48 protein-coding genes and 1 riboswitch (2 of these 49 running past the window's edge) are annotated in these 57671 nt (G+C 64.6%); of the genes, 31 read left to right on the forward strand and 17 right to left on the reverse strand.

The window, feature by feature from the left end; translation table 11 throughout:
• The 7 genes from BCV67_RS10735 to BCV67_RS10765 form a co-directional block, all read left to right on the forward strand.
• Positions 1-544, forward strand: partial view of a TonB-dependent receptor gene (locus BCV67_RS10735; RefSeq protein WP_062170509.1) — the final stretch only. Its footprint begins 1889 nt before the window's first position; the window shows 544 of its 2433 coding nt (coding positions 1890-2433); its start codon lies off the left edge, out of view; its stop codon occupies positions 542-544.
• A 159-nt stretch (positions 545-703) separates the two neighbouring features.
• On the forward strand, positions 704-2104 hold the full coding sequence (locus tag BCV67_RS10740) for a flavin monoamine oxidase family protein (RefSeq protein ID WP_082746648.1): 1401 nt from the start codon (positions 704-706) through the stop codon (positions 2102-2104).
• A 55-nt stretch (positions 2105-2159) separates the two neighbouring features.
• Entirely contained in the window at positions 2160-3332 is a 1173-nt protein-coding gene (locus tag BCV67_RS10745; protein ID WP_057626965.1) for an acyl-CoA dehydrogenase family protein, read from the forward strand.
• A 24-nt stretch (positions 3333-3356) separates the two neighbouring features.
• Positions 3357-4340, forward strand: coding sequence for an NADP-dependent oxidoreductase (locus tag BCV67_RS10750; protein WP_062170505.1), 984 nt, complete (start codon positions 3357-3359; stop codon positions 4338-4340).
• A 9-nt stretch (positions 4341-4349) separates the two neighbouring features.
• A complete protein-coding gene (locus BCV67_RS10755; RefSeq protein WP_062170503.1) occupies positions 4350-5930 on the forward strand; it encodes an alpha/beta hydrolase in 1581 nt (526 codons plus the stop codon).
• 13 nt (positions 5931-5943) lie between these two features.
• Complete coding sequence (locus BCV67_RS10760; RefSeq protein ID WP_062170501.1) at positions 5944-7500, forward strand: FAD-binding oxidoreductase; 1557 nt, start codon at positions 5944-5946, stop codon at positions 7498-7500.
• A gap of 388 nt (positions 7501-7888) precedes the next feature.
• The gene (locus BCV67_RS10765) at positions 7889-8749 is read left to right on the forward strand and encodes a PA4780 family RIO1-like protein kinase (RefSeq protein ID WP_062170499.1); all 861 of its coding nucleotides are present in this window, start codon (positions 7889-7891) and stop codon (positions 8747-8749) included.
• A 252-nt stretch (positions 8750-9001) separates the two neighbouring features.
• Here BCV67_RS10765 and BCV67_RS10770 read toward each other — a convergent pair whose 3' ends face one another.
• From BCV67_RS10770 to BCV67_RS10790, 5 genes are all read right to left on the reverse strand, one after another.
• A complete protein-coding gene (locus BCV67_RS10770; protein ID WP_197430036.1) occupies positions 9002-9439 on the reverse strand; it encodes a hypothetical protein in 438 nt (145 codons plus the stop codon).
• 77 nt (positions 9440-9516) lie between these two features.
• Positions 9517-9942 (reverse strand): hypothetical protein, encoded by a 426-nt coding sequence (locus BCV67_RS10775; RefSeq protein ID WP_156455895.1) that lies wholly within the window; start codon positions 9940-9942, stop codon positions 9517-9519.
• A gap of 205 nt (positions 9943-10147) precedes the next feature.
• Positions 10148-10354: a hypothetical protein gene (locus BCV67_RS10780; RefSeq protein WP_062170493.1), complete on the reverse strand. Its 207-nt coding sequence runs from the start codon at positions 10352-10354 to the stop codon at positions 10148-10150.
• Position 10355: 1 nt separating this feature from the next.
• A complete protein-coding gene (locus BCV67_RS10785; RefSeq protein WP_062170491.1) occupies positions 10356-10805 on the reverse strand; it encodes a 3-dehydroquinate dehydratase in 450 nt (149 codons plus the stop codon).
• A gap of 3 nt (positions 10806-10808) precedes the next feature.
• Positions 10809-11222 carry a hypothetical protein gene (locus BCV67_RS10790; RefSeq protein WP_062170489.1) on the reverse strand — a complete coding sequence of 138 codons (414 nt, stop codon included), beginning with the start codon at positions 11220-11222 and terminating at the stop codon, positions 10809-10811.
• 195 nt (positions 11223-11417) lie between these two features.
• On the opposite strand from BCV67_RS10790, the gene lepB reads away from it, so the two are divergent.
• The 6 genes from lepB to BCV67_RS10825 all read left to right on the forward strand — a co-directional run bounded on the left by lepB (position 11418) and on the right by BCV67_RS10825 (position 19453).
• Complete coding sequence (lepB, locus tag BCV67_RS10795; RefSeq protein WP_062170487.1) at positions 11418-12038, forward strand: signal peptidase I; 621 nt, start codon at positions 11418-11420, stop codon at positions 12036-12038.
• A gap of 365 nt (positions 12039-12403) precedes the next feature.
• Positions 12404-14062, forward strand: coding sequence for an L-lactate permease (gene lldP, locus BCV67_RS10800; RefSeq protein ID WP_062170485.1), 1659 nt, complete (start codon positions 12404-12406; stop codon positions 14060-14062).
• A 54-nt stretch (positions 14063-14116) separates the two neighbouring features.
• Positions 14117-14881 carry a transcriptional regulator LldR gene (lldR, locus tag BCV67_RS10805; protein ID WP_062171901.1) on the forward strand — a complete coding sequence of 255 codons (765 nt, stop codon included), beginning with the start codon at positions 14117-14119 and terminating at the stop codon, positions 14879-14881.
• 3 nt (positions 14882-14884) lie between these two features.
• Positions 14885-16024 carry an FMN-dependent L-lactate dehydrogenase LldD gene (gene lldD / locus BCV67_RS10810; RefSeq protein ID WP_062170483.1) on the forward strand — a complete coding sequence of 380 codons (1140 nt, stop codon included), beginning with the start codon at positions 14885-14887 and terminating at the stop codon, positions 16022-16024.
• Positions 16021-17718 carry a D-lactate dehydrogenase gene (dld, locus tag BCV67_RS10815; protein WP_062170481.1) on the forward strand — a complete coding sequence of 566 codons (1698 nt, stop codon included), beginning with the start codon at positions 16021-16023 and terminating at the stop codon, positions 17716-17718. Before lldD ends, dld begins: the two co-directional genes overlap by 4 nt.
• 439 nt (positions 17719-18157) lie before the next feature.
• Entirely contained in the window at positions 18158-19453 is a 1296-nt protein-coding gene (locus BCV67_RS10825; protein ID WP_082746646.1) for an MFS transporter, read from the forward strand.
• Positions 19454-19634: 181 nt separating this feature from the next.
• On the opposite strand, the gene BCV67_RS10830 is transcribed toward BCV67_RS10825, so the two are convergent.
• Together BCV67_RS10830 and BCV67_RS10835 are read right to left on the reverse strand one after the other, a co-directional pair.
• Positions 19635-20543 (reverse strand): LysR family transcriptional regulator, encoded by a 909-nt coding sequence (locus tag BCV67_RS10830; protein ID WP_062170477.1) that lies wholly within the window; start codon positions 20541-20543, stop codon positions 19635-19637.
• 66 nt (positions 20544-20609) lie between these two features.
• The gene (locus BCV67_RS10835; protein WP_062170475.1) at positions 20610-21578 is read right to left on the reverse strand and encodes a LysR family transcriptional regulator; all 969 of its coding nucleotides are present in this window, start codon (positions 21576-21578) and stop codon (positions 20610-20612) included.
• Positions 21579-21685: 107 nt separating this feature from the next.
• Here BCV67_RS10835 and aceB point away from each other — a divergent pair, with 107 nt between their 5' ends.
• From aceB to BCV67_RS10855, 4 genes are all read left to right on the forward strand, one after another.
• Positions 21686-23329: a malate synthase A gene (gene aceB, locus BCV67_RS10840; RefSeq protein WP_062170473.1), complete on the forward strand. Its 1644-nt coding sequence runs from the start codon at positions 21686-21688 to the stop codon at positions 23327-23329.
• Between the two features lie 41 nt (positions 23330-23370).
• Positions 23371-24702 (forward strand): isocitrate lyase, encoded by a 1332-nt coding sequence (gene aceA / locus BCV67_RS10845; protein WP_062170471.1) that lies wholly within the window; start codon positions 23371-23373, stop codon positions 24700-24702.
• Between the two features lie 170 nt (positions 24703-24872).
• Positions 24873-25940 carry a GGDEF domain-containing protein gene (locus BCV67_RS10850; RefSeq protein WP_065868217.1) on the forward strand — a complete coding sequence of 356 codons (1068 nt, stop codon included), beginning with the start codon at positions 24873-24875 and terminating at the stop codon, positions 25938-25940.
• Positions 25924-28533 (forward strand): putative peptide modification system cyclase, encoded by a 2610-nt coding sequence (locus BCV67_RS10855; RefSeq protein ID WP_065868106.1) that lies wholly within the window; start codon positions 25924-25926, stop codon positions 28531-28533. Before BCV67_RS10850 ends, BCV67_RS10855 begins: the two co-directional genes overlap by 17 nt.
• On the opposite strand, the gene BCV67_RS19560 is transcribed toward BCV67_RS10855, so the two are convergent.
• Positions 28488-28829, reverse strand: a complete 342-nt coding sequence (locus tag BCV67_RS19560) for an NHLP-related RiPP peptide (RefSeq protein WP_156455894.1) — start codon at positions 28827-28829, stop codon at positions 28488-28490. The genes BCV67_RS10855 and BCV67_RS19560 overlap by 46 nt on opposite strands.
• 117 nt (positions 28830-28946) lie before the next feature.
• On the opposite strand from BCV67_RS19560, the gene BCV67_RS10860 reads away from it, so the two are divergent.
• Positions 28947-30128 carry a putative peptide maturation dehydrogenase gene (locus tag BCV67_RS10860; RefSeq protein WP_062170465.1) on the forward strand — a complete coding sequence of 394 codons (1182 nt, stop codon included), beginning with the start codon at positions 28947-28949 and terminating at the stop codon, positions 30126-30128.
• A gap of 50 nt (positions 30129-30178) precedes the next feature.
• Here the strand turns inward: BCV67_RS10860 and BCV67_RS10865 are convergent, their stop codons facing one another.
• The 3 genes from BCV67_RS10865 to BCV67_RS10875 all read right to left on the reverse strand — a co-directional run bounded on the left by BCV67_RS10865 (position 30179) and on the right by BCV67_RS10875 (position 35593).
• A complete protein-coding gene (locus tag BCV67_RS10865) occupies positions 30179-32158 on the reverse strand; it encodes an acetyl/propionyl/methylcrotonyl-CoA carboxylase subunit alpha (protein WP_062170463.1) in 1980 nt (659 codons plus the stop codon).
• A 357-nt stretch (positions 32159-32515) separates the two neighbouring features.
• Positions 32516-34126: a carboxyl transferase domain-containing protein gene (locus BCV67_RS10870; RefSeq protein ID WP_062170461.1), complete on the reverse strand. Its 1611-nt coding sequence runs from the start codon at positions 34124-34126 to the stop codon at positions 32516-32518.
• A 303-nt stretch (positions 34127-34429) separates the two neighbouring features.
• Positions 34430-35593: an isovaleryl-CoA dehydrogenase gene (locus BCV67_RS10875; RefSeq protein ID WP_062170459.1), complete on the reverse strand. Its 1164-nt coding sequence runs from the start codon at positions 35591-35593 to the stop codon at positions 34430-34432.
• A gap of 144 nt (positions 35594-35737) precedes the next feature.
• Between BCV67_RS10875 and BCV67_RS10880 the strand changes: the two genes are divergently transcribed.
• The 3 genes from BCV67_RS10880 (at position 35738) to BCV67_RS10890 (ending at position 38851) form a co-directional block, all read left to right on the forward strand.
• Positions 35738-36355 (forward strand): TetR/AcrR family transcriptional regulator, encoded by a 618-nt coding sequence (locus BCV67_RS10880; RefSeq protein WP_062170458.1) that lies wholly within the window; start codon positions 35738-35740, stop codon positions 36353-36355.
• A gap of 136 nt (positions 36356-36491) precedes the next feature.
• The gene (locus BCV67_RS10885; protein WP_062170456.1) at positions 36492-37010 is read left to right on the forward strand and encodes a c-type cytochrome; all 519 of its coding nucleotides are present in this window, start codon (positions 36492-36494) and stop codon (positions 37008-37010) included.
• Between the two features lie 107 nt (positions 37011-37117).
• Positions 37118-38851 (forward strand): ExeM/NucH family extracellular endonuclease, encoded by a 1734-nt coding sequence (locus BCV67_RS10890; protein WP_062170454.1) that lies wholly within the window; start codon positions 37118-37120, stop codon positions 38849-38851.
• 261 nt (positions 38852-39112) lie between these two features.
• Here BCV67_RS10890 and BCV67_RS10895 read toward each other — a convergent pair whose 3' ends face one another.
• Positions 39113-39973 carry an EamA family transporter gene (locus BCV67_RS10895; protein WP_062170452.1) on the reverse strand — a complete coding sequence of 287 codons (861 nt, stop codon included), beginning with the start codon at positions 39971-39973 and terminating at the stop codon, positions 39113-39115.
• Between the two features lie 62 nt (positions 39974-40035).
• On the opposite strand from BCV67_RS10895, the gene BCV67_RS10900 reads away from it, so the two are divergent.
• Both BCV67_RS10900 and zapE read left to right on the forward strand, forming a co-directional pair.
• Entirely contained in the window at positions 40036-40707 is a 672-nt protein-coding gene (locus tag BCV67_RS10900; RefSeq protein WP_062171896.1) for an alpha/beta hydrolase, read from the forward strand.
• Between the two features lie 2 nt (positions 40708-40709).
• Positions 40710-41804, forward strand: coding sequence for a cell division protein ZapE (gene zapE, locus BCV67_RS10905; protein ID WP_062170450.1), 1095 nt, complete (start codon positions 40710-40712; stop codon positions 41802-41804).
• 615 nt (positions 41805-42419) lie between these two features.
• Here the strand turns inward: zapE and BCV67_RS20105 are convergent.
• Positions 42420-42596 carry a hypothetical protein gene (locus tag BCV67_RS20105; RefSeq protein ID WP_156455893.1) on the reverse strand — a complete coding sequence of 59 codons (177 nt, stop codon included), beginning with the start codon at positions 42594-42596 and terminating at the stop codon, positions 42420-42422.
• Here BCV67_RS20105 and BCV67_RS10910 point away from each other — a divergent pair.
• Positions 42588-43514: a vWA domain-containing protein gene (locus tag BCV67_RS10910; protein WP_156455892.1), complete on the forward strand. Its 927-nt coding sequence runs from the start codon at positions 42588-42590 to the stop codon at positions 43512-43514. The genes BCV67_RS20105 and BCV67_RS10910 overlap by 9 nt on opposite strands.
• A gap of 372 nt (positions 43515-43886) precedes the next feature.
• Here the strand turns inward: BCV67_RS10910 and BCV67_RS10915 are convergent, their stop codons facing one another.
• Positions 43887-44693 (reverse strand): DUF2884 family protein, encoded by an 807-nt coding sequence (locus tag BCV67_RS10915; RefSeq protein WP_062170446.1) that lies wholly within the window; start codon positions 44691-44693, stop codon positions 43887-43889.
• 269 nt (positions 44694-44962) lie between these two features.
• Positions 44963-45186: riboswitch (cobalamin riboswitch) on the forward strand.
• 269 nt (positions 45187-45455) lie between these two features.
• Between BCV67_RS10915 and BCV67_RS10920 the strand changes: the two genes are divergently transcribed.
• From BCV67_RS10920 to BCV67_RS10940, 5 genes are all read left to right on the forward strand, one after another.
• Positions 45456-47765 (forward strand): ribonucleoside-diphosphate reductase subunit alpha, encoded by a 2310-nt coding sequence (locus tag BCV67_RS10920; protein WP_231732517.1) that lies wholly within the window; start codon positions 45456-45458, stop codon positions 47763-47765.
• Positions 47766-47910: 145 nt separating this feature from the next.
• Positions 47911-48930 carry a ribonucleotide-diphosphate reductase subunit beta gene (locus tag BCV67_RS10925; protein ID WP_062170445.1) on the forward strand — a complete coding sequence of 340 codons (1020 nt, stop codon included), beginning with the start codon at positions 47911-47913 and terminating at the stop codon, positions 48928-48930.
• Between the two features lie 387 nt (positions 48931-49317).
• Positions 49318-49722: an acyl-CoA thioesterase gene (locus BCV67_RS10930; RefSeq protein ID WP_062170443.1), complete on the forward strand. Its 405-nt coding sequence runs from the start codon at positions 49318-49320 to the stop codon at positions 49720-49722.
• A 53-nt stretch (positions 49723-49775) separates the two neighbouring features.
• On the forward strand, positions 49776-50594 hold the full coding sequence (locus BCV67_RS10935; RefSeq protein WP_231732516.1) for an NAD-dependent protein deacetylase: 819 nt from the start codon (positions 49776-49778) through the stop codon (positions 50592-50594).
• A gap of 74 nt (positions 50595-50668) precedes the next feature.
• The gene (locus BCV67_RS10940; protein ID WP_062170439.1) at positions 50669-51778 is read left to right on the forward strand and encodes an NADH:flavin oxidoreductase/NADH oxidase; all 1110 of its coding nucleotides are present in this window, start codon (positions 50669-50671) and stop codon (positions 51776-51778) included.
• 42 nt (positions 51779-51820) lie between these two features.
• On the opposite strand, the gene BCV67_RS10945 is transcribed toward BCV67_RS10940, so the two are convergent.
• The gene (locus BCV67_RS10945; protein WP_062170436.1) at positions 51821-52759 is read right to left on the reverse strand and encodes a LysR family transcriptional regulator; all 939 of its coding nucleotides are present in this window, start codon (positions 52757-52759) and stop codon (positions 51821-51823) included.
• Between the two features lie 141 nt (positions 52760-52900).
• Between BCV67_RS10945 and BCV67_RS10950 the strand changes: the two genes are divergently transcribed.
• On the forward strand, positions 52901-53164 hold the full coding sequence (locus BCV67_RS10950; RefSeq protein WP_156455891.1) for a DUF2798 domain-containing protein: 264 nt from the start codon (positions 52901-52903) through the stop codon (positions 53162-53164).
• Between the two features lie 91 nt (positions 53165-53255).
• On the forward strand, positions 53256-54107 hold the full coding sequence (gene purU, locus BCV67_RS10955) for a formyltetrahydrofolate deformylase (RefSeq protein ID WP_062171892.1): 852 nt from the start codon (positions 53256-53258) through the stop codon (positions 54105-54107).
• Here the strand turns inward: purU and BCV67_RS10960 are convergent, their stop codons facing one another.
• Together BCV67_RS10960 and metE are read right to left on the reverse strand one after the other, a co-directional pair.
• Positions 54108-54728: a nicotinamidase gene (locus BCV67_RS10960; protein ID WP_062170432.1), complete on the reverse strand. Its 621-nt coding sequence runs from the start codon at positions 54726-54728 to the stop codon at positions 54108-54110.
• Positions 54729-55420: 692 nt separating this feature from the next.
• Positions 55421-57671 carry the 3' portion of a 5-methyltetrahydropteroyltriglutamate--homocysteine S-methyltransferase gene (gene metE / locus BCV67_RS10965; RefSeq protein ID WP_062170430.1) on the reverse strand. 38 nt of this gene lie beyond the right edge of the window, so the window shows 2251 of its 2289 coding nt (coding positions 39-2289); its start codon lies off the right edge, out of view — the gene reads right to left on this strand; the stop codon is at positions 55421-55423.

The following is a 57671-nucleotide window of genomic DNA, read 5'->3' on the forward strand; positions in this document are numbered from 1 at the left end:
GGCGTTCGCGCAGGGCTGGCTGGCCAGCCTGGCGTATTCGTACACCGATGCCGAGATCCTGAAGTTCATCAGCCAGGACCAGGCCGATCTGTTCTCCAGCAACAGCGCACCGACGCTGGCTGACCCGGCCGCCGACGCTGCCGGTGCCACGCTGCCGCGTGTACCCAAGCACAAGGCGACGCTGGGTCTGATGTATGACGGCGCGCTGTCCAATGGTTGGGAATACACCGCCAACATGGATGTGAACTACGAAGGCAAGCGCTATATCCAGGTCGACAACCTGGCCTATATCGGCGCTTCCACCCGTACCAACTTCCGCTTCAGCATTCGCCCGACCGAGCAGCTGCAGGTCTCGGCCTATGTCAACAACGCGTTCAACGACCGCACCCTGGAAGACGCACAGCGCACGATCAATCCGGACGCTTACGTCGCCGTGCCGGCAGTGCCGCCGTTGACCGGCCTGGCCGTGACCAACCTGCGCGACTTCGGTCTTACCCCGTCGTTGCCGCGCATGTACGGCGTGGAAGTCAGCTACAAGTTCTAAGTGGTAAACGCGGGTTGGGAGGGCGCGCTGCGTCCTCCCAGCCCTCGGTTGGTTGGCTTTACCGGTGCACCACCCGCTCGTCATTCCCGCGCTCGCGGAGATGAGGGCATTTCAAGCAAGAGCAACACCGCAACCTCCGTACCTCCGCAGGCAGCCCCAATGCAACGACGCGATTTCATCAAGGGAGTTTCAGGCATGGCCGCACTGTCGTTGCTGCCGGGCATGCTGCACGCCAAAGTGCCGAGCAGCGATGTCATCGTGGTCGGTGCCGGCCTGGCCGGTTTGGCTGCCGCGCATGCGCTGGAAGCCGGTGGTGCACGTGTCACCGTGCTGGAAGCCAATCCGTGTGTTGGCGGCCGCCTGCAGACCGTGGTGCGCAATGGCATTCGTTTTGAAATCGGCGGTGTGGAAGTGGGCACCGGCTATACGCGCGTGCATGCCCACGCCAAGCGTGTTGGTGTCGGCATCGAGCCGCCGTCGGCGGCACTGCCAAACGCTGCCGGTCTGGGCTTGGCCATCGGCGATGTCCTGGTGCCGGCCACGCAATGGGGCCAAAGCCCCCTCAATACACTGCAGGGCCGCGAACACGCTCTGCTGCCGCCGATGCTGCTGGCCACCGCGATCGGTGAGCTGGGCCTGCCGGCGCTGGACAGCTGGCGCGACCCCAACAATCTCTCGCTGGATATCCCGCTGGCGCAGCTGATCGCCAGCAAGGGCTGGTCGCCGCAGGCGCTGCAATGGATGGATATCGGCAATAGTTTTTCCTCGTTGCAGACCATCAGCGCGCTCGATGCCCTGCGCCGCGATGCGTTGCGCCGGTTTGGTTCGAAGGGCACCGGCTGGGTGCAGGGCGGCAGCCAGGCGCTGCCGGAGGCCATGGCCGCCTCGTTGGCGCAGCCGCCGGTACTCGATGCCCAGGTCACCCGCGTGGAGTCGGTGCGTGGCACGCTGGAAGTGCGCTGCGCCGATGGCCGCCGTTTCCGTGCCGCGCACCTGGTGCTGGCCCTGCCCAGCGGGCCGCTCAGCCGCATCGCCATCGATCCGGCACCGCCGGTGGCGCAGCAGGAAGTGTGGTCGGCACGCAGCTCCAATGCGGTGACCACCGTGCACCTGCATCCCACCTGCAAATTCTGGGAAGACGATGGCCTGCCGCTGTCACTGTGGGGCGATGGCCCGTTGCAGCGCGTGTTTGCCGTGCCGGGCGCTGATGGCCAGATCAACCTCCTGATCGTCTGGCTCAATGGCGCCATGGCCCGGCAGGCCGACACGCTCGACCGCGAGGCGCGCTTTGCCTGGGCCATCAACGCCATGGAGCGCCTGCGCCCGGCGTCCAAGGGCGCGTTGGTGCCGCTGGAGACCCGCAGCTGGGGCAGCGATCCGCTGGCCGATGGCGCGTTCTCCGAAATCGCCCCGGGCCGCTTCGCCGAAACCCTGCGCTGGGCCAATACCCCGTTCGGCAACATCCACTTTGCCGGCGAACAGACTGAACTGCAGGTTCCGGGCATGGAAGCGGCCGTCAGCTCGGGCGAACGTGCAGCTGCAGCAATTCTTTCGGCCTGATTGAACTACCTTATCCCCTACCTTCCGGGCGCGGATGCGCCTTCCAGAGACAGTAATGAGCCTGAAGACACTGAACCCCTACGATTTGTTCGACGTGCGTTCGCTGCTGAGCGAGGAAGAACGCGCTGTACAGGATTCCGTCGCCCGTTTCACCGATGAGCGCGTGTTGCCGATCATCGGCGACTGCTTCGACCAGGGCCGCTTCCCCACCGAGCTGATTGGTGAAATCGCCGACATGGGCCTGCTTGGCAGCTCGCTGCCGGAACAGTACGGCGGCGCCGGCTTGAACAGCGTCAGCTACGGCCTGATCTGCCAGGAACTGGAGCGCGGTGATTCCGGCATTCGCAGCTTCGTCTCGGTGCAGAGCTCGCTGTGCATGTACCCCATCTACGCCTATGGTTCGGAAGAGCAGCGCATGCGTTGGCTGCCGGACATGTCGCGCGGCAAGGTGATCGGCTGCTTCGGCCTGACCGAGGCACACGGCGGCTCCGACCCGGCCAGCATGAAGACCCGTGCCGTGAAGGACGGCGGTGACTGGGTGATCAACGGTTCCAAGATGTGGATCACCAATGGCTCGGTGGCCGATATCGCCATCGTCTGGGCTAATACCGACGAAGGCGTGCAGGGCTTCGTCATCGAGAAGGGCACCCCGGGCTTCACCGCCCAGGAAATCAAGCACAAGATGAGCCTGCGCGCCTCGGTGACCGGCGCGCTGTTCTTCGACAACGTGCGCGTGCCCGATGCCAACCGCCTGCCCAACGTGAAGGGCCTGAAGGGTCCGCTCGGCTGCCTCACCCAGGCCCGTTACGGCATCACCTGGGGCCCGCTGGGCGCGGCCATCGCCTGCCTGGACGAAGTGCTGGCTTACACCAAGGAGCGCATCCTGTTCGGCCGCCCGGTTGCCGCCACCCAGAGCGCGCAGATCAAGATGGCCGACATGGCCCGCCGCATCACCGCCGGCCAGTTGCTGGTACTGCAGCTGGGCCGTCTGAAGGACGCCGGCCAGATGCAGCCGCAGCAGGTGTCGCTGGCCAAGTGGAACAACTGCCGTCTGGCGATCGATATCGCCCGCGAATGCCGCGACCTGCTCGGCGGTGCCGGCATCACCACCGAACACGGTGCGATCCGCCATGCGCTGAACCTGGAGTCGGTGATCACGTATGAAGGCACCGAGACCGTGCACCAGCTGGTGATCGGTCGCGAGCTGACCGGCATCAACGCGTTCTGATCGATGGACGGCTTGCACACGACAATGCAGGCCGTCTGCCTGCGGCAGGTTCCCCACGGCATGCCGCAGGTGCAGGACTTTGAACTGCGCCAGCTGCCGCTACCGCTCATCGGTGACGGCCAGCTGCGGGTGCAGGTGCAATGGTTGTCGCTGGACCCCTTCCTGCGTGCACAGCTCGGCGGCCGTTACGCGGTGCCATGCCCGCCGTTGGGCAGCATCGTGCCGGGCTACGGCATCGGCACGGTGGTCGAAGACCGCAGTGGCCGCTTCCAGCCAGGTGACGTGGTTACCGGCATGACCGGCTGGGCCGAGTTCGCGGCAATGGATGCAAACGCCACCTCACTGGTTGATGCGGCGCTGGCGCCAGTCAGCACCGCCGTCGGTGTGCTCGGTGTTCCGGGTCTCACCGCCTGGGCCGGTGTGCGCCGGATTCTGCAGCCCAAGGCCGGCCAGACCATCCTGGTGTCCACCGCCGCCGGTGCCGTTGGCAGCGTGGTGGGCCAGCTGTGCAAGGCCGCCGGTTGTCGCGTGGTCGGCATTGCCGGCAGCGCGCAGAAGTGCGCCATCGTCACAGACGAATTCGGCTTCGATGCCTGCGTCAGTTACCGCGATGCGGATTTCGCAGCATCGTTGCGCGCGGCCTGCCCGGGCGGCATTGATGGTTATTTCGACAACGTCGGCGGCGCCGTGCTGGAAGCGGCGCTGTCACTGCTGCGCCTGCATGCACGGGTAGTGCTGTGCGGGCTCAGCGATCAATACAACCGCGCCGAACGCCCGGCCGGCCCCAACCTGGGCCCGGTGATTGGTGCGCGCGCACGGCTTGAAGGCCTGGTGGTTTACGACCATCTGGGCGACTTCGCGCAATGCCGCAGCGAACTGGCGCAGATGATCGCCGCCGGCACGCTGCGCTACCGCGAACACATCCACGACGGGCTGGCCACTGCGCCGGCTGGTTTCATTGGCCTGCTCAATGGCGACAACCTGGGCAAGGCGCTGGTACGGCTCTAAGGAATACGCATGACCCAGATCCAACGGCGCTTCCTGTCCGTCAACGGGCGGCAGGTGCATTACCGCATTGCCGGCAGTGGCCCGGCGCTGGTGCTGATCCACCAGTCACCGCAGAACTCGCGGATGTGGGCGGCGATGATGCAGCGCTATGCCGACCGCTACACCCTGATTGCGCCGGACACGCCGGGCTTCGGTTATTCCGATGCCTTGCCCGGCAACCCGATGTCGATTGCCGATTTCGGTGCCGCCACGCTGCAGTTCATCGATGCACTCGGCCTGCCGCGCTTCGCCGTATTCGGCATGCATACCGGCGGCCTGATCGCGACCTGGTTGGCCTGGGCCGAGCCGGCGCGGGTTGCCGCGCTGGTGGTCGATGGCTATGCCGCCTTCACCCCGGAAGAAAGCGCGCTGTACGGCGATGCCTATCTGCCGCCGTTCGTGCCGCAGTGGGACGGCTCGCACCTGCGTTGGCTGTGGTCGCGCATGCGCGAGCAGAAGTATTACTTCCCCTGGTACGACGGCCGCGCCGAAGCGGCGATGGCGATTGCACCGCAGACCACCGACAGCAGCCGCGAGACGGTGATGGACGTACTCGACGTGGGCGATACCTACCGCGCCGGCTATGCCGCCGCGTTCCGCCACAACGATCACTTCTGGGTGCAGCAGCTGCAGATGCCGTCCTGGCTGGTGTACCGCCATGGCGATCCGCTGTTGGCGCATATGCCGCGCCTGCGCGACCTGCCGGCCAACGTGACGGTGCTTGAAGAGCCCAACGGTATTCCCGCCATGCACGACAGCATGGACGGCTGGTTGGCGCAGAGTCTGGCGAACGAGCCGGCCTTTGTCGAAGCTCCCACCTCTCCCGCCGCATCGAACAACTGGCAGCGCCGCATCATCGCCACCGCTGCCGGCGACATGGCGGTGTGGGAGCGCGCAGGGCAGGGGGCATTGCGCCTGTGCCTGCACGCGCCGGGCACGCGACCGTTGTCGCCACAGCAGATCGATGCCGGTGACAGCGCGTGGTTGCTGCCGGACCTGCCCGGCCATGGCGCCTCCTGCGAAAGCGACAGCCCGCTGGACGCCGCGACGCTGGTCGCCGCACTGTGTGATGTCATTCCCACAGACAAGGCCTTGCCGCTGGTGATCGAAGCGCATGGCGCGGCCGCTGGCTACGTGCCCGCATTGGTGGATGCGCTGGGCACGCGCGTTGCCGAGGTGGTGCTGCATTCGCCCTGGCTGCTCACCGCCGAGGAACAGGCACTGCTGCTGCAGAGCCTGCCGACCACGGTCATTGACCGCGCTGGCGGCTACCTCTGCGATGCATGGCAATGGGAGCGCGAGCGTCACCTGCTGTGGCCATGGCTGCCGCCGAGCGCTGCTGCACGCCGTCGCGTCAATGCACCTGCACCGGCCTTGGTGCACGCCAACGTGGTCGAGCTGCTGCGCCTGGGCGCGCGTCTGCATCCCTTGTTGCGCGATGTCACCACGCCCGATCTGAGCGCACGTCTGCGCGCCCTGCCAGTGCCGCTGCGCGTGCTGACCGACGCCGAATCCGATTACCAGGGGCGCGCCGCCGCCCTGTCTGCCTGAGCTGAAGGACCCCATGAGCAACGACACCGCACACGCCGTCATCGACCGCCTGCAATCCAACTGGGGCGGCAGCATCGTCACCGATGCGAGCGAGCTTGAGTACTTCTCCACCGATGTCTATTCGCAGGGCAAGCCGCTGCTGGCGGTGCTGCGGCCGAATGATGCGCAGCAGTTGGCCGATGCGGTCAAGCAGCTGACCGAAGCCGGCGTGGCGATGATCGCCCGTGGCGGCGGCATGAGCTATACCGGCGGCTATACCGCCGCGCAGAGCCCGGCGGTGCTGGTTGATACCGGCGCGCTGGACAAGATCGTCGAGATCAATCTGGAAGACGCCTACGTCGTGGTCGAGGCCGGCGTTACCTGGCGCGCCCTGAAAGAAGCACTGGATGCCAAGGGCGTGCGCACGCCGTACTTCGGGCCGATGTCCGGTTCGCACGCTACCGTCGGCGGCGGCATGTCGCAGGGCGCGATCTTCCATGGCAGTGCCCGCTATGGCTGCTCGGCCGACGTGGTGCTCGGCCTGCAGGTGGTCACCGCCAATGGCGACATTCTCACCACCGGCTCGGCGGCTGCGGCCAATACCTCGCCTTTTTTCCGTTGGTACGGCCCGGACCTGACCGGCTTGTTCCTTGGCGATTGCGGCCTGCTCGGCATCAAGACCCGCATCGTGCTCAAGCTGATTCCCAGGCACGCGCATATCGACTACCTGTCCTGGCAGTTCCCCACCGCTGAAGGCCTGTTTGCCGCGCTGGGCGTGTTGGCGCGCAATGGCCTGGCCAGTGAAACAGCGGCCTTCGACCCGGCGCTGACGCGTGTGCGCATGCGCCGCGCCGGCCTTTCCAGCGACGTCAAGGCGCTGACCAATGTGATCAAGAAGGGCGGCCTGATCTCCGGCCTGAAGCTGGCGGTGAAGGGCCGCGACATCGTCGATCAGGAGCAGTTCTCGCTGCACATCACCCTGGAAGGTGACAGCGCCACCGAAGTGGCCGACCGCGTCGCCCGCGCGCGCAAGCTGGTGGGCGAGTTCGGTGAAAGCGTGGAGCCGTCCATCCCCAAGATGATGGCGGCCAATCCCTTCGCCGCATGGAACTCGATGCTGGGCCCGCAGGGCGAGCGCTGGGCGCCGGTGCACGCGCTGGTGCCGCACTCCAGGGCTACCAGCATGTTCAAGGCGCTGCAGGAACTGTTCGCGCGCGAGCAGGAAACAATGGACAGGCACGGCATCTTCATTGGCACGCTGCTGTCCAGCGTGGGTGCACAGACAGTGGTGATCGAGCCGTGCATCTACTGGCCGGACAGCCACAATGCCTTCCACCAGCGCACCGTCGATGCCGACCATCGCGAGCGCATCGGCTGCCAGGGTGAACACCTGGAAGCGCGCGCCGCGGCCGATGTCCTCAAGCGACAGATCGCCGACACCATGCGCGCGCACGGTGCGGCCAACCTGCAGCTGGGCAAGTTCTACGACTACCGCGCCGGCCGCGACCCAGCCGGCCTGGCCCTGCTTGATGCGATCAAGGCTCAGCTTGACCCCAAGGGGCTGATGAACCCGGGTGTGCTCAGCCGCTGAGGCTGGCAAAGCACCCCCTCTCCCACCCCCGCGTTCGCGGGGGCACGCTCTCCCGCAAGGGGAGAGGGGTTTGGATCCTGCAGGTTGAGGCACCACTCAAAGCCGCAGCCGAGCCGCTTTAGCCCCTCTCCCCTCGCGGGAGAGGGGTTGGGGAGAGGGGGGGGGCAGGCGAAGCCTGCCGGACCCCCGGCAATAACCCCAACCCAACGGCCAGGCCCAACGCCTGGCCGTTCGCATATAGGTCACCGCAACTGTCCAGCCTGAACCCTGTTTTGCTTCCATGGCTGGCTCGTTTACGTACCATCGGCAACAATATGCCCGCCTGATCCCACCCGGACGGCCCACGTTCGATGCAGATCGGACCGCCACCCGCATCCACCGAGACATTGTGAAAACACCCCAACAACTGCAGGTACTGATAGACGACGGCGTCATCGACGAGGTTCTGCGTCCGCTGAAAAGCGGCAAGGAAGCGGCGGTTTACGTCGTCCGCAGCGGCGGTGAAGTCCGCTGTGCCAAGGTCTACAAGGACATGGCACAGCGCAGCTTCCAGCAGCGCGTGCAGTACCAGGAAGGCCGCAAGGTGCGCGGCAGCCGTGAGGCCCGCGCCATTGGCAAGGCCAGCAACTACGGCCGCAAACAGCAGGAAGCGGCCTGGAAGAACACCGAGGTGGACGCGCTGTACCAGCTGCGCGACGCCGGCGTGCGCGTCCCCGAGCCCTTCGGCTATTTCCATGGCGTGCTGGTGATGGAGCTGGTGACCGACGCCGACGGCTTCAGCGCCGCGCGCCTGGGCGAGGTGGAACTGAGTGCCGAGCAGGCGCGGGAGTTCCATGCCGTGCTGGTGCAGCAGGTCAAGCTGATGCTGTGCTGCGGCCTGATCCACGGCGATCTGTCGCCGTACAACGTACTGGTCGGGCCGGATGGCCCGGTGGTGATCGATTTCCCGCAGGTGGTCAGTGCCGGTGGCAACAATGCCGCGCGCACCATGCTGCTGCGTGACGTCAACAACCTCACCGCCAACCTCGGCCGCAGCGCGCCCGAGCTGCTGGACACCTGGTACGGCGAAGAGATGTGGGAGTTGTTCGAAGCCGGCGACCTGCTGCCCGATACCGTATTGACCGGCCAGTTCACCCCGGACGAACGCGCCGTGGACCTGGACAGCGTGCGCCACGCCATCAACGACGCCCGCGAAGAAGCGCTGATCCGTCAGCAAGGCCGCGAAGCCGCCGCCGAAGAAGACTACTGAGCGTAGTGCCGAGCCATGCTCGGCAGAGGCTTTTCAAGCCACCCCTCCCCAACCCGTCCGGCCCGAAGGCACAGCCTTCGGTCGTTCATCAGGCCACGCGCCAGTGGCGCGCAAGCAGGCCTTCTTCACCCCCTTTGCTGCGCAAAAGGGAGGGAGCAGATTTGTAGTGCCGAGCCATGCTCGGCAGGGGCTTTCCAAGCTACCCCTCCCCAACCTCCCCTTTGCTGCGCAAAAGGGAGGGGCGTGCAGCTCTCACTCCTCCCCAAGCGACGATTCCTCACGCGGATCCGCCAGCAGGAACGAATCATCACCCGCCGCGGAAGTAAGCCGCGCGGTACCACCGTTGCGTAGCTCCCACTGCCAGGTGTCATAGCGCGTGGTCAGCGTTCCACGCGCATAACAGGGCCCGTGCAGGAAAAAATCATGTTCCTGGCGCGGGGTGATCAGCACCGCATTGCGCAGGAAGGCACGCAGCTGCAGCGGGCCGGGTTTGAATTCCTGGCACAGCGGCGCATCGCGCGCGCTGTCGACGCCGCTGCCAGTCACCACGATGTCGGACACTGCGCCCAGCGGGCCGGGGTGCGTTGCGCATGCGCCCAGCAGCAAGATCGCCAGCGGCAGCAGGCAGCGGCCGGCCAAACGGGAAGCGCGTGCTGCTGGGGTGAAGATGCAACGTATTCCATTCGTCACTGCGATCTGCTCCTTGGGTCATCAATGCAGGCGGGCCGAGTGCAGGTACCCGCAGCACGGTTCGGCGATCTTGTCGGTCAGGGCTGCGCTTCGGCCTGCAACTGGTAGTGCCCGGGCGCACCCAGAGCCACGTTGAACCTGCGCGGCGCCAGCGAATAGGCATGAACCAGGTTGAGCTGCAGCGCGGCCTCACTCAACACCACGGTTTGGCCGCGATCGGGGCAGGACCAGAAGCTGTCCGATGCTTCGACCAGTGGCACCCGGGCGACTGTGCGCAGTGGCTGGCCCGCCGCGCTGGCGGTCAGCCATTCAATCCAGACCCTGCAGGAAACATGCTCGAAGCCCACGTTCTCCAGCCGCACCCGGTAAACGCCTTGCTGCTCTTCAGACTGCCAGTGACCGGCAGTGACGATGGCCACGGTGGCAGCTTCGTCAGGTGCATCGGCTGCGACAACGGGCGTGGCAGCAAACAGCAGGCACAGCAGCATGGCGTGACGTTTCATGTCGGATATCGTCCTGGGTGGAAGCAGGTGCCATCACGCTGCGATGTACCTGTGCAGGTACCGATCATATCGAAACATGTTTTCAATCGCCGCAGTCCAGGCCTCACCTGTAGTGCCGAGCCGTGCTCGGCAAGCAGCCCACGCGAACCGTCAGCAGCGCTGCAGCAGCATGAAGCATGAATCCGCCAATGCGTCGGGCCAGAGACTACAACCGGCTGATCATCTTCAAGCGCACCTGCGCGGCAACAACATCATGTCGTTGAGCAGCCATCGCACACAGATGATCCAGCAAAGCCTGCGGTTGCAGCAGCAGCGGATCGGCATCTTCCAGTTGCACGGCCAGGTGCCACCACCAGAAAGGATGGCCATCCACATAGATTTCGTAGCCGGCGATGTAGCGATGCGCGTCCATCTCAGGTGCCCACGTGCACGCGTTCGCCTGCATCGCTGCAGCACAGGTGCTCCAACGCCAGCTCCAGTGCCAATGCATAACTCTGTACGCAGTAGCCCTGGGCAACGCCAAGACGATGGCCGAGATTGGCCGGCAGCCTGGCTTGCGGTGCGTGCGGATCGTCTTCGTGTACTTCGACATAGGCGTTGTGCAGGCGAGGTAGCAGGCGTTGCAGGCGCGGGCTGTGCACGCATGCGGCCGGTGCCAGCAGGAGGATGTCGCCCGGGCAATGATCGGCCGCGCACAAGGTGTCCAGCAGTTCCTGTTCGGAACGGCAGCTGCGCTGTGCGACGCTGATGCCGGCGTCCAGTGCCCGCAGCACCAGCGCTGTCATCAGCGGCCCTGGCAGTGGCCTGCATCCGGGCACCTGCACGTCACATGCTTCCGGCCCGCGCACGATGAAGATGGCCATGACTCAGTTCTCCTGGCCGCGCTGGAGCAGGCGCGCGGTGATTGCCAGCGACAAGCGCCGGGCATCGTCATCGCCGCTGCTGCAGACCACCAGTGCGGTAGCTGCATGGCTGGGGTGCAGGTGCGCTTCCAGGGTGTCGGCATCGTGGCGTGCGATTTCGATGTACGGCACCGGCAGCAGGTCCAGTGCGTTGCACACTGTCGCGCCGTGCGTGGCCCATTGCGCCTCGTCAGTGCTGGCATTTTCAATCAGCACCCACTGTGGGCGGCGGGAGCCGGCTTCGCGCAGGCACGCGGCCAGTGCTTGCAATGAACTGCAGTGACAGCAGTCAAGGCGATGGCCGGCGATCTCCGCCGGCAGTTGGAAGGTATCCGGCAACACGGTTTCCCGGCTGTGTCGGATCAACAGAAGGCTCATGCAACACCACGATCAAGCACCCTGCGGCGCGGTGAGGACACGATGCGCCGGGCCGGCATAAACCTGCCATGGCGCAGGCGCTGCCGGGCGTAAAGTCTGCGTAGCAATCCGTGTGCGCGGGGGATGGCCCGGCGGCGCGGGAACTTAGCCGCTCGCCATCGGTCAATCTGCCTATCTCCCGCTTGGTGACCGGATATGAATGAGACCGCTTCTGCCGCATCAGCCCATCCCGTAGTCGATTGGCTGCGGCGCGAAGCGCTGCCGTTGCTGGTGATGTTGTTGCTGCTGTTTGCGGCCCGTGACAGCCTGGCCAATCACTACCAGGTGCCCAGCGGCTCGATGCAGCCCACCTTGCAGCCCGGTGACCGGGTGGTGGTGGATATGCGCGCCTACGGCCTGCGTATTCCATTCACCGATGTGCAGCTGCTGGCCGGGCAGGCGCCGCAGCGCGGCGATGTGGCGGTGTTTGATTCGCCCGCCGACGGCACGCGGCTGATCAAGCGTGTGGTTGCGGTGGGCGGCGACCACGTGCAGCTGCACGATGGCTACCTGTCCATCAACGGCAAGCCGCTGCGGCAGGAGGTTGCGCACGAGTTGTTCGGCAACAAGCAGGTGCAGTTGGACCTGGACGATGGCGGCGGCCCGGATATCAATGGCATCCGCATTCCCGCCGGCAAGTTGCTGGTGGTAGGCGACCACCGTGGTGACAGTTTCGACGGCCGTTTCTTCGGCTTGGTGGATGCCGATACGGTCTACGGTAAGGCGGTGGCGGTGTACTGGCGGCGCGGTGACGGGCCGGAGTGGCTGCGGCTGTAAACCAACACATCGATGCAAAGAGCCGGCGCGGAAACGTGCCGGTTTTTTTTTGCCTTTCGGCCTGTGCTTGTGGGAGCGGCGTCAGCCGCGAAGCTGGTAGTGCCAGCGAACTGCATTGATGCATTGGCAAACAGGGGGAGGGCTGTATTGAGGCCGGCTTCGCGGCTGACGCCGCTCCCACATACGCCCGGCTTATTGGTATGACCAATTTCCTTTAATAACCCTATGGTCTAATAGGATCTTCGTGGGAAAGGCGATTGAATCGTGTCTCGCTGGGCGGTCTGCATGAATATTGGTAATACCAATGATGCGATCGCCATTTCCACCTGCGGGTGGGCCGCCTTCCGCCTTTGACGAGATCCTGCATGCAGCCCTGGGAACAACTGTACGACCCCGCTGGCAACCTCTGGCTGTCCAGCCTGATCGCGCTGTTGCCGATCGCTTTCTTCTTCGTCGCCCTTACCGTGCTGCGCATGAAGGGCTGGTTGGCCGGCACCCTTACCGTCGCCATCGCCTTGGCGGTTGCGCTGCTGTTCTACCGGATGCCGGTGGCGCAGGCCTTGGGCGCGGCCGGGTTCGGCTTCCTGTACGGGCTGTGGCCGATTGCCTGGATCATCATCGGCGCGGTGTTCCTGTACAAGATCGCGGTCAAGACCGGTCAGTTCGCCATCATCCGCGCCTCGATCCTGTCGGTGACCGAAGACCAGCGGCTGCAGATGCTGATGGTCGGCTTTGCCTTTGGTGCCTTCCTGGAAGGCGCGGCCGGTTTCGGTGCGCCGGTGGCGATCACTGCTGCGCTGCTGGTCGGGCTGGGTTTCAAGCCGTTGTATGCGGCCGGCCTGTGCCTGATCGTCAACACCGCGCCGGTGGCGTTTGGCGCGATGGGCATTCCGATCATCGTCGCCGGCCAGGTCACCGGCCTGGATGCCTTCGAGATCGGGCAGATGGCAGGACGACAGTTGCCGTTTCTGACCATCATCGTGCTGTTCTGGATCATGGCCATCATGGATGGCTGGCGCGGCATCAAGGAAACCTGGCCGGCGGTGCTGATTGCCGGTGGCTCGTTCGCCATCGCGCAATACCTGACCTCCAACTTCATCGGCCCGGAGCTACCGGACATCACCGCGTCCTTGGCGTCGCTGGTGTGCCTGACGCTGTTCCTGCGCCGTTGGCAGCCCAAGCGCATCTTCCGCTTTGAAACCGAGGCCAGCAGCGAGGCCGCCGCACAGGCGCAGGAAGCACCGCGCTACAGCGCCGCGCAGATCACCAAGGCGTGGTCGCCGTTCCTGATCCTCACCGCGATGGTGACGCTGTGGAGCATCAAGCCGTTCAAGGCCTTGTTTGCCGCCGGTGGCCCGCTGGAACACTGGGTAGTGAAGCTGCCGGTGCCGGGCCTGGACCAGCTGGTGCAGAAGATGCCGCCGATCGTGAACGCGCCTACCGCCTACGAGGCGGTGTACAAGTTCGATGCGTTCTCGGCCACCGGCACTGCGATCATGCTGGCGGCGGTGATCGCCATCATCTACCTGCGCATGCCGGTGCGTGCGGCAGTACGTACCTTCGGTGAAACCGTCAACGAACTGAAGATGCCGATCTACTCCATCGGCATGGTGCTGGCATTCGCCTTCATCGCCAACTACTCCGGGTTGTCGGCGACGCTGGCACTGGCGCTTGCCCATACCGGCAAGGCCTTCACCTTCTTCTCGCCGTTCCTGGGTTGGCTGGGGGTGTTCCTGACCGGTTCGGATACCTCGTCCAATGCCTTGTTCTCGGCGCTGCAGGCAACCACCGCGCAGCAGATTGGTGTGTCCGAGGTGCTGCTGGTCGCCGCCAATACCACCGGTGGTGTCACCGGCAAGATGATCTCGCCGCAGTCCATCGCCATTGCCTGCGCGGCCGTGGGCCTGGCCGGCAAGGAATCGGACCTGTTCCGCTTCACCGTCAAGCACAGCCTGATCTTCACCGTGATGGTCGGCCTGATCACCACCGCGCAGGCCTATTGGCTCACCTGGATGATTCCCTGAGCCATGGCCGCGCGCATCCGCCAACGCCGCGCAGCTTCGGGCCACAATGTCGGCATGAGTACGCAACGTATTTCCGACAAGGTGGCCGCGCAGTTGCGCGTGCTGGTGGACGAACAACAACTGCAGCCCGGTGACCGGCTGCCTTCCGAGCGCGCACTGGCGGTACAGCTTGGGGTCTCGCGCACCGCGCTGCGTGAGGCGATTGCCCAGCTCGGCAGCCAGGGCCTGCTGGTGGCGCGGGTGGGCGGCGGCACCTATGTGGCCGAGCCGGCCGCGCGCGCCCGGCTTGCCCTGGATGAGCCGCTGGCGCCGTATCTGCCGCTGTTCCAGGGCGATCCGGAGTACCGCTTCGACGTGCTGGAGATCCGCCACGCGCTGGAAGGCGCTACCGCCTGGCACGCCGCGTTGCGGGCAACCGACGAAGACCGTGTGCGCATCGCGCAGGCCTTCCAGACCATGATGGATGCGCATGGCAAGGATGATCCGGCCGGCGAGGCGCGTGCCGATGCCGCCTTCCATCTGTCCATCGCCGAGGCCTCGCACAATCTGGTGCTGCTGCAGGTGATGCGTGGCTTGTTCGAGCTGCTGCAGACCAATATCTCGCAGAGCCGCGAGAAGCTTTACACCGCCTCGACCACCTTTTCCCCCTTGTCCGACCAGCACCGCGAAATGATGGATGCGGTACTGGCCGGCGACCCCGTGCGTGCGCGTGCCGCCGCGCATACCCATCTTGAGTTCGTGCACACCACGCTGCGCACGCTCGATGAAGACGAAGCCCGGCGTGCCCGTGCTTCGCGGCTTCCTTCCCCCCACGGTTGACCCATGATCATCTCCGCCTCCACCGATTACCGTGCGGCCGCGCAGCGTCGTCTGCCGCCGTTCCTGTTCCACTACATCGATGGCGGCGCGTATGCCGAACACACGCTCAAACGTAATGTTTCCGATCTGTCCGACATCGCGCTGCGCCAGCGCATCCTGCGCAACATGTCCGATCTCAGTCTGGAAACCGAGCTGTTCGGCGAAAAGCTGGCCATGCCGGTGGCGCTGGCGCCGGTCGGCCTGACCGGCATGTATGCGCGCCGCGGCGAAGTGCAGGCCGCGCGTGCGGCGGAGAGTCGCGGCATTCCGTTCACGCTGTCGACGGTGTCGGTGTGCCCGATCGAGGAAGTGGCGCCGGCCATCAAGCGGCCAATGTGGTTCCAGCTGTATGTGCTACGCGACCGTGGCTTCATGCGCAACGCGTTGGAGCGCGCGCAGGCAGCAGGCGTGACCACGCTGGTGTTCACCGTGGACATGCCGGTGCCGGGCGCGCGCTATCGCGATGCGCATTCGGGCATGAGCGGTCCGAATGCCGGCATGCGCCGCATCGGCCAGGCCATTACCCATCCGCGTTGGGCCTGGGATGTGGGCTTGCGTGGGCGCCCGCATGACCTGGGCAACATCTCCGCCTATCGCGGCAGCCCGACCGGATTGGAGGACTACATCGGTTGGCTGGGCAGCAACTTCGATCCGTCGATTTCGTGGAAGGACCTTGAGTGGATCCGCGAATTCTGGAAGGGCCCGATGGTGATCAAGGGCATCCTCGATCCGGATGACGCGCGCGATGCAGTGCGCTTTGGTGCCGATGGCATCGTGGTCTCCAATCACGGTGGTCGCCAGCTCGATGGCGTGCTGTCCACCGCGCGCGCCTTGCCGGCCATTGCCGACGCGGTGCAGGGCGATCTGAAGATTCTGGCCGACTCCGGCATCCGCACTGGTCTGGACGTGGTGCGCATGCTGGCGCTGGGCGCCGACAGCGTGCTGCTGGGTCGCGCCTTTGTCTATGCGCTTGCCGCCCAGGGCGAGGCCGGCGTCGCCAATCTGCTCGACCTGATCGCCAAGGAAATGCGCGTGGCGATGACGCTGACCGGTGCACGCCGCATTGCCGATATCAGCCGGGACTCGCTGGTCAATCTGGCATGAGTACGAATGACACGCTGTTGGCGCAGTTGCGCGCCGCGGTTGGCGATGCGCACGTACTGACCGGCGACAAGGCGACGCGACGTTTCCGCAAGGGCTATCGCTTCGGTGATGGCGCGGTGCTGGCGGTGGTGCGTCCGGGCACGCTGCTGGAAATGTGGCGCGCCCTGCAGGCAGCGGTGCAGGGCGGGGCGGCGATCATCCTGCAGGCGGCCAATACCGGCCTGACCGGCGGCTCCACGCCGGATGGTGACGACTACGGCCGGCCGATTGTATTGATCAGCACCTTGCGGCTTAGCGGCGTGCAGCTGCTTGATGAGGGGCGGCAGGTGGTGTGCCTGCCAGGTGCCACCCTGGATCGGCTGGAGCAGACCTTGGCGCCGTTGGGGCGCGAGCCGCATTCGGTGATTGGCTCCTCCTGCATTGGCGCCTCGGTGCTGGGAGGCGTGTGCAACAACTCCGGCGGCTCGCTGGTGCGGCGCGGCCCGGCCTATACCGAGATGGCGCTGTATGCGCAGGTCGATGCGCACGGCCAGCTGCAGCTGGTCAATCATCTCGGCATCGCCCTGGGCGATACGCCGGAGGAAATCCTGCAGCGCCTGCAGGCAGGCGACTACACGGCTGCCGATGTGCAGGTTGATGGGCAACGTGCGGGCTCCGATCCGCGCTACGCCGAACAGGTGCGGCAGGTGGATGCGGCAACGCCGGCGCGCTTCAATGCCGATCCCAGCCGCCACTATGAAGCGGCCGGTTCGGCCGGCAAGCTGGCGGTGTTCGCAGTGCGCCTGGATACCTTTGCCAAGGAAGCGGCCGAGGTTTTCTATATCGGCAGCAACCGCACCGACAGCCTCACCGCCATCCGCCGCCAGCTGCTGACCGGCTTCGAGCGGCTGCCGATTTCCGGCGAATACATTCACCGCGTTGCCTATGACATTGGCGAGCGCTACGGCAAGGACACCTTCCTGCTGATCGACAAGCTGGGCACCGCGCGGGTGCCGGCGGCGTTTGCGCTCAAGAGCAGGGTCGATGGCTGGTTCGAGCGGCTGGGCCTGCGTGCGGTCACCGACCATGCACTGCAGCTGTTGACTGGCTTGTTGCCGTCGCATCTGCCCAAGCGCATGGGTGAGTTCCGCCAGCGTTATGAGCATCATCTGCTGGTGAAGGTATCGGCGCAGGATGCCGCGGCAACCGAAAGCTGGTTGCGTGGCTTCTTCGCCGAGCACGAGGGCGGCTATTTCCATTGCACACCGGACGAAGGCCGCAAGGCCTTCCTGCACCGCTTTGCGGTGGCAGGTGCGGCGGTGCGTTACCGCGAAGTGGACCGTGCACAGGTGCAGGACATCGTTGCCCTGGATATCGCGCTGCGGCGCGATGACCGTGATTGGTTCGAGCAGCTGCCAGCCGAACTGGATGCACGGCTGTTGCACAAACTCTATTACGGCCACTTCCTGTGCCATGTTTTCCACCAGGACTACATCGCCCGCAAGGGTGAAGACCCGATGGCGATCGAGCATGCCATGTGGAAGCTGCTGGATGCGCGTGGCGCCGAGTACCCGGCCGAGCACAATGTCGGCCACCTGTATCCGGCCAAGCCGGCGCTGGCGCAGTTCTACCAGCAGCTGGACCCAAGCAATACCTTCAATCCCGGCATTGGCCAGACCAGCAAGCAGCCGGGCTGGAAAGGCTGTGATTGCTGAGGCGCAAAGCGCCTGCTGAGGCTTTTGATCGGGCTGGGGCTTTTGCTTTTGCTCAAGCTCTTGCTCGGGTTTTTGCTCAAGCTTTTGCTAAAGCCCCTCTCCCGCTTGCGGGAGAGGGGTTGGGGTGAGGGGAAGCTCTTGGCTGATGAAGCCAGAAGCCAAAAAGTGCAGAAGCAAATGCCAGAGCCAAAAGCTCCCCTCATCCGCCCTTCGGGCACCTTCTCCCGCAGGCGGGAGAAGGGATGCTTCTCGCCCAGCTGCTTGACTGCGGCGGCTGTGCAGTTCCATGCAAGTTCTTCCAGCAGCGACCTCCTTACCCGCTGAATCAATACGTAAAAAGTATCAATCAGTACACAGCAGGTTATGGATCGACTCGATCCGCAGGTTCAAGCTATCCCGCATCCCACTCAAGCGGCCCGCCAACGCAGGCCAAGATGCAATGCAACGCGAACCGAACAACACACCCGCCTGCAATGAATCCCTCGCGCCGGTCACGCCGCCAAACGCGATAAGCGAACAAACCCACATCCGCCAAGGCAGCCCCGAATTCCGGCGGGCGGTGCTGGCGCTGTTCATGGCCGGCTTCGCTACGTTCGGCGTGTTGTATTGCGTGCAGCCCTTGCTGCCGGGCTTCAGCAGCCACTTCGGTATCAGCGCCGGCAACAGCGCGCTGGCCTTGTCGGCAAGCACTGGCGTGTTGGCGGTGGCCATGCTGTTCGCGGGCATGGTTTCCGATCGGGTAGGGCGGCGGCCGGTGATGGTGGTTTCGCTGTTGAGTTCGGCATTGTTGACGCTGGCCATCGCCCTGGTCGATGACTGGAGCACGCTGCTGGTGCTGCGCACCTTGCTGGGGTTGAGTTTGAGTGGCGTACCGGCGGTGGCGATGACCTGGCTGGTCGAGGAAATGGACAGCCGCTCGCTGGGCCTGGCCATGGGCCTGTATATCGGCGGTAACGCGGTCGGCGGCATGAGCGGCCGTTTGATTGCCGGTGTGGTGGCGGACCAATGGGGCTGGCGTGCCGGCATTGCCGCGGTCGGTGTGATCGCGTTGTTGGCGACCCTTGCGTTGTGGACGCAGCTACCGGCATCACGCCACTTCCGCGCGAAGCGCGCCGAGCCGATGCGGATGCCCGCGCGCTTTGCCGGCTTGTTTGCCGATGCAGCGCTGCCCTGGCTGTTTGCCTGCGGCTTCCTGCTGTTGGGCGTCTTCGTGACGCTCTACAACTATCTTGGCTATCACCTGTTGGCGCCGCCGTATGGGCTGAGCCAGACCGTGGTGGGATTGATCTTCAGCGTCTACCTGGTGGGCAGTGTCAGCTCGGCGTGGATGGGGCAGTTGGCCGGGCGGGTGGGGCGCGGGCCGGTGTTGGCATTGTCATTCGGCTTGGTGCTGGCGGGCATCGTGTTGCTGGCGATGCCGTGGTTGCCGGCGATGGCGGCGGGTATCGCGCTGGCCACGTTTGGATTCTTCGGCGGCCATTCGGTGGCCAGCAGTTGGGTGGGTGTGCGTGCCGGCGCGCTGCGTGCGGAAGCCTCGGCCTTGTATCTGTTTTCGTATTACCTGGGTTCCAGCGTGCTCGGCGCCGCAGGCGGGGTGCTCTATACGCAGTGGGGCTGGGCGGGAGTTTGTGTTTTCTGCCTGCTGCTGACGCTGGCTGGGTTGGCTGCGGCTTGGCGTTTGTGGCATCTGCTGGAAGGAGATGCGCGTTCGGAGCTGCTGGAGGCGAAGGGCTGAGCGCTGAGAGCTGAGGCTAAAGCTAAAGCTAAAGCTAAAGCACCCCTCCCCAACCCTCCCCTGCGCTACGCGCAAGGGAGGGGGCCAAGCTCAGCCCCCTCCCTTTGCCGGAGGCAAGGGGAGGGTTGGGGAGGGGTGCTTTCGTACCTGGCTGTTGTTGCTCTTGCTATTGCCTTGGCCCTCAACCGGCCACTTCCCGCTTCAACAAGGCAATGAACTGCCGCAACAACGGCGTCACCGCCTCGCGGCGCCAGGCAAGTTGAATCTCCGACGCAGCACCGCGGTCGGCCAAGGCGACAAAACATGCGCCATCAACCTGGATATGGCTGCACGAGGAGGGCAGCACGCAGACACCCAAGCCTGCTGCGACCAGACTGATCAGGGTCGAGGACTCGCCGGCCTCCTGCACGATGCGCGGGCTGAAGCCGGCGTTGCGGCAGAGGCTGATCACATGGTCGTGGATGCCAGCGCCTGAGTCGCGCGAGAAGCCGACGAAGGGATCCAGCGCGAACGGCTTCAAGGACAGACGCGCCGTTGCCGGGTCCTTGCCGCGCAGTGCCGGGTGGCTGGCATGCACCACCAGGGCCAGCGGGTCATCGAACAGATGCTGTGCAACCAGTTCATCCGGCAGTACCCGTTTGCGGATGATGCCAACGTCCAGCTCATCGGCCAGCAGCGCGTCGATCTGGCGCAGGCTGTTCATTTCGCGCAGCTGCATCTGCACCTGCGGGTGCTGCTGGCGGTAGGCGTAGATCGCGCGCGGAATCTGCGGTGACAGCGGGGTGGCGCGGGTCAGGCCAATGCGCAGTTCGCCGCTCTCGCCGCGTTGTGCGCGTTGCACCGTGTCGACGGCCTTGTCCATGCGCTGCAGGATGTCGCGGGCCTGTTCCAGCAGGACTTCGCCGGCGGGGGTGAGCTGCACGCGGCGATGGCTGCGTACGAACAGCTGCGCGTCGAGCAGGCTTTCCAGCTGCCGGATCTGCTGACTGAGTGGCGGCTGCGACATGCCCAAGCGCTCGGCGGCGCGGCCGAAGTGCAGGGTGTCGGCGACGGCCAGGAAGTAGCGCAGGTGGCGGAGTTCCAGAGACATGGCGGCAGTCTAGGCGGCTGCGGTGTTGTCGACCAACTGCTGTGCTGCCCGCTGCCGATGCAAGGCCTAGCGCTCCGAATGCCCGGTATCGTCGTACTGCCGTGGCGCAAACAGGTCCGGCTGGATCAGCTCCACAAATGCCCGCGCCTGCGGCGACAGTACCTTGCCTCGCCGCACCACCACGCCGTAGCTGCGCGACGGGAAGTAATCGCTCATCGCCCGCGTGGCCAGCTTGTCGCGGTCGCCATCGTTCAAGCACAGCGCGGTGACGATGCTGATGCCCATGCCCATCGCCACGTATTGCTTGATCACCTCCCAGCCGCCCACTTCCAGCGCCACGGTGTAGGGCACGCGGTGCTGCTGGAACACCAGATCGACCAGCCGCCAGGTGATCTGCCGGCGCGGTGGCAGGATCAGCGGCCACGGCGACAGGTCTTCCAGCGTCAGGTTTTTCTTCTTGGCCAGCGGGTGGTCGGGCGGGGTGATCAGCACCTGGTCGAAGCGGTAGACCGGCGCGTAGCTGAGGTCGGCTGGCACATCCATCATCGAGCCGATGGCCAGATCGGCGGCATCGCTGCGCAGCAGGTCGGTGCCGTCGGCGCTGATCGCGTTGTGCAGGGTCAGGCGCACATCCGGATGCAGTTTGCGGAAGTTTTCGACGATCTTGGGCAGGAGATACAGGATGGTCGACGAATTTGCGGCGATATTGAGCTCGCCCGCGTCCAGCCCGCTGACCTTCTCGCGGAACCGAGGCAGCAGCCCGTCCAGGCTTTCCACCAGCGGTTGGGCCATGTCGTACAGCAGCTGGCCCTCGCGGCTGGGCACCAGGCGGCGTCCGCTGCGCTCGAAAAGCACCACCCCAAGCTCCCGTTCCAGCGCCTGCAGCTGCAGGCTCACCGCCGGTTGGCTGACAAAAAGCGCCTCCGACGCACGTGAAACCGAGCCCAATCGCACCGTCTGCAGGAACGCCCGCAACGGCTTGAGCCGGTCAGACTTGTAGGAAAAACGCGGGGTTACGGGCGGCTTGCTGGGCATGATGTGGCAAGTATTAGCACAACTTATAGATAACATTGCAAAAACTGTTTTGTTAAATATATGCCTGTGGCCGCAGGTTGGAGTCCCCGACACACGCAGGAACTCCCATGTCCGCCGTCGCCCACGCTGTCGCTACGCCGCAGTCCGCCCCCCGCCCGACCCCGGGCATCACCCTGACCACCCAGCTCGCCGGCCAGTCCGCGCTGCTGCCGGCCGGCGTGCTGGGCCTGCTTGTATCGCTGCACCGTGCGGTCGAGCCGGGTCGCCAGGCCCGTTTGGCCGCCCGCCGCGAGCGGCAGGCCTTCTTCGACCAGGGCGGCCTGCCGGATTTCCGCGCCGATACCCGCGCCATCCGTGAAGAGGACTGGAGCGTGGCGCCGATCCCGGCCGCGCTGCAGGACCGCCGCGTCGAGATCACCGGCCCCACCGATCCGAAGATGGTCATCAACGCGCTGAACTCCGGCGCCAAGGTGTTCATGGCCGACTTCGAGGATTCGACCTCGCCGACCTGGCGCAACGTGCTGGCCGGCCAGCAGACGATGAAGGCGGCGGTGCGCGGTGACCTGGACTTCACCGCGCCAGCCACCGCCAAGGGCCCGGGCAAGCACTACACGCTGCGCCCGGCCGACGAGCAGGCGGTGCTGATCGTGCGCCCGCGCGGCTGGCACCTGGACGAGAAGCACGTACTGATCGATGGACAGCCGATTGCCGGTGGCCTGTTCGACGCGGCGCTGTTCGCCTTCCACAACGCGCAGACCCTGATGGACAAGGATCGCGGCCCGTACTTCTACCTGCCCAAGCTGCAGTCGATGGAAGAGGCGGCGCTGTGGGAGACCGCGCTGTCGCATATCGAGGGCATGCTGGGCCTGCCGCATGGGCAGATCAAGGTCACCGTGCTGATCGAGACGCTGCCGGCGGTGTTCGAGATGGATGAGATCCTGCATGCGCTGCGCGAGCGCATCGTTGGCCTGAACTGCGGCCGCTGGGACTACATTTTTTCCTACCTGAAGACCTTCCGCCGGCACGCCGACAAGGTGTTGCCGGAGCGTGGCCAGGTGACCATGACCCAGCCGTTCCTGAAGGCGTATTCGGAACTGCTGATCAAGACCTGCCACCGCCGCGGTGCGCATGCGATGGGCGGCATGGCCGCGCAGATCCCGATCAACAACGACGCTGCCGCCAACGAGCAGGCGATGGCGCGGGTGCGCGCCGACAAGCTGCGCGAAGTCACTGCCGGCCACGACGGCACCTGGGTGGCGCACCCGGCGCTGATCCCGGTGGCCCGCGCCATCTTCGACGAGCACATGCCCGGTGCCAACCAGCACAACGTGCTGCGTCGTGACGTGCAGGTCAGCCGTGATGACCTGATCGCGCCGTGCAGCGGCACCGTCACCCGCGCCGGCTTCGAGAACAACGTTGAAGTCTGCGTGCGCTACCTGGCCGCCTGGCTGGACGGCAATGGCTGCGTGCCCATCCACAACCTGATGGAAGACGCCGCCACCGCCGAGATCAGCCGCAGCCAGATCTGGCAGTGGCTGCATGCCGGCAACCAGCATCTGGACGACGGCACCGCGATCGATTTCGCGCTGCTGGCAGCCACCCTGCGCGCGCTGCCGGCGCGGCTGGGCGACACCTCCGCGCTGCCCGGTGGCGGCCGCATCACCCAGGCCATCGGCCTGCTCGACCAACTCAGCCGCGCTGATGACCTGGCCGAGTTCCTGACCTTGCCGGCCTACCGGCAGATCGATTGACCCTCCCCTTGGCACCGACTATTTCTTTCGAGGACGACACGATGAGCACCTACCAGCAACAGATCGACGCCCTGCAGCAGGACTGGGACACCAACCCGCGTTGGAAGGGTTTGGAACGCACCTACAGTGCCGCCGACGTGGTGCGCCTGCGCGGCAGCGTGCAGCCGGAACACACCCTGGCCAAGCGCGGCGCCGAACGCCTGTGGGAGCTGGTCAATGGCAGCTCGAAGAAGGGCTACGTCAACGCCTTCGGTGCGATCAGCGCCGGCCAGGCCATGCAGCAGGCCAAGGCCGGACTGGAAGCGGTGTACCTGTCCGGCTGGCAGGTGGCCGCCGATGGCAACACCTCTGAAACCATGTACCCGGACCAGTCGCTGTACGCCTACGACTCGGTGCCGACCATGGTTCGCCGCATCAACAACACCTTCCAGCGCGCTGATGAAATCCAGTGGAAGAACATCATCGACGGCAAGGTCAAGGCCGAGGACGCGATCGACTTCTTCTTGCCGATCGTCGCCGACGGCGAGGCTGGCTTCGGCGGCGTGTTGAACGCCTATGAGCTGATGAAGAACATGATCGTGGCCGGCGCTGCTGCGGTGCACTTCGAGGACCAGCTGGCGGCGGTGAAGAAGTGCGGTCACATGGGTGGCAAGGTGCTGGTGCCGACCCAGGAGGCGATCCAGAAGCTGTCGGCCGCGCGCCTGGCCGCCGACGTGCTGGGCGTGCCGACCATCGTGCTGGCCCGCACCGACGCCGAAGCCGCCAACCTGCTGACCAGCGACTTCGACCCGAACGATGCACCCTTCATCACCGGTGAGCGCACCGCCGAAGGCTTCTACAAGGTCAAGAACGGCCTGGAGCAGGCGATCAGCCGCGGCGTCGCCTATGCCCCGCATGCCGACCTGGTGTGGTGTGAAACCGGCACCCCGGACCTGGGCTTCGCCCGCGAGTTCGCCCAGGCCGTGCATGCCGCCAGCCCCGGCAAGCTGCTGTCCTACAACTGTTCGCCCTCGTTCAACTGGAAGAAAAACCTGGACGACAAGACCATCGCCAGGTTCCAGGACGAGCTGGCCGCGCTGGGCTACAAGTACCAGTTCATCACCCTGGCCGGCATCCACATCAACTGGTTCAACACCTTCAAGTTCGCCCACGACTACGCCCGCGGCGAGGGCATGCGCCACTATGTGGAACAGGTGCAGGAACCGGAGTTCGCCGCCCGTGAAAAGGGCTATACCTTCGTCTCGCACCAGCAGGAAGTGGGCGCGGGCTACTTCGACGATGTGACCACGGTGATCCAGGGCGGCGCGTCCAGTGTGACCGCGCTGACCGGCTCCACCGAGGAGGAGCAGTTCCAGGCTGAAAAGGCTGCCTGAGGGCGCTTATAAGGTCGTTTCAAAGGGGCTCTTACGAGCCCCTTCTTTTTTGCGCCCCGACCTAGTGTGAAATAGTGGCCTGGCGCACAAATTGATTTATTTTGATGATAGGCTCGCGAGATTACTCGTCTGGCATGGACGGGCGGTCCATGAGGCAGGGAATGAGCGGCATGGGAACAGGGGGTCTGGCACTGGAGTCTGAGCTTCCCGCCGCTATGTCGGCCGGGGATGCCGCGCTGCGCGCGCAATTGTCGCCGGTGGAATTTGACCTGTTTGCCCAGTACGGGGTCCGCCGCACGTTGCAGGCCGACGAACTGCTGTTCCGCCGTGGCGATCTGGGCAGCTCGATGTTCATCATTGTCAGCGGCACCGTCAGCCTGGACTTCGGTGCCGGCCTGGCGCCCAAGCCCATGGGCAGCAGCGACTTCTTCGGCGAGCTTGGTCTGTTGATCGAGCGCCACCCGCGCTCCTGCGACGCCCGTGCCAACTGCGACAGCGTCCTGCTGGAAATCACCCATGCCAACTTCCATCGCCTGATCGACCAGGACCCGGCGATGGTGGTGTTTTTCCTGCGGCGCACGCTGTCGCGGGTGGTGTCCAGCGAACAGCGGCTCATTGCCCAGCTCAGCCGCCGCAACCACGAGCTGGAATCCGCGCTGGGCAACCTGTACAGCACCAACCACGAACTGCACCACACCCGCGAGCTGGTCTACAGCGATGACCTGACCGGGCTCAGCAACCGCCGGGCGCTCACCGCCTACCTGAAGAAATCACACCGTTCCGGCCATCGCCCGCGCGGCCTGCTGCTGATCGACTGCGACGACTTCAAGGGTTTGAACGACTCTTACGGTCACCTGGCCGGCGACCACGCATTGCAGTGCTTCGGCCGCATCCTCGCCTCGGTGGCCGGCAAGGACGACATCGCCTGCCGCCTCGGTGGCGATGAATTCTGCGTGCTGCTGATGGACGCCGACGCCGACGGCCTGCAGCGTACCGCCGACTTCGTGCTGGACGCGGTGCGCCACCTGATCGCCTATCCCGGCGCCACGGTGGGTGCATGCTCGCTGAGCATCGGCATGGTGTTGATTGATGAAGACCATCACTGGAACGATTCGTATTCCCGCGCCGACAAGGCGCTGTACGAAGCCAAGCGCGATGGTGGCAACCGTGCGCAGTGGTGCCGGGAAGGATTCGAAGGCCTTGAAGCATTCGGTGTAGATCATGTCCAGCGAGACTGACGCCGCCTCATCCGATCGTCAGCTCAAGACGCTGGTGCTGACCGATCTATGCGACTCAGTGGCGCTGACCGCACGCATTGGCGATGCGGCAGCGGCCGAGCTGTTCCGAAGCCTGGATGTGCGCGTACTGCAGCTGCTGCAGCGCTGGAAAGGACGTTTGATTGATCGCTCCGATGGCATGCTGCTGCTGTTCGATGTGCCTGTGCACGGCCTTGGTTTTGCTCTGGATTATCTGGACGCGCTGGCGGAGATCGGCAAACAGCGGCAATTGCCGCTGCAGGCACGGATCGGCATCCATGTCGGTGATGTGCTGTTCTGGCGCAATGATGACGATGCGGTAGCGGCGGGCGCCAAACCATTGGATGTGGAGGGCGTAGCCAAGCCAACCGCCGCCCGACTGATGGCGCTGGCGCGACCAAACCAGATCCTGCTCTCGGCAGTGGCCGAAGGCCTGCTGCGTGCCAGTCAACGTGAGCTGGGCGAACGCGGTACCGGCTTGCAATGGAAGTCACACGGCCGCTGGTGCTTCAAGGGCCTGCCAACACCGCAGGAAGTGTTTGAAGTGGGTGTTGCCGGCCGCGCTCCATTGCGCGCGCCGGCACGTTCGAGCAAGGCCTGGCGTATGTTGCCGCTGTGGCGGAGGCCAGTGGCCTTGGTCGCTGAGTTGATGCTGGTCGTGGTTGCTGTTGCCGTGGTCTGGATACTGGTACGTCCAGAACCAGCCATCGCCTTCACCGAGCGCGATTGGATAGTGGTGGGAGATCTACGCAACCTAACCGGGCAGACGGTTCTCGATGAATCGCTGCGGCAGGCGTTCCGGATCAGCCTGGAACAATCGAAGTACGTCAACGTACTCAGCGACTTGAAGGTCCGCGACACGCTGTCGCGGATGAGGAAGGACCCAGAGAAGGTTCTGGTTGATCGCGCGGTTGCCTCCGAAGTCGCGTTGCGGGATGGCGCGCGTGCAGTTGTGCTTCCGCTGGTGTCGGAGGTGGGCGGGCGCCTACGTGTCACCGTGGAGATCGTTGACCCGGTTACGCAGAACACGGTGTATACGGAATATGCCGACGGACGTGGACTCGATTCTGCCTTGGCTTCGGTAGACCAGGTAACTGCGCGTCTGCGGGGCCGTCTCGGTGAGGCGATTGCATCGATCGGGCGTGACTCCAGGCCGCTGCCAGAAGTCAGTACTCGCGATCTAGACGCTTTGCGAGCCTATGCGATGGGTCAGGAGGCCTTTGGCAAAGGACAGTACAAGCAAGCATTGGGGCTGTATGAGCATGCGGTTTCCTTGGATAAGGATTTCGCGCTGGCGCACCTGGGGATGCTGCGTGCACTCAACGCAACCGAGCAGCTTCCCAAGGGATTGCTGAGTCTGCAGAAAACCCAGGCGATGACCAGTCGCCTCTCGCCCAGGGAGGCCATGTACATGCAGGCTTGGGAAGTACAGATCAACAACCCTGGTGACGCATATCAAAAATGGCGTCAGATGTCCGACCTCTATCCAGACTTCTACGCGGCTGCTGCCAACGTCGGGTATGCCTTGGAAATGGAGAACCGGTACCAGGAAGCACTTCCCTATATCCGTCGCGCTTCGGAGTCGCGCTATGAGTTCGCTCCGCTCTCGCAGGAAGCGCTTGGGCGCATGTCCTTGGCGTTGGGAAACTATGGAGATGCAGCAACCGCATTTTCAAGAGCGTCAGAAAGTGGATTGGTGACCGCCGCGGTGTGGCAGGCCAACCTGAATGCTGCCCAAGGTAATTTCCAAGAGGCGGAGCGCTTGTGGCCGCGAGATACAAAGCTGGCAGCGCCCCACTTTGATCACGTCTCTCATTTCCTGGACAAGGGTGAGCTGCAAGCTGCTTCCTTGGAGGCGCAGCGGTTGCTGCAGGCATTGCCCACCGATGGCAGTAGATTCCGGCAAGGGCAGATACAACTTGCTGTGTTGCAGTGGATGTCCGGTAATCGAAGGGGTGCCTTGGGCATTACTCGGAATATTGTTCGCGATTCGATGGTAGCGCTTGATGGGGCTGCAGGTCTTACCGCGCGTGGCGAGGCCATTACTGCGGCTTACGGTGCGATCCTGGCGCAGCGTCTCGGCGATCACGAACTGGCCCGGCAGCTGATTGTGCGCCTGGAGCAGTCGCCGCAGATTGTAGCCATGCAGCCGGTGGGCGGGTTCCTGCAGGTCCTCAAGGCACGCGAATCCATGGCTTCCGGTAACGCAGGGTTGGCGCTGGAGGGGTTGGTTTCCACTCTCGGACAGCATGAGTCATTCCAGCTGCGGGAAGCATTGATGGAAGCCTACGTGGCGGAGGGCAAACCCGAAGCTGCTTTGCGCCAGGCTGACTGGATGGTGTCGCACCGGGGCTGGGCATATGTCGAGCATGGCGGATGCGGATGGTGTGGCCAGAGCCTCAACATCGCCGATTCCAATCTGGCACGTCTCAGGAAAATTGAGTTGCTGGCACAACTTGGGCGCCGCGAAGCGGCGCTCAAGGAACTCCAGTCGTTTGATGCCTACTGGAAAAATCGGACATTGCCCGACTACTTGCGGGTCCGCCGCGAAGCGCTGCCTTCCACATTCAGTTGAATGGGGATCATGGAAAGGCCATCTGTCAGCATTTTCCTGATTTCTTTACGGGACTTGGCGATGCTTTCTTTAGTTGCCAAGCGTTCCACTGAGAGACTGGCGCGCAGGTAGTCAAGCTCAGCGGTGGGATCATTCCCGGCTGGCGCATGCCCAATTTGGAGAAGGGCGGCGGCAGGGTCTTTTTTGAAGGCGCGCCTGAAGCCGTTGTCTGTGCTCAAAAGGTCGAGAAGATGATCGGCAATGGTGGGTTTGAGTGCGATATGTGTTGTTGGCATGCCGGGTTTCTTCGTTGCCACGTTGTTTCCTTCGCTGCAGACTTCTGGTTGTGGTGAGGGGGCGCGGGAGTGGCGTCTGACCGGCTTGTTCCGCTCTCATTCAGGAATCTTGCAACTATACGACTGAGGAGCGGGTGTGTGAAGGTGAGGCGTTGTTCAATCCTGCATCTGGAGCCGCGGGAGCAGGTCGAGTTCAATCTGGCTGCATTGCTGTCGGGCGGGGATGGCTTGAAACGCAACTGTTATTGGGTTGCTCTTGCCCCGCATCTTGACAATGAGGTGATCGTCGATGAGGCCGAGTGCATACTGCTTGGGCGGCTCAGTCCGGAGGCGTGGACCGATGGCGCCGACTTCAGAAAGAACGCCGGCGCATCGTTGCGCTCATTGTTGCGGAAAGGTCTGGTTATCGGCCGGCACGCACGCTATTTGGCGTTCCGCCGGCAGGACGAGCGGATAAGGAATGCTCATTGGCACCCGCTTGCGGCAACCTTCAATGCATTCACGCGGTGGAGGGATGCCGATGCCGTACAGGCGATGGTGGATACCGGAACTTCCACTGCAGCGGAGCTGAGGCAGCAGCTCGGATCGCCCCCGGCAGAAGTCGTAAACCGCGTCGCGGAAAGCGAGCGCCTTCCGCTTCCTGATCATCAGGGAAACGCGTTCGATCTTTTGTTGGGACAGCGCGTTACCTGCCGCAACTTCGATTCGTTGCGTCCACTGCCAGCGACGATGCTGTCGCGCCTGCTCGGGCGGGTCTTCGCCGCACGTTCCTCGGTGAGGGTGACGGAAGATACCGTCTTCCTGAAGAAGAGCAGCCCTTCGGGTGGTGGCTTGCATCCTATCGAGGCATACCTATTGGTTCGCAACGTTGATGGCCTTGCAGATGGTCTGTATCACTATCATCCGCTGGCACATGCGCTGGAACCCCTTCCTGCACCAACGGTACCAGTCCAGCAAGTGATGCTGGACGCTGTCGCGCAGCAGCACTGGTTTGCGGATGTGCACGTGATGGTCGTGCTGTCGCCGCGCTATACCCGCAATTTCTGGAAGTACCGGCACCATGCCAAGGCCTATCGTGCCGTCGTGCTGGAAGCCGGGCATCTTTCACAGACGCTCTACATGTCGGCGACCGAGATGGGGTTGGGCGCCTATGTCACGTGCGCGATCAACGAAGCGCTGCTCGAACAGTTGCTCGGCCTCGACTCGATGACGGAAGGCGTGCTGGCCGTGTGCGGATTTGGATGGCGAGGACCGGAGATGGTGACGATGGAGCTCGATCCTGCCGAACAGATTTGGCACTCACTGCCGGCCGAGGCTTGAGGGCATGCCGCCGGCGAATCTAGTAAGTTCGCCAGCGCTATCTCGATGGATCAAGTGACCGGGGTGGCCTCGAAATCCACCAGCACCGCGCCGTCGGCCACCTGATCACCGGCCTTGGCGCGGAAGCCGTGCACGGTGCCGTCGGCTGGCGCCTGCAGGGTGTGCTCCATCTTCATTGCTTCCATCACGACAAGTGGCGTGCCGCGGCTGACGGTGCTGCCCGGCTGTACAAGCAGGGTGACGACGCGGCCGGGCATCGGTGCCAGCAGGCTGCCGCCGTGGTCGTTGCTGCTATCGGCTTCGGCGACCGGGTCATGGATGTTGAAGCGTTGTTGCTGATCGGTGCCGAACACGTACAGCGCATTGCCTTCGCGCATGGCCTGGCCGCGCTGCAGGCGCTGACCAAGCTGCAGGGCGTAGCCGTCCTTGTCAGCCTTGCCGACAAGCTCGATCAGCGCGTCGCCGAGCCGTACCTGCCAGCCCTTGGCGGTGTCGCGGACCTGCAGCTGCTGGCGCTGCTCCAGATGTTCGAGCGTCACCGCCCGTGCCGCCGGTCCGGTCAGCCGCCAGCTGTCGGCGATTGCCCAGGGCGAAGTGTCGTTGCTGCGCGGCTGCTCGCTGCTGACGGCAAGCACGGCGGCCAGCGCCCAGTCCTCGTCGCTTGCCGCGATGTGATGGATATCCAGCGCCTCACGCTCGCGCTCGATCAAGGCGGTATCGAGGTTGGCGGTGCGGAAAGAATCGGTCAGTACCAGCCGGCGCAGGAAGGCGGCATTGGTAGTCACGCCGACCACCTGGCACTGCGCCAGTGCCAGCTGCATGCGCTGCAGGGCGCTGTCGCGGTCCACGTCCCAGACGATGAGCTTGGCGATCATCGGATCGTAGTACGGAGTAATTGCGTCGCCTTGCTCAACACCTGCATCCACACGCACATGGGCGCTGGGCTGTGGCAGGCGCAGATGGCGCAGCGTTCCGGTCGAGGGCAGGAAGCCGCGGTCGGCGTCTTCGGCATAGAGGCGCGCTTCGATCGCATGACCATGGATCTGCAACTGCTGCTGGGTCTTCGGCAGCGGCTGACCTGCGGCCACGCGCAGCTGCCATTCGACCAGATCGGTGCCGGTGATCAGTTCGGTGACCGGGTGCTCGACCTGCAGGCGGGTGTTCATTTCCATGAAATAGAAATCGCCATCCGGCCCGGCGATGAACTCAACCGTACCCGCGCCGACATAGCCAACCGCACGCGCCGCATCGGTAGCGGCCTTGCCCATCGCAGCGCGGCGTTCAACGCTCATGCCGGGCGCGGGTGCTTCTTCCAATACCTTCTGGTGACGGCGCTGCACCGAGCAGTCGCGTTCGAACAGATAGACCACGTCACCGTGACTGTCGCCGAACACCTGGATCTCGATATGACGCGGCCGCTCGACGTACTTCTCAACCAGTACATGCGCATTGCCGAACGACGCCTGCGCCTCGCGCTGACAGCTGGCCAGCGCGGCTTCGAAATCGGCACTGGCCTCGACCTTGCGCATGCCCTTGCCACCACCACCTGCGCTGGCCTTGATCAGCACCGGATAACCAATCGCATCGCCCTGCGCCCGCAGAAACTCCGGCTCCTGCCGTTCACCGTGGTAACCCGGCGTCAGCGGCACGTTCGCCGTCTGCATCAGCGCCTTGGCCGAACTCTTGTCGCCCATCGCATCGATGGCGCTGGCCGGCGGCCCGATGAAGACGATGCCTGCAGCATCACAGGCACGCGCGAAGCCCGCGTTCTCCGAGAGAAAGCCATAACCCGGATGGATAGCCTGCGCACCACTGCGCCGCGCCGCATCGAGTATGACCTCGGCGCGCAGATAGCTTTCAGCAGCCGGCGCTGCGCCGATATGGATGGCCTCATCAGCCAAACGAACATGCCGTGCATTGCGGTCGGCATCGGAGTATACCGCCACGGTGGCGATACCCATACGGCGGCAGGTGGCAATAACGCGGCAGGCGATTTCACCGCGATTGGCGATCAGGATCTTGTTGAACATTGTCTTATCCACGATGTGCCGCGCGGGCAGGGGAGGATCCGAGGGCTTTCGCCGTTGCTGTTGCGGTTGCTCTTGCATTGGTTGTACGGGCCCCTTCCGCAGCGACGGAGCCGGTGGGAAATACCCGAAGGGCGACGTGCAAGGATGCACGTCGTTTTTCGCCACGACAGGGATGTCGTGTCGAAAAATCCCATCGGTGGAGTGAACGCGGCACGCGTAGCGTGCTGGGCGCGGAGGCAGGGTGTGCTTTCTTTTGGTTACTTCTTCTTTGCACAAGCAAAGAAAAGTGACTCGCTCCCCGTAGGGGAGTGAAAGCCTTTGTTTCTGACCTTGAATTTACAAGGGATCCCATGTGCACTACATCCGGAACACGCCAAACCGCGTGTCCTGCACCGGCGCATTGAGACTTGCCGCCAGCGCCAAGCCAAGAATGCGGCGCGTATCCGCCGGATCAATCACCCCGTCATCCCACAAGCGCGCACTCGCATAATACGGATGCCCCTGCTGCTCGAACTGATCACGGATAGGCTGCTTGAAGGCATCCTCTTCCTCGGCCGACCACGCACCACCCTTGGCCTCGATCCCATCGCGCTTGACCGTTGCCAGCACACTGGCCGCCTGCTCACCGCCCATCACCCCGATGCGCGCATTCGGCCACATCCACAGGAAGTGCGGCGAATAGGCCCGCCCGCACATGCCGTAGTTGCCGGCACCGAACGAACCGCCGATCACCACCGTGTACTTGGGCACCCGCGCATTGGCCACCGCCATGACGAGCTTTGCACCGTCCTTGGCAATGCCGCCGTGCTCGTACTTGCGGCCGACCATGAAGCCGGTGATGTTCTGCAGGAACAGCAGCGGGATGTTGCGCTGGCAGCACAGCTCGATGAAGTGCGCGCCCTTGAGCGCCGACTCGGAGAACAGGATGCCGTTGTTGGCGATGATGCCGACCGGGTGACCGTGCACATGCGCAAAGCCGGTGACCAGGGTATTGCCGTAGCGCGGCTTGAACTCATCGAAGTGCGAACCATCGACGATGCGCGCAATCACCTCGCGCACGTCGTAGGGCTTGCGCGTGTCGCTGGGGATCACCCCGTACAGTTCCTGCGCATCGAACAACGGCGCCTCGCTGGCCTGCAGCGCAACGCCTGCATCCGGCTTGCGCCAGTTCAAATTGGCGATGATGGCGCGCACTCGCGCCAGTGCCTGCAGGTCGTTGTCGGCCATGTGGTCAGCCACGCCGGAGATGCGCGTATGCACATCGGCACCGCCCAGTTCTTCGGCGCTGACCACTTCACCGGTCGCTGCTTTCACCAGCGGTGGGCCGCCGAGGAAGATGGTGCCCTGTTCCTTGACGATGACGGTTTCATCGCTCATCGCCGGTACATAGGCGCCGCCGGCCGTGCAGCTGCCCATCACGCAGGCAATCTGCGGGATGCCCTGCGCCGACAGATTGGCCTGGTTGTAGAAGATGCGGCCGAAATGATCGCGGTCGGGGAAGACTTCATCCTGCAGCGGCAGGAAGGCGCCGCCGGAGTCGACCAGATAGATGCAGGGCAGGCGGTTCTGCTGGGCGATTTCCTGCGCGCGCAGATGCTTTTTCACCGTGACCGGATAGTAGGTGCCGCCTTTGACGGTGGCATCGTTGGCGACGATCAGGCATTCAACGCCGGATACCCGACCAATACCGGCAACCATGCCGGCGCCGGGTACCGGATCGGCGTACATGCCGTGCGCGGCCAGTGGCGCGACTTCCAGGAAGGCACTGCCGGGATCGAGCAGGGCATCGATGCGGTCGCGCACCAGCAGCTTGCCACGCGCGGTGTGCTTGGCTCGGGCAGCATCGCTGCCGCCGCGGGCGGTGGCATCCAGGGTGTTGCGCAGATCATCTACCTGCAGCTGCATCGCGGCGCGGTTGGCTTCGAAGCTGTCACTGCCGGGTTGCAGCTGGGAAGTGAGTATGGTCATGGCCGAAGTCCTGGGTTCTGGAGCTTGCCTGCGCGCGGAAACATGGCAGCAGGGCTGTTGCTTATGTTTTTTGCAGTTGCAGTTGCAGCTGCTTCTTGCCGTTGCCGTTGCTTCTTGCTCTTGCTGTTGCTGTTTTGTTGCTGTTGCTCTTGCTGTTTTGTCCCTTCTCCCGCCTGCGGGAGAAGGTGCCCCGAAGGGGCGGATGAGGGGAGCTTTTAAAGCTACAAAGCAATTGGGTCTGCTTGCTAGAAGCTTCCCCTCACCCCAACCCCTCTCCCGGAGGGAGAGGGGCTCAAGCGGTATTTACGCGGTCTTCTGGAACAACTCCCGCCCGATCAGCATGCGGCGGATTTCCGAAGTGCCTGCGCCAATCTCATACAGCTTGGCATCGCGCCACAAACGGCCGGCCGGGTACTCGTTGATATAGCCATTGCCGCCAAGGATCTGGATGGCTTCGCCCGCCGCCCAGGTCGCCTTCTCGGCCGAATACAGGATGGCACCGGCGGCGTCCTGGCGCGTGGTGCGGCCCTGGTCGCAGGCCTTGGCCACCGCATATACATAGGCGCGGCAGGCATTGAGGCCCACATACATATCGGCCAGCTTGGCCTGGATCAGCTGGAAAGTGCCGATCGCTTCGCCGAACTGCTTGCGCTCATGCACATAGGGCAGCACCACATCCAGCGCTGCCGACATCAAGCCCAGCGGGCCGCCGGACAGCACCACGCGCTCGAAATCCAGCCCGGACATCAGCACCTTGACCCCGCCGCCAACGCTGCCCAGCACGTTCTCGGCCGGCACTTCGCAATCCTGGAAGACCAGCTCGCAGGTGTTGGACGAACGCATGCCGAGCTTGTCCAGCTTCTGCGCGGTGGAGAAACCTTTCATGCCCTTTTCGATGATGAAGGCGGTGATACCGCGCGAACCGGCGTCCGGGTCGGTCTTGGCGTAGACGATCAGCACATCGGCATCGGGACCATTGGTGATCCACATCTTGTTGCCGTTGAGCACATAGTGATCGCCGCGCAGATCGGCGCGCAGCTTCATCGACACCACATCCGAGCCGGCGCCCGGTTCGCTCATCGCCAGCGCGCCGACGTGTTCGCCGCTGCACAGCTTGGGCAGGTATTTGTGCTTCTGCGCTTCGCTGGCATTCTTGCGCAGCTGGTTGAGGCAGAGGTTGGAGTGCGCGCCATAGGACAGGCCAATGCCACCGGAGGCGCGCGAGATTTCCTCCATCGCCACCACGTGCGCCAGGTAACCCATGCCGCTGCCGCCGTATTCTTCTTCCACGGTCATGCCCAGCAGGCCTTGTTCGCCGAGCAGGCGCCAGAGCTGGTTGGGGAAGTGGTTGCTGGCGTCGGCTTCGGCAGCGAGCGGGGCGATGTGCGCGGCGGCAAACTGCGCCACGCTCTCGCGCAGCATGTCGATTTCTTCGCCCAGATCAAAGGACAGGGTGGGGACGTGCATGGCTGGCTCCGGTACGGCGTGGCAATAAGGGGCGCACCGGGTTGGGGTGACGGGCAGGCCGTCGGCACGGGCGTTTGCCCGCAGCCTAGCGGCTCCCGGGCAAAAAGTGAATACAAATTCAAAAATTGAACATAGAATCAACAAATGGCTTACAAGCGCTCGGAATTGATGGAAAAACGGCTGGCGGGCAACCGCGAGCGGATCCTGGTCGCGGCCCGCCGGTTGGTGGCGGCCGGTGGATACAGGAATGCGCCGATCACCGCGGTGGCGGCCGAGGCGGGGGTGTCTACCGGTCTGATCTATCGGCATTTCCCATCCAAGGCGGAACTGTTCGTCGAGGTGCTCACCTTCGCCGTGGAGCACGAGTTGGAGATCCTGGCCGCCATCGCCGACGAGCCCTCGCCGGCACCGCAGCGACTGCAGCGGGCGGTGGCCTCGTTCGTGCGCCGCGCCATGGCCGGCCCCGGGCTGGCCTATGCCTTCATCGCCGAGCCGGTGGACCCGGAAGTGGAAGCCGAGCGTATCCGTTGCCGGCGTCTGTTCGGCGATGTGTTCAAGCGCATTCTCGAAGACGGCGTGCGCGCAGGTGAACTGCCGGCGCAGGATCTGGACATCAGCGCCGCCTGCATCGTCGGTGCCTTCACCGAAGCACTGGTCGGCCCCACTGCGCCCAGCCGTGATGGCCTGCGCGATGGCGAACACCTGGTCACTGCGATCAGCGCACTGTGCCTGCGCGCTGCAGGTGCCACGCTGCCGCACTGAGTGCCCGCATCGGCACAGCATGTTGCGTTGCCGCAGATGTGCGCATCTTGATGGGCATTGCGGGGGCGGGCAGACGCTGGTCTATACTCGCCCAGCAGCTGCTGGTCCACCGACAACTCGCCCGGGGTGATGAGACGTGCGGAATTACGACCTTGAATTTCTGAAGCGCTTTTCCATCGTGATCGCCACCCTGGCCATCATCACGATTGGCTTGATCATCTTCGCGTCTTACCTGCAGCACGCCATTCCAAAGGAAGTCTCGCCGACCGCGACCAAACGCATCGAGCAGCGCATCGCGCCGATCGGTGCGGTATACGCCGGCGCCACCGGTGCCTCCGCGCAGGCCGCCGCCTCCGCAGCGGCCGCCGCTGCAGCCGCAGCCAGCGGTGCCTACGGCGGCACGCTGGACGGCAAAACCATCTTCGACAACCTGTGCACCGCCTGCCATACCAGCGGCGTCGGCAACGCACCCACGCTGGACCACAGCCACTGGGACAAGCGCCTGGCGCAGGGCAAGGACACCCTCTACAAGCACGCCATCGAGGGCTATACCGGCCCGGATGGCGGCATCATGCCGCCCAAGGGCGGCAACGCCGGCCTCAGCGAGGAGCAGATCCACGCCGCCGTGGATTGGATGACCTCCAATCTGAAATAGAAAGCCGCCAGACTCACGCAGCTGGCAACCAACCCGATTGCTGCAGAATAGCCAGCGCCGCCCGAGCAGGGCGGCGCTTCTGTTTCCGTCTTTCCCGGAGTGCGTCCATGCGTTGTACCCGTACCCTGCTTGCCCTGGCCTTGGCTGCCGCCTGTTCCGGCGCGGCGCTGGCTGCCCCTTCCAAGCCCGTCGTGCTGCCGATCGGCAGCGTGCAGGGCGCCACCGAGCGCAGCCCCTACGCGGGCAAGAACGTCACCATCGAGGGCGCAGTGACCGCCGACATGCGCGATGGTCTGGGTGGTATCTTCGTGCAGGACGCCGGTGACGGCGATAGCAGCACCTCCGACGCCGTATTCGTGCGCGTGCCCAAGGAACAGGCGCTGCAGGTAGGGCAATGGCTGCGCATCACCGGTACCGTCGAAGAGCAGGCCGCCGGCAAGAGCGAGCAGAGCCTGACCACGCTGCAGGCGCAGAACATCCAGCCGGGCACCGCGCGGCCGCTGCCGGCAGCGCTGGTGTTGAGCGCGGCGCCGGCCAACTGGGAGGCGCTGGAAGGGATGCAGGTGCGCATTCCTGGCGGGCTGACCCTGGCCGGGCAGGACCAGCTGTCGCGTTACGGCGAGCTGACCGCGGCCTTCGGTGGCCGCCTGTGGCAGCCCAGCGAAGTGGCCGCCGCCGGCAGCCCCGAGCAGGCGGCGGTGATCGCCGACAACAACCGCCGCCGGCTGCGTTTGGACGATGCCAGCGGCAAGCGCGAGCCGGGCGCGGTGTCCTATCTGCCGGCGCAGGCGCTGCTGCGCAGCGGCGCCCAGCTGCGTGACGTGCAGGGCATCGTCGACCAGCGTTTTGATGGTGGCTACCGGCTGCAGCTGACCGCGCCGCTGCAGGTGGATGCCCAGCGTCCGCAGCAGGCGCCGAGCGTACCGGGCGGCCTGCGCATTGCCGCCTTCAATCTGGAGAATTATTTCAATGGCGACGGCAAGGGCGGCGGCTACCCGACCCTGCGCGGCGCCAAGACCGCCGAGCAGCAGGCCGCACAGCAGGCCAAGCTGATCACCACCATCGGCAGCCTCAATGCCGACGTCGCCGCGCTGATGGAACTGGAGAACGACGGCTACGGCCCGGGTTCGGCGATCGATCAGCTGGTGCGTGCGCTCAATGCCGCCCAGGGCAAGGACGGCGACTGGCGCTTTGTCGACGCTGGCCAAGGCCCCGGCGACAATCCGATCCGGGTCGGCATCATCTACCGCGCTTCAAAAGTGAGCCCGCTCGGCAAGCCGGCGGTGCTGGAACGCGAGCCGTTCGGTGAGCGCAGCCGCGTACCGCTGGCGCAGGCCTTCCGCATGGGCCGCAAGGGCACGCCGTTCGTGATGGTGGCCAACCACTTCAAGTCCAAGGGCTGCTCGGAAGCAAGCGGCGCCGACGCCGATCAGAACGATGGCCAGGGCTGCTGGAACGCGACCCGGGTGGAATCGGCCAAGCTGCTGCACAGCTGGTTGCAGGGCGACCCCACCGGCAGCGGCAGCCGCGACGCGGTACTGCTGGGCGACTTCAACGCTTATGCGATGGAAGACCCGATCCGCACCTTGAATGCCGACGGTTGGCAGGATGCGTTCAAGGTGGCCGGCGTGCAGCAGCCTTACAGCTATGTCTACAACGGCCTGACCGGCCGCCTGGATCACGCCTTGTTGAGCCCGGGCATGGCCGCGCGGCTGAAGGGCGCGGCCGAGTGGCATATCAATGCCGACGAGGCCGACGAGATGGGTTACCAGGGCCGCAACGTGCCGGGACCGTGGCGCAGCTCGGATCATGATCCGCTGTTGCTGGGGTTTGAGCCTTGATGGCAGGAAGTAGAGGGTAGGAACCAGGAACGAGTGGTGATTCTGGCGACGTGTTCGTTTTCGCTGGCTTGAGGTCGCCGGAACTGGGAGTGCAAGGAGAGGGTGGCCAGAGGGGGTTCTGCCCCCTCTCCCCTTGCGGGAGAGGGTTGGGGAGAGGGGGGCTCTTGGCGAACAACCAAGCAAGCGGCTACGCCGCCCCCTCTCCTGCCTTCGGCATTCTCTGCCACAAGGGGAGAGGAGAAGAGCCGCAGCTGCAGTCCCTCAGAGCGTCCCGCGCGCAATCAGGGCAATCGCCACCACCGCCAACGCCAGACCAAACCGGTTCCATGCGCTGGTCTTCTCACCGAACACCAGCACGCCGACCAGTGCACCCAGACACACCACGCCGATGTTCATGCTGGCAAAGATCGTTGCCGGGCTATCCGGCAGCGCCTGGTGCGCGCGCACGTAGAACAGGATGTTGCCGAAGTTGAGCAGGCCAAGCAGCAGGCCATAGCCGAGATTGGCCAGCGTCATCCGGCTTTTGCCGATGAAATGCCGCTGCAACTGCCAGCCCAGCATCAGCACGAAGGCGATGCCGAAGCTCACCAGCAGCGCGGCAGTGGAAGGCGTTCCGGCTGCAGCCACCTGCTTCAGCAGGATGTCGATCAAGGCAAAGCCTGCCCACACACCCAGCAACCAGCCCCAGCTGGTACGCGAATGCTGCTTGGTATCGCCATCACGCGCGCTCACACCAACAATGGCCAGCAGGCCCAGCCCGAGGCCGGCCAGCTTCCAGCCATTGGCCTGTTCGCCGAACAGCAGGAAGGCGGCAGCCAGCGACAGCAGCAGGGACAGCCGCTGGGCCACGTCGCTGCGTACGATGCCGGCCTCGCGCACCGCCCGTGCCAGCACCAGGAAGATGCCTGGCAGCGCCACAGCCAGCCCTAGCAGTGCCAGCCACGGGGTATGCCCGCTCTGCAGCGACTGCAGCGAAGGCTTGAGCAACAGCAACGACAGCACGCTGGCGGCAAGGTAGTTCCAGGTCACCGCCTGGGCGATGTCGATGCCGCGGCGCGGTGCCAGTTTCAGCAGCACCGATACCAGAACGCTGCAGATCACACTCAGGACAAGGAAATGCATGGAGTTGGACAGTTGTGAAGGCCGGGCGTGAAGCCGCCGGACGGGGCCGCTATTATGGCCGCATGCAAACTCTCCCATTCCCCCACGAATCGGCGACGCTGATGTTGGACGGCCCGGCCGGTCCTCTGGAAGTCGGTGTCGACCTGCCCGAGGGCGAGGCCGCTGCCCGTCCCATCATCGCGGTCATCTGTCACCCGCTGTCCATCGAGGGCGGCAGCATGCACAACAAGGTGGTCACCATGGTTTCGCGCGCGCTGCGCGACTTGGGTATCACCACCGTGCGTTTCAACTTCCGCAGCGTCGGTGCCTCGGCCGGTACCTACGACAACGGTGAAGGCGAAGCCGACGATCTGCGCGCCGTGGTCAACTGGGTGCGCAGTGAGCGCCCGGACGCCGCGCTATGGCTGGCCGGCTTCAGCTTCGGCGCCTATGTGTCGTTGCGCGCCGCCGCACAGCTGCAGCCGCAGGCGCTGATCTCGATCGCGCCGCCGGTCGGCCGCCGCACCTGGGATTTCTCGGAAGTGCAGCCGCCGGCCAACTGGTTGGTGGTGCAGGGCGATGCCGACGAAGTGGTGGATGCGCACAGCGTGTACCAATGGCTGGAGTCGCTGCCCAATCCGCCGCAGCTGGTGCGCATGCCCGATACCTCGCATTTCTTCCACCGCAAGTTGATCGATCTGCGTGGCGCGATCCAGCATGAAGTGCGGCGTTGGCTGCCCGACGGCAGCAACTGAGCATGGATGCAATGATCCCCTCACAACGCTACGCCGCCGGCGTGGCCCGTGGCGATTGGCGCGATGATGTTGCCCAGCATGCGGCCCTGGCCGAGCTGGACCGCATCCACCTGGCAATCGTCGACAGCGCGCAGGACGGCTGGCTGGACCGGCTGTCAGCCTTCTGGAAAAAGCCCGAGCCGGTAAAGGGGCTGTACTTCTGGGGCGGCGTAGGCCGCGGCAAGACCTTCCTGGTCGACCTGTTCTATGACGGCCTGCCGATCGAGCAGAAGTACCGCACCCATTTCCATCGCTTCATGCGCGGCATCCACGAGCAGCTGCACCTGCACCAGGGGCAGAGCGACCCGTTGGCCAAGATTGCCCAGCAGTGGCGCGACAAGTTGCGCGTGCTGGTGCTGGATGAGTTTTTCGTCACCGACATTGGTGATGCGATGTTGTTGGGGAGGCTGCTGGAGCGCCTGTTCGCCGAGGGCGTGACCCTGGTGACGACGTCCAATACCGCAGTGGAAAACCTCTATCTCAATGGCCTGCAGCGCGACAGTTTCCTGCCGGCCATCGCGCTGCTGCAGAAGCATTGCGTCGAGTTGTATGCCGAAGGCACCGAGGACTACCGCATGCGCGCGCTGACCCGCTCGCCGGTATACCGCGCCCCGCTGGATGCGGAGAGTGATGCCTGGTTGGCCGGGCGCTGGAAGGAGCTGAGCGGTGCCGAGGAGGCACGTGGTGGCAACATCCAGATCGAAGGCCGCAAGATCCCGGTGCGTGGCCGCGGCAAGAGCATCGCCTGGTTCGATTTCGCCGCGCTGTGCGAAGGCCCGCGTGGTCCTTCGGACTACATCGAGATCGCACGTGAGTTCACCACGGTATTGCTGGGTGGCATCCCCCATTTCGATCGCATGAACGAAGACGCGGCGCGTCGTTTCGTCAACCTGATCGATGAGCTGTACGACCGCCAGGTCAACCTGGTCTGCACCGCGCAGGACGCACCGCCCCTGCTGTACAGCGGCACCCGCCTGGCCGGCGCCTTCGAGCGTACCGCCAGCCGCCTGATCGAGATGCAGAGCGCCGAGTACCTGGGCACCGCCCACCGCCACTGAGCCGGTAGTGCCGAGCGATGCTCGGCAGGGGGCCTTACCGATAAAGCATCCCTGTAGTGCCGAGCCATGCTCGGCAAGGGGCATTACCGATAAGGTCCTCTGCCGAGCATGGCTCGGCACTACGGAGGAGGGGTTTAACCCCACTCCGCATCCCCATCCGTTTCCATCTCCGTACGCCGCATCACGCGGCCCGCATGGAGCAGGAATCATGGGTAGCTCGAAGCTTGTAAACAGGCCGGCAGTTCGCAGCATGGCGCTGGCCGCCGCAGTGACGTTGTTGCTCGGCCTGCCGGTGGCAGCGGAGGTGCGCCACACGCCGTTCCCGGTCGCGGAGGGCAGGGGGGATCTCAAGGCGCCGGCCACGCAGCGCATGCGCCAGACCCAGCCCAACTTCCACGCGCCCGCCGCCACCATCTGCAGCGATACACCGGTATTGCGTGAAGTCGCCGATCCCAGCCCGAAGCCGCAGCAGCACAACATCGCTGGGGGAGAAGCCCGGCTGCGACGCGGTGATGGCTCCCGTGCGGAGGCGAAGATGATGGCGCCACCGTCCCCGCCGGCGCCGGTTGCACCTTCGCCTGATGCAGCCGTTGCCGAAGCGGCCGCCGACGGGAGTTACGCTGTTGCGGAAATGCCGATGGCGCCGGCTTCCAGCAGCACTGCCGTGCGCCAGCAGCAGGAAGTTGTTACCGCCGGTGGGTCGACGACAACGCCGACTTCGCGGCCTTCCAGCAGTTCCTGCAAGGTCACGAGGAAGCCAACACCCTCGGCCGTGATATCAGCGTGCGCCACCGCTTGCAGTTGGTGGATGCGCAGGGCCGGCCGGTTCCGGATGCGGAGGTGGCGGTAAGTGCACGCAATGGTGCGCGGATGTGGGCGCGTACCGACGCCGGTGGCCAGGTGTGGGTGCACCCCAACGCCTTTGATAACCGTGATTCGGACAGCTATCAGGTACAGGTACGCCGCGCCGGCAGGACCGTGAGCGCAGCCCTGCAGCGCGGGCAGAAGAATGCCTTGCAGGTGGTGGTGGCCGATGCAGCGCTGCCGGCGCGGGCAAAACTCGATCTGGTGTTCATGGTGGATGCCACCGGTTCGATGGCCGATGAGATCGACAAACTGCGTGACTCCCTGCAGGGGATCGTGCGCGATATTGCCAAGCTGCCGTCCAATCCGGATATCTGCCTGGGCCTGGTGACCTACCGCGACCGTGGCGACGAGTACTTCGTGCGCGGTTGGGACCTGAGCAACAACGTGTCTGCCTTCCAGAAGGTGCTCGATGGCGTGCAGGCCAATGGCGGTGGCGACTATCCGGAAGCGATGAACGAGGCTTTTGATCATGCGGTGCAGGCGATGAACTGGCGCGGCGCCTCGACCACGCGCCTGCTGGTGTCGCTGGCGGACGCGCCACCGCACATGGACTACCCGCAGCCGCGCTATGAGCAGACCATGCTGGCGGCGCTGGGCAAGGGCATCAAGGTGTTGAGTGTGGCTGCATCGGGCCAGGACACCACCGGCGAGATCGCGCAGCGGCAGATTGCCCAGTACACCGGCGGTCGTTTCATCTTCCTCACCTACAAGGATGCCAATGATCCTTCCAGCGGCCCAGGCAGTGAGACCGTGCATGAGGTGGATAACTATTCGGTCGATACCCTGGACAAGCTGGTGGTGCGGCTGGTGCGCGAGGAACTGGCGCAGCTGCCGAAGGGGTGATGCTACGACCCCCTCCCTTTGGCGAAGCCAAGGGAGGGTTTGGGGAGGGGTTGGCTTTTGCGGCCGTTCAAGCAATGCCAGCTTCGCGGCTTACGCCGCTCCCACAAGACCATGCCCTGTAGTGCCGAGCCATGCTCGGCAAGGGCTCTACCGGTAAAGCTCCTGCCGAGCATGGCTCGGCACTACGCCGCCTTCCATTTGGCGAAGCGTAGGGGAGGGGGTTGGCTTTTGCGGCCTTTCAAGCAATGCCAGCTTCACGGCTTACGCCGCTCCTACAAGACCATGCCCTGTAGTGCCGAGCCATGCTCGGCAAGGGCTCTACCGGCAAAGCTCCTGCCGAGCATGGCTCGGCACTACCAATATCAGTGATTTTTAGCGTGCAGGCAGCGGGATGCTGCGGTCAGTGGCATCTTCGCGTGCCGCCATCGGGGCGTTATCGTCGCTAACCCACATCATCTGCAGTGGCTGGCCGTTGAAGCGGAACTCCAGTGCCGACTGCAGGCGATCAAGTCCTTGGACCTGTGTGCAAAGGGATTGTGCATGTTGTTCCAGTGCAAGCGCGCGGGCTTCCAGGCGCTGGTCCAGCTCCTCGCCGAGCTGGTCTGCATGCGCGTCCAGCTTGTCCTCGCGACCGGTAAATACCGCCCACAGAACGCTGCGGGCGATGGAGCCGCTCAGGGTCTCGGCAGCATCCTGGACCCGCGCTTCGAAGCCCTCGTTGAAAAGATCCCGCTCCCAGCGGCCGCGGCCAATGGTCTGCTCGACAAAATGTTCGGCCTCCCTGCGCAGCTTGCGGACCTTGCGGGAGTTAGCGTGGCCTGTCAGACCCTCATACACCGCATCCAGCGTATCGAAGCTGATGCCCACCGATTCGGTGGCGATGCCGGTGACCGCCGGCATCAACTGGCGTACCCCGACTTCCAATGCGCGCAATCGCTGGGCATCATCGGGTGACACTTCCTGCATGTGGCCATCCACGCTCAACTGACCATCGTGGAAAACGATTTCGCGCAAGCTGGCAGTGTCGCGGCGCAACCAGATACCGCCGCCATCGACCAGCACGTCGTAGTCGGTTTCGACGCCGCATTGGGCGGCCGACAACCGCGGGGACTTCATGTTGGCGGCGTGTCCGGCAGCAGGTAGCAGCAACAGCAAGGCGGTGAGTCCAATCGCGCGCATGGTGTGAGTTCATCCTTGAGGGTAAGGCCAGCTTCATCGCCCGGGCGGTGTTTGGCCTCGGCCGAAAGTCATGCCCTGTTGGGCGCGCCACTGGCCGGTCCGCTTCAAATCCACGTTTTGCCTCAATAAAGTGCTCGCCACCTACTTGACTGCGCAGTCTTTTCGGACAGTTCCAATCACCAATATCCGTACAGTTGCAGCGCAGCCCTTATGCCCCAAGGCTCGCCATATTTTTACTAGATTTGGTGTTGACCCTGCCATGTACCCACACTATCTTGTGTCCCGTCGGTTCCAACGGGGCGTGCCTCGTTGGATTGAAAGGGAAGCCGGTGACGCCGTTAAGGCCATTCCGGCACTGCCCCGCAGCGGTAATTGGGAACGACCCCGCCACACAGCACTGAGGCAAGCGGCCTTGGGAAGCGGCGGAGTAGGAAGAAGGCCCTGGCCTTCGCGCCCATGAGTCCGAAGACCTGCCGACAGCCACGCGATGCACACCGCGTGGTGCCGGCTGCGGTGTCTTCGAGGGGAAGACGGCTGGTGACGTGGTGCCGTGGCTGCTGCGACCGTCGGGTCGTGGGCTGTCGCGGCTGCTGCGACGCCGTCCTTCCATGCTCGCGCCTCCGTACCGGCTCTGCTTTCTGCGCGGGCAGGAGCTGCGTGCATAACGTTTGCAAGGACACCATCGTCGTGACTGCCACTCATACTGACGTCGCTCCGGCTGAAGCCGGTTTTGAACTGACCCCGCCGCCGACCGCCACCGCCATGAGCGTGACCAAGCGCAATGGCAGCACCGAGCCGGTAGACCTGAACAAGATCGTCCGCGCCATCCAGCGCTGCTGTGAGGGCCTGCATGCGGTGGACCCGATGCGCGTGGCCACGCGCACCATCTCCGGCCTGTACAACGGCGCCAGCACCCAGGAACTGGATGAGCTGTCGATCCGTACCGCCGCGCTGCTGATCGGCGAAGAGCCCGAATACGGACGCCTGGCCGCGCGCCTGCTGGCCAACTTCATCGGCAAGGAAGTGTCCGGGCAGGAGATCCATGCGTTTTCGCAGTCAGTCGGCCGTGGCCACGAAGTGGGCCTGATCAACGACCGCCTGCTCAATTTCGTGCAGGTCAATGCACGCAAGCTCAACGATGCGATCGATCCGGGTTACGACCTGAACTTCGATTACTTCGGTCTGCGCACCCTGTATGACCGCTACCTGCTGCGTCACCCGCATACGCGCAAGGTCATCGAAACGCCGCAGCAGTTCTTCCTGCGCATCGCCAGCGCGCTGAGCGAAGACGTGCCCGAAGCACTGGCGCTGTACCAGCGGCTGGGCAGCCTGGACTACCTGCCGTCCAGCCCGACCCTGTTCAACGCCGGTACCAGTCACGAGCAGCTGTCCTCGTGCTTCCTGCTGGATTCGCCGCAGGATTCGCTGGAATCCATCTATGACCGCTATGCCGATATCGCGCAGCTGTCCAAGTTCAGTGGCGGCATCGGCGTCAGCTATACCCGCGTGCGCTCGCGCGGCTCGCTGATCAAGTCGACCAACGGCCACTCCAACGGCATCGTGCCGTGGCTGAAGACGCTGGATTCCTCGGTGGCTGCGGTCAACCAGGGTGGCAAGCGCAAGGGCGCGGCCTGCGTGTATCTGGAAACCTGGCACGCCGACATCGAGGACTTCCTCGAGCTGCGCGACAACGCCGGTGACGATTCGCGCCGTACCCACAACCTCAACCTGGCCAACTGGGTGCCGGACCTGTTCATGCAGCGCGTGGAAGCCGACCAGGAATGGTCGCTGTTCGACCCGCGCGTGGTGCCGGAGCTCACCGACCTGTACGGCCCGGCGTTCGAGCAGGCCTATGTGCAGGCTGAAACCCAGGGCAAGGCGCGCAAGAGCGTGTCCGCCCGCAAGCTGTATTCGCGGATGATGCGCACCCTGGCCGAGACCGGCAATGGCTGGATGACGTTCAAGGACAAGTGCAACCTGGCCAGCAACCAGACCCTGCGCGCCGGCAACGTGATCCACCTGTCCAACCTGTGCACCGAGATCCTGGAGATCACCTCCAACGATGAGACCGCGGTCTGCAACCTGGGCTCGATCAACCTGGGCAACCACCTCGACGCCCACGGCGACTTCGATTTCGAGAAGCTGGCCGAGACCGTGCGCCTGGCCGTGCGCCAGCTTGACCGCGTCATCGACCTGAACTTCTACCCGATTGAAACCGCCCGCCGCGGCAACCTGCGCTGGCGCCCGGTCGGCCTGGGCTGCATGGGCCTGCAGGACGTGTTCTTCCGCAAGCGCATGGCGTTTGATTCGGACGAAGCCCGCGCGCTGTCGGCCAAGATCGCCGAGGCCATCTACTTCCACGCACTGGAAGTGTCCTGCGAACTGGCCCAGGAACGCGGCAAGCATCCTTCGTTCAACGACACCCGTGCCGCCCATGGCGAACTGCAGTTCGACGCCTGGAACGTGGTACCGGAAGATACCGCGCGCTGGGACGCGCTGCGTGAGCGCATCAAGCAGCACGGCCTGCGCAACTCGCTGATGATCGCCATTGCGCCTACCGCCACCATCGCCTCCATTGCCGGTTGCTACGAATGCGTGGAACCGCAGGTGTCCAACCTGTTCAAGCGCGAAACCCTGTCCGGCGATTTCCTGCAGATCAACCGTCATCTGGTGACCGAGTTGAAGCAGCTGGGTATGTGGACGGCGGAGATGCGCGATGCGATCAAGCTGGCTGACGGCTCGATCCAGAACCTGCCGCAGATCCCGGAAACGCTGCGGCATATCTACCGCACCGCCTGGGAACTGCCGATGCGTTCGCTGATCGACATGGCTGCTGACCGCGGCGCCTTCATCGACCAATCGGCTTCGCTCAACCTGTTCATGGAAAGCCCGAACATCGGCGCAATGTCGTCCATGTACATGTACGCGTGGAAGAAGGGCATCAAGACCACCTATTACCTGCGCTCGCGTCCGGCCACCAAGATCGCCAAGACCACGGTCAGCAGCTACACCCCGGTAGAAGCCGTGGCCTGCTCGCTGGAAAACCCGGAAGCCTGCGAAGCCTGCCAGTAATTGCTCAAGCCCCTCTCCCGCGCGCGGGAGAGGGGTTGGGGTGAGGGCGCTCTGCAAGCAAGCAGACCCAAGCCTCCCAGTACCAACCCTCATCCGGCGCTGCGCGCCACCTTCTCCCGCAGGGAGAAGGGAATGGAGATCCAACATGTCCGAGTCCCCCCGTCAAATGCTGCTCGATCCCGGCTTCGAGCTGACCCTGCGTCCGATGCGTTACCCGGACTTCTACGAGATGTACCGCAACGCCATCAAGAACAGCTGGACGGTGGAGGAGATCAATTTCCAGATCGACATCACCGACCTGCACCAGAAGATGTCGCCGGCCGATCAGCATCTGATCCACCGCCTGGTCGCGTTCTTCGCCACTGGCGATTCCATCGTGTCGAACAACCTGGTGCTGAACCTGTACCAGCACCTCAATGCGCCGGAAGCGCGCATGTACCTGTCGCGCCAGCTCTACGAAGAAGCGCTGCACGTGCAGTTCTACCTGACCCTGCTGGACAACTACCTGCCGGACCCGGAAGAGCGCTTCAAGGCCTTCGCGGCAGTGGAGAACATCGACTCGATCAAGAAGAAGGCCGACTTCTGCTTCAAGTGGATCGACTCGCTGCAGGAAACCAAGCGCCTGGAAACCCGTGAGGACCGCCGCCAGTTCCTGCTCAACCAGATCTGCTTTGCCGCCTGCATCGAAGGCCTGTTCTTCTTTGCCGCCTTCGCCTACGTGTACTACTTCCGTTCGCGCGGCCTGCTGCCGGGGCTGGCCTCCGGCACCAACTGGGTGTTCCGCGACGAGAGCTGCCACATGGAATTCGCGTTCGAGTGCGTGCGCAAGATCCGCGCCGAGGAACCCGATCTGTTCGACGCGAAGATGGAGCAGGAGGTCTACCAGATGCTGGAAGAAGCCATCGACTGCGAAGTTCAGTTCGCCGAGGACGTGCTCTCCGGCGGCGTGGCCGGCATTTCCACCCGCGACATGCGCCAGTACCTGCAGCACTGCGCCGACAACCATTTCCTGAAGCTGGGCATGGCCAAGAAGTACAACGTGCGCAACCCGCTGCCTTTCATGGAGCTGCAGGACGTGCAGGAACTGACCAACTTCTTCGAACGCCGTGCATCTGCCTACCAGGTCGGCGTGCAGGGTGAAGTAGCGTTCGATATGGCGTTCTGATTTTCGCCTGCGCCAAGCGCGCTTGGCTCCCTCCCTTTCACCGCAGGTGAAGGGGAGGGCTGGGGAGGGGGGCTTCAGGCTCTACACGTAAAGCCTGTTCGCTTTTTTCAGGATGCTCAGGCAACAGCAACAGCAACAGCAAAGGCACCCCTCCCCAACCCTCCCCTGCGCGTTGCGCAAGGGAGGGAGTAGAGCGGGGCGTCGCGGCTGTGCTTGTCTCCCTCCTTTTCACCGCAGGTGAAGGGGAGGGTTGGGGAGGGGGGCCTTTGCTGTTGCTGAGGCTTTATCGGCTTCGCGGCTTACGCCGCTCCTACAAAGCCTTGGCTGCGTACACAAGCTGCACAGCCGGGCGGGCGTATCATCGGCGTGAACTTACAGGTGATCGCCATGACCCCCATCCTCGAAACCAATCCGCCGGTTGAAGTCCGCATGGCGGAAATCGTATTCCCCAACCACGCCAACCATATGGGCACGCTGTTCGGCGGCCAGGCGTTGGCGTGGATGGACAAGGCTGCGTTCCTGGCTGCTGCCCGTTATTCGCGCTGCACGGTGGTTACCGCACGCTCGGACCAGGTCGATTTCAAGCTGCCGATCCGCATCGGGCAGATGGTGGAAACCATCGGCCGGGTGGTCCGGGTAGGGCGCAGTTCGATGCATGTGGAAGTCGAACTGATTGCCGAAGACCTGCACAGCGGTGAACGCAAGCTCTGCACCAAGGGCAGCTTCGTGATGATCGCACTCGATACCGAAGGCCACCCAACCAGCGTGCCGGCACTGCCGACACCGGCCTGAGTGATGCGGCGATGACGACTTCTTCGGTCCAGCCCGGGCGTTTGTCGCCGGCGGTGATCACCGAACTGCCGGAGTTCATTGCCAGCCATCGGCGCCTGTTCGTGGTCACTGGCGCCGGTTGCAGCACCGACTCCGGCATTCCCGATTACCGCGACAGCGACGGCCAATGGAAGCGCACGCCGCCGGTGACCTACCAGGCCTTCATGGGCGAGCAGGCAACCCGCCAGCGTTACTGGGCGCGCAGCCTGCTGGGCTGGCCGCGTTTCGGTCAGGCGCGGCCCAATGCCAGCCACCATGCGCTGGCGGCGTTGGAGGCGGATGGCCGCGTCGAACTGTTGTTGACGCAGAACGTGGACTGCCTGCACCAGCGTGCCGGCAGCCATACCGTGATTGATCTGCACGGGCGGCTGGACCAGGTGCGCTGCATGGGCTGCGAACGGCGCAGCCCGCGCGAGCTTCTGCAGCAACGCCTGCTCGCTGCCAACCCGGGCTGGGACGCGTTGCACGCGGGCATCGCGCCCGACGGTGATGCCGATCTGGAAGCCGATTTCTCCAGCTTCAACGTGCCCGCCTGCGAGGCCTGTGGCGGCGTGCTCAAGCCGGATGTGGTGTTCTTCGGTGAGAACGTGCCGCGCGAACGTGTGGCGGCGGTGCATGAGCACCTGCAGCGCTCGGATGCGGTGCTGGTGGTGGGCTCGTCGCTGATGGTGTATTCGGGTTTCCGCTTCGTCGATGCCGCCGCCAAGGCCGGCCTGCCGATAGCAGCGGTCAATCTGGGCCGGACCCGCGCCGATGCCTTGCTGTCGTTGAAGGTGCAGATGCCGTGCGCGCAGGCGCTGGCCTTCCTGCTTGATGGTGCCAAGACGCAGTGATCCATCACACCGGTTGAATCGGCGGCTGCGGCAGCGTGCAATGGTCGCCTTTCCCGTTTGATGGAACGCCCCACGTGAGTCAGCTTTTCTCACCGTTGTCGCTAGGCCCGCTTGCCCTGTCCAACCGTATCGTCATCGCACCGATGTGCCAGTACTCGGCCGATGAGGGCGATGCCACCGATTGGCACACCATCCATCTTGGCCAGTTGGCGCAGTCAGGTGCCGGCCTGCTGATCATCGAGGCCACTGCGGTGTCGCCACGCGCACGCATCAGCTGGGCCGATCTGGGCCTGTGGGACGATGCCACCGAGGCCGCGTTGGGCAAGGTGCTGGCATCGGTACGGCGCTGGTCGCCGATGCCGATAGGCGTGCAGCTGGCGCATGCCGGGCGCAAGGCGTCCACCGCAAAGCCGTGGCAGGGCGGCGCGGCCATTGCTCCTGGGCAGACGCACGGCTGGCAGGTGCTGGCGCCGTCCGCACTGCCGTTCAAGGCCGGTGACCCCACGCCCGAAGCGCTGGATGCGGCCGGCATCGATGCGGTGATCGAGGATTTCGTTGCAGCTGCACGGCGCGCTGTACGGCTCGGGCTGGAGTTGATCGAACTGCATGCCGCGCACGGCTACCTGCTGCACCAGTTCCTGTCGCCGTTGAGCAACCAGCGCAATGACCAGTACGGCGGATCGCTGGAAAACCGCATGCGCCTGCTGCTGCGCGTTTTCGATGCAGTGCGCGCGGTGGTGCCAGGCAATGTCGCGCTGGGTGTGCGCATTTCCGCCACCGATTGGGTGGAGGGCGGCTGGGACGTGGCGCAGAGCATCGTGCTGGCCAAGGCGCTGGAAGCGCGCGGCAATGATTTCCTGCATGTGTCCAGCGGTGGTCTGGACCCGCGCCAGCAGATTCCGGTTGGCCCGGGTTACCAGGTACCGCAGGCGGCGGCGATCAAGGCCGAGATCGACACGCCGGTGATCGCGGTGGGCCTGATCACCGAACCGGCCCATGCCGAAGCCATTCTCAACGAAGGCAAGGCCGATGCGATCGGCATTGCCCGCGGCATCCTGTACGACCCGCGCTGGCCATGGCATGCCGCTGCCGCACTCGGCGCCCAGGTGAGCGCATCGCCGCAGTACCTGCGCTGCGAACCGCACGAACTGCGTGGCCTGTTCAAGCCCGCCGAGCAGGGCTGAGCTGGATTCCCCTTTGAGCGTCAGCGGGCAGGCCGCTGACGCTCAGGCGGGGTCGCTGTCCGCGCGCCACGCCGGGGGCAGCGACTCGACGATGTGCTGCAGCAACGAGCGTACTTTCGGGGTCAGATCGCGGCGGTCGCTGACGCACAGGAACAGCTGCATCGGCTCGGGCGAGGCCTGTGCGGCGCCGGCCACCTCGCTCTGGAACAAGGCCTGCAGCTCGCCGCGCGCGATATAGGGTGCGGCGACGAAAGCGGTCAGGCGGGTGATGCCGCCGCCGTTCGCGGCCATGGCCGCTAGCGCATCGACATCGTCGCTGACCATGGCCGGCCGCACGTCGGCACTGAAACGCAGGCCGTCGCGGACGAAGCGCCAGGGCAGATAGCGGCCATCGGTCGGATAGCGGAACAGCAGGCAGCGGTGTGCGTGCAGGTCTTCCGGCGCCTGCGGGGTGCCGGCACTGGCCAGGTAGGCGGGCGAGGCACAGAACAGCAGCGGCACCTGGGCGAGTGGGCGTGCCACCAGTCCTTCCTCCAGCTGTGGTTCGATGCGGATGCTGACATCCACGTTTTCATGCGCATGGTCGACGGTGCGGTCGGCCAGCAGCAGTTCCAGTTCCAGCCGCGGATAGCGCTGCTGCAGGGCCGGCAACAGGGGCGCAAGCACGTGCCGCCCGAAGGCGGCGGTACTGGCGATGCGCAGGCGGCCAGCCGGGGTTGCATCCGGATCGGTCACCGCTGCCTGTGCCCGTTGCAGGTCGCGTTCGATATGGCGCACCTGCGCCAGGTACAGTGCGCCGCGCTCGGTCAATGCCAGTTGGCGGGTGGTGCGGTTGAACAGGCGCACGCCCAGGTGGGTTTCCAGCCGGGCGATGTTCTGGCCCACTGCGGCGGCGCTGATCCCCAGCGTGCGCGCTGCGGCGGCAAGGCTGCCGGCATCGGCGGTGCGGATGAAGCTGCGGATGGACTGGAGAGTGTTCATGCTTGCCGGTATTTTCCGGGGTGATTGCAAAGGAATTCTTTATAAAGTGCCAAGCCGGCTCAGCCTAGCCGAGCGTCGGGCCGCTGCCTATGATGCCGGCCCTGCAATCGCCTGATTGCGTCGATGAATGGAGGCCGCCGAATGATCGAGTCCCGTCCCGCTGCCATTGGACGCAGGAAACTGCATGTCCGTGCCACGCCTTATGTGTTCGCCTTCTTCATGTCCTCGATCATGGCCATGCTGATGTGCATCGTGATCACCGCCGCCAATTCCAATATTGATGGGCAGTTCGTGCGGCGGGTGTTGTCGTCCTACAGCCTGGCGATGCCGATCGCCTTCTTCTGCGTGCTGCTGGTGCGCCCGCTGGTGCTGCGGCTGGTGGCACTGACCGTGCACCCGCACTGAGCCACAGGCGACGGTGTCAGCTGCAACTGTCTTGGCGGGGAGTGGCCGGAACGGTTACTTTCCACGGCCCGCCTGTTAGATGTCGTTGACCATGCGTCCTGATTTCATCCTCACCCTTTCCTGCCCGGACCGTACCGGTATCGTCTACGGCGTGTCCGGCCTGCTGTTCGAGGCGGGCTGCAACATCCTCGATGCGCAGCAGTTCGGCGACGATGAAAGCGGCCGTTTCTTTCTGCGCGTGCATTTCGACATGCGCAAGGCCGGTGATGAGCCGCAGGTGCGCGAGCGCCTGCAGGCGCTGGGCGCGTCGTTCGCGATGGATTGGCAGCTGCACGATGCGCGCCGCCGTGCGCGGCTGCTGGTGCTGGTCAGCAAGCAGGGCCACTGCCTCAATGATCTGCTGTTCCGCACCCATAGCCGCCAGTTGAAGGTGGATATCGCCGCGGTGGCCTCCAACCACAACGATTTTTCCGCGCTGTCCAGTTCCTATGGCGTGCCGTTCCACCACCTGCCGGTGGACGCCGACAACCGCGAGCAGCAGGAACAGCAGATCATCGACCTGGTCGAACGTGAGCGCATCGATCTGGTGGTGCTGGCGCGCTACATGCAGATTCTGTCGCCGCGGCTATGCCAGGCGCTGTCCGGGCGGGCGATCAACATCCACCACAGCTTCCTGCCCAGCTTCAAGGGTGCGCAGCCGTACCACCAGGCGCATGCGCGCGGGGTCAAGATCATCGGCGCCACCGCGCATTACGTGACGTCCGATCTGGACGAAGGCCCGATCATCGAGCAGGACGTGGCGCGCGTGGATCACGCCATGACGCCGCGTGATCTGGTGCAGCTGGGCAGTGATACCGAATCGCAGGTACTGGCGCGTGCGGTGCGCCGGCACGTGGAGCACCGCATCCTGCTCAACGGGCACCGCACGGTGGTGTTCCGCTGATCAGCCGATCTGGATCCCGCATTCGCTCAAAGCGATGCGGGTGACGGCATCGTTGTCCGCGCTTACCGGCCGGGTCAGATCCCACAGAAAGCGCACGGCAAAGCCGCTGATGGCGGCATCCTGCGCGCTCCACAGCACGCAGTAGTCGCGCGCCAGCCCGCACACATGCACTTCGCGGATGCCGCGTTCATGCAGCCAGCCGGCCAGCCCGGTGGGCGCACGCGTGGCCTGCGGGCCGATGTTCTCGCGGAACGCGCTGTACGAATCCACGTCGCGCTGCGTGCCTTTGCGCAGGATCAGGTCGGCATGCTTCCAGTCCACCCGTGCGTCCAGGCCGGCACCGGCGCTGCCCTGCACGCAGTGATCCGGCCACAGCGTCTGCGCCTGGCCATGCAGCGCGATCGATTCGAACGGTTTGCGGCCTGCATGCTGACTGGCGAAGGAAGCATGGTCGGCCGGGTGCCAATCCTGCGTGGCGACAACGGTTGCGTAGTGGCGTGCTTCCAGCAGCGCGGCGATGCCGGGCACGATCGCATCACCCTGCTGGCAGGGCAGCGCGCCACCAGGCATGAAATCCGGCTGCAGGTCGACGACCAGCAGCGCAACGTCTGTTCCGTACATCGGCAGCTTCCTGACGCGGGGGATGCACAGTTTACGGCAGGGCCAACGCAGTGCCGAGCCACACTCGGCAGAGGCGTTCCACACAATTCTTGTGGGAGCGGCGTAAGCCGCGAAGCAGGTAGAGCCAAAGCACCCCTCCCCAACCCTCCCCTTCGCTACGCGAAAGGGAGGGAGTCAAGCAGGTAGTGCCGAGCCATGCTCGGCAGGGGCGTTCCACACGCACGTGCAGGAGCGGCGTAAGCCGCGAAGCAGGTAGAGCCAAAGCACCCCTCCCCAACCCTCCCCTTCGCTACGCGAAAGGGAGGGGGCAAAGCAGGTAGTGCCGAGCCATGCTCGGCATAGGCGTTCCACACAATCCTTGTGGGAGCGGCGTAAGCCGCGAAGCAGGTAGAGAGCCAAAGCACCCCTCCCCAACCCTCCCCTTCGCTACGCGAAAGGGAGGGGGCAAAGCAGGTAGTGCCGAGCCATGCTCGGCATAGGCGTTCCACACAATCCTTGTGGGAGCGGCGTAAGCCGCGAAGCAGGTAGAGAGCCAAAGCCCCCCTCCCCAACCCGCCCGGCCCGAAGGTACAGCCTTCGGTCGTTCATCAGGCCGCGCGCCAGTGGCGCGCAAGCAGGCCTTCTTCCCCCCTTCGCTGACGCGAAAGGGAGGGGGCTAAAGCCCCCCTCCGTCTGGCCTGAACGCACCGCTCTCAAACCGCAGCATGCTCCCTGCGCAGGGTGCGCGCCGCATCGACCATCGCTTCCAGCGCGGCGCGGGTTTCCGGCCAGGCGCGGGTTTTCAGGCCGCAGTCCGGGTTGACCCACAGCTTCCCGGCCGGCAGCACCGCCGCGGCCTTGCGCAGCAGATCCACCATCTCCGCGCTGTCGGGTACGCGCGGGGAATGGATGTCGTAGACACCCGGGCCGATCTGGTTTGGATAGTCGAAGCGGGCGAAGGCATCCAGCAGCTCCATCCGCGAGCGCGAGGTTTCAATCGAGATCACGTCCGCATCCAGTGCGGCCACCGCTTCGATGATGTCGTTGAACTGGGCGTAGCACATGTGGGTATGGATCTGGGTGGCATCGGCCACGCCGCTGGCACTGATGCGGAAGCTCTGCACGGCCCAGTCCAGATAGTCCTGCCAGTGCGCGCGGCGCAGTGGCAGGCCTTCGCGCAGGGCCGGCTCGTCGATCTGGATGGCGGCAATGCCGGCTGCCTCCAGGTCCTGCACTTCATCGCGCAGGGCCAGTGCGATCTGCCGGCAGGTGTCGGCGCGGGCCTGGTCATCGCGTACGAACGACCACTGCAACACAGTCACCGGTCCGGTCAGCATGCCCTTCATCGGCTTGTCGGTCAGTGATTGGGCGTACTGCGACCAGCGCACCGTCATCGGCGCCGGGCGGCTGACATCGCCGAAGATGATCGGTGGTTTCACGCAGCGTGAGCCGTAGCTCTGCACCCAGCCGTTGCCGGTGAAGGCGAAGCCATCGAGCTGTTCGCCGAAGTACTCGACCATGTCGTTGCGTTCGAACTCGCCATGCACCAGCACGTCCAGGCCGATCTGTTCCTGGGCGCGCACGCACAGCGCGGTCTGTTCGGCCAGGAAGGTGTCGTAGTCGGCATCGGAGAGCTTGCCGGCCTTGTTCTGGGCGCGCGCCAGGCGTACGTCCTGGGTCTGTGGGAAGGAGCCGATTGTTGTGGTGGGGAAGGCCGGCAGGCGCAGTGCATCGGCCTGCAGCAGCTGACGTTGCGCGTGCGGCGTGTCGCGGCGGGCATCGGCTGCGGACAATGCAGCCAGGCGCGCTTTCACCTTTGGGTTGTGCACGCGCGGCGAACGACGGCGTGCATCGATGGCCTCGCGTGCCCGGCCCAGCGCCTGTTCGGCGTCGGGTTTGCCGTCCAGCGCATCGGCCAGTACGCGCAGTTCCTGCAGTTTCTGCCGCGAGAACGCCAGCCAGTCGCGCAGTTCGGCATCGAGCTTTTTCTCCAGGCCAAGATCCACCGGGCAGTGCAGCAGCGAGCAGGACGGCGCCAGCCATAGTTTGTCGGCACCGCGATGGCCGAGCGCGTAGCGCGCCAGGATCAATGCGTTGTCCAAGGGGCTGCGCCAGATGTTGCGGCCGTTGACCAGGCCCAGCGACAGCACGCGTTCGGCCGGCAGCGCACGCACCACCGCATCCAGCTGCTCGGGTGCGCGCACCAGGTCCACGTGCAGGCCTTCAACCGGCAGCGTGGTGGCCAGTGCAAGGTTGTCCTCGAGTGCGCCGAAGTAGGTGGCCAGCAGGATGTCCGGGCGCGGCAAGGCGCTGAAATAGGCGTAGGCACGTTCGAACGCGGCCTTGCTGGCGGCATCCAGGTCCTGCACCAGCACCGGCTCGTCCAGCTGCAGCCATTGCGCGCCTTCCTGCTTCAATGCGGCCAATAGCTGCGCGTAGACCGGCAGCAGGTTGTCCAGCAGGTCCAGCGGGTTGCTGCCATCGCTGGTCTTGGACAGCAGCAGGAAGCTGACCGGACCCAGCAGCACCGGCCGCGTCTCGATGCCCAGCGCCTTGGCTTCGCGGTATTCGGCAAGTGGCTTGTCGCCGCGCAGGTGGAAGCTTTGCCCGCGCTGCAGTTCCGGCACCAGGTAGTGGTAGTTGGTATCAAACCATTTGGTCATTTCCAGCGCATGCAGATCCAGCCCGTCACGCTGCAGCCCGCGCGCCATCGCGAAGTAGGCGTCCAGTGGCGTGCTGTGCAGCAGGGCGCGGTAGCGGGCGGGAATGGCATCGAACAGGAAGGCGGTGTCCAGCACGTGGTCGTACAGGCTGAAGTCATTGCTGGGTGGCACGTCCACACCGGCATCGCGCTGCAGCTGCCAGTGGCGGGCACGCAGCGCGGCGGCGCTGGCCTGCAGCTGTGCGGCATCGGTTTCGCCGCGCCAGTAGCTTTCCAGCGCGTGCTTGAGTTCGCGGCGCGCG

The organism is Stenotrophomonas nitritireducens, assembly GCF_001700965.1.
GTDB lineage: Bacteria > Pseudomonadota > Gammaproteobacteria > Xanthomonadales > Xanthomonadaceae > Stenotrophomonas > Stenotrophomonas nitritireducens_A.

Excerpts from the sequence above, each read along its gene's own strand:
- BCV67_RS10740 (WP_082746648.1), top strand. The coding sequence starts at position 704 with ATGCAACGACGCGATTTCATCAAGGGAGTTTCAGGCATGGCCGCACTG.
- BCV67_RS10745 (WP_057626965.1), top strand. The coding sequence starts at position 2,160 with ATGAGCCTGAAGACACTGAACCCCTACGATTTGTTCGACGTGCGTTCG.
- BCV67_RS10750 (WP_062170505.1), top strand. The coding sequence starts at position 3,357 with ATGCAGGCCGTCTGCCTGCGGCAGGTTCCCCACGGCATGCCGCAGGTG.
- BCV67_RS10755 (WP_062170503.1), top strand. The coding sequence starts at position 4,350 with ATGACCCAGATCCAACGGCGCTTCCTGTCCGTCAACGGGCGGCAGGTG.
- BCV67_RS10760 (WP_062170501.1), top strand. The coding sequence starts at position 5,944 with ATGAGCAACGACACCGCACACGCCGTCATCGACCGCCTGCAATCCAAC.
- BCV67_RS10775 (WP_156455895.1), bottom strand. The coding sequence starts at position 9,942 with ATGAAACGTCACGCCATGCTGCTGTGCCTGCTGTTTGCTGCCACGCCC.
- BCV67_RS10780 (WP_062170493.1), bottom strand. The coding sequence starts at position 10,354 with ATGGACGCGCATCGCTACATCGCCGGCTACGAAATCTATGTGGATGGC.
- BCV67_RS10785 (WP_062170491.1), bottom strand. The coding sequence starts at position 10,805 with ATGGCCATCTTCATCGTGCGCGGGCCGGAAGCATGTGACGTGCAGGTG.
- BCV67_RS10790 (WP_062170489.1), bottom strand. The coding sequence starts at position 11,222 with ATGAGCCTTCTGTTGATCCGACACAGCCGGGAAACCGTGTTGCCGGAT.
- lepB (WP_062170487.1), top strand. The coding sequence starts at position 11,418 with ATGAATGAGACCGCTTCTGCCGCATCAGCCCATCCCGTAGTCGATTGG.
- lldP (WP_062170485.1), top strand. The coding sequence starts at position 12,404 with ATGCAGCCCTGGGAACAACTGTACGACCCCGCTGGCAACCTCTGGCTG.
- lldR (WP_062171901.1), top strand. The coding sequence starts at position 14,117 with ATGAGTACGCAACGTATTTCCGACAAGGTGGCCGCGCAGTTGCGCGTG.
- lldD (WP_062170483.1), top strand. The coding sequence starts at position 14,885 with ATGATCATCTCCGCCTCCACCGATTACCGTGCGGCCGCGCAGCGTCGT.
- dld (WP_062170481.1), top strand. The coding sequence starts at position 16,021 with ATGAGTACGAATGACACGCTGTTGGCGCAGTTGCGCGCCGCGGTTGGC.
- BCV67_RS10825 (WP_082746646.1), top strand. The coding sequence starts at position 18,158 with ATGCAACGCGAACCGAACAACACACCCGCCTGCAATGAATCCCTCGCG.
- BCV67_RS10830 (WP_062170477.1), bottom strand. The coding sequence starts at position 20,543 with ATGTCTCTGGAACTCCGCCACCTGCGCTACTTCCTGGCCGTCGCCGAC.
- BCV67_RS10835 (WP_062170475.1), bottom strand. The coding sequence starts at position 21,578 with ATGCCCAGCAAGCCGCCCGTAACCCCGCGTTTTTCCTACAAGTCTGAC.
- aceB (WP_062170473.1), top strand. The coding sequence starts at position 21,686 with ATGTCCGCCGTCGCCCACGCTGTCGCTACGCCGCAGTCCGCCCCCCGC.
- aceA (WP_062170471.1), top strand. The coding sequence starts at position 23,371 with ATGAGCACCTACCAGCAACAGATCGACGCCCTGCAGCAGGACTGGGAC.
- BCV67_RS10850 (WP_065868217.1), top strand. The coding sequence starts at position 24,873 with ATGGGAACAGGGGGTCTGGCACTGGAGTCTGAGCTTCCCGCCGCTATG.
- BCV67_RS10855 (WP_065868106.1), top strand. The coding sequence starts at position 25,924 with ATGTCCAGCGAGACTGACGCCGCCTCATCCGATCGTCAGCTCAAGACG.
- BCV67_RS10865 (WP_062170463.1), bottom strand. The coding sequence starts at position 32,158 with ATGTTCAACAAGATCCTGATCGCCAATCGCGGTGAAATCGCCTGCCGC.
- BCV67_RS10870 (WP_062170461.1), bottom strand. The coding sequence starts at position 34,126 with ATGACCATACTCACTTCCCAGCTGCAACCCGGCAGTGACAGCTTCGAA.
- BCV67_RS10875 (WP_062170459.1), bottom strand. The coding sequence starts at position 35,593 with ATGCACGTCCCCACCCTGTCCTTTGATCTGGGCGAAGAAATCGACATG.
- BCV67_RS10880 (WP_062170458.1), top strand. The coding sequence starts at position 35,738 with ATGGCTTACAAGCGCTCGGAATTGATGGAAAAACGGCTGGCGGGCAAC.
- BCV67_RS10890 (WP_062170454.1), top strand. The coding sequence starts at position 37,118 with ATGCGTTGTACCCGTACCCTGCTTGCCCTGGCCTTGGCTGCCGCCTGT.
- BCV67_RS10895 (WP_062170452.1), bottom strand. The coding sequence starts at position 39,973 with ATGCATTTCCTTGTCCTGAGTGTGATCTGCAGCGTTCTGGTATCGGTG.
- BCV67_RS10900 (WP_062171896.1), top strand. The coding sequence starts at position 40,036 with ATGCAAACTCTCCCATTCCCCCACGAATCGGCGACGCTGATGTTGGAC.
- zapE (WP_062170450.1), top strand. The coding sequence starts at position 40,710 with ATGGATGCAATGATCCCCTCACAACGCTACGCCGCCGGCGTGGCCCGT.
- BCV67_RS10915 (WP_062170446.1), bottom strand. The coding sequence starts at position 44,693 with ATGCGCGCGATTGGACTCACCGCCTTGCTGTTGCTGCTACCTGCTGCC.
- BCV67_RS10920 (WP_231732517.1), top strand. The coding sequence starts at position 45,456 with ATGAGCGTGACCAAGCGCAATGGCAGCACCGAGCCGGTAGACCTGAAC.
- BCV67_RS10925 (WP_062170445.1), top strand. The coding sequence starts at position 47,911 with ATGTCCGAGTCCCCCCGTCAAATGCTGCTCGATCCCGGCTTCGAGCTG.
- BCV67_RS10930 (WP_062170443.1), top strand. The coding sequence starts at position 49,318 with ATGACCCCCATCCTCGAAACCAATCCGCCGGTTGAAGTCCGCATGGCG.
- BCV67_RS10945 (WP_062170436.1), bottom strand. The coding sequence starts at position 52,759 with ATGAACACTCTCCAGTCCATCCGCAGCTTCATCCGCACCGCCGATGCC.
- BCV67_RS10950 (WP_156455891.1), top strand. The coding sequence starts at position 52,901 with ATGATCGAGTCCCGTCCCGCTGCCATTGGACGCAGGAAACTGCATGTC.
- purU (WP_062171892.1), top strand. The coding sequence starts at position 53,256 with ATGCGTCCTGATTTCATCCTCACCCTTTCCTGCCCGGACCGTACCGGT.
- BCV67_RS10960 (WP_062170432.1), bottom strand. The coding sequence starts at position 54,728 with ATGTACGGAACAGACGTTGCGCTGCTGGTCGTCGACCTGCAGCCGGAT.